This is a genomic window from Cupriavidus sp. FW305-26 (genome assembly GCF_058787975.1).
Genome location: NZ_JBYTAH010000031.1, coordinates 1 through 57,231, shown reverse-complemented (window position 1 = coordinate 57,231; position 57,231 = coordinate 1). Strand labels below are relative to the sequence as shown.

General features: G+C 65.1%; 47 protein-coding genes and 3 pseudogenes (1 of these 50 only partly in view). 30 read left to right on the top strand and 20 right to left on the bottom strand.

From position 1 onward, the window contains the following. Positions 1-871, top strand: the 3' portion of a protein-coding gene (locus AC3WQZ_RS17955; protein ID WP_011616506.1) for an SMP-30/gluconolactonase/LRE family protein. Its footprint begins 53 nt before the window's first position; the window shows 871 of its 924 coding nt (coding positions 54-924); its start codon lies beyond the left edge, outside the window; it ends in the stop codon at positions 869-871. 102 nt (positions 872-973) lie between these two features. Here the strand turns inward: AC3WQZ_RS17955 and AC3WQZ_RS17950 are convergent, their stop codons facing one another. Continuing rightward, positions 974-2,242 (bottom strand): patatin-like phospholipase family protein, encoded by a 1,269-nt coding sequence (locus AC3WQZ_RS17950; protein ID WP_010812584.1) that lies wholly within the window; start codon positions 2,240-2,242, stop codon positions 974-976. A 715-nt stretch (positions 2,243-2,957) separates the two neighbouring features. On the opposite strand from AC3WQZ_RS17950, the gene AC3WQZ_RS17945 reads away from it, so the two are divergent. Both AC3WQZ_RS17945 and AC3WQZ_RS17940 read left to right on the top strand, forming a co-directional pair. Then, positions 2,958-3,656 carry a hydrolase gene (locus AC3WQZ_RS17945; RefSeq protein ID WP_010812585.1) on the top strand — a complete coding sequence of 233 codons (699 nt, stop codon included), beginning with the start codon at positions 2,958-2,960 and terminating at the stop codon, positions 3,654-3,656. A 300-nt stretch (positions 3,657-3,956) separates the two neighbouring features. Continuing rightward, the gene (locus tag AC3WQZ_RS17940) at positions 3,957-5,621 is read left to right on the top strand and encodes an ABC-F family ATP-binding cassette domain-containing protein (protein ID WP_010812586.1); all 1,665 of its coding nucleotides are present in this window, start codon (positions 3,957-3,959) and stop codon (positions 5,619-5,621) included. A gap of 194 nt (positions 5,622-5,815) precedes the next feature. Here the strand turns inward: AC3WQZ_RS17940 and AC3WQZ_RS17935 are convergent, their stop codons facing one another. Next, the gene (locus tag AC3WQZ_RS17935) at positions 5,816-7,084 is read right to left on the bottom strand and encodes an MFS transporter (protein WP_439669653.1); all 1,269 of its coding nucleotides are present in this window, start codon (positions 7,082-7,084) and stop codon (positions 5,816-5,818) included. 108 nt (positions 7,085-7,192) lie between these two features. Between AC3WQZ_RS17935 and AC3WQZ_RS17930 the strand changes: the two are divergent. Further along, a pseudogene (locus AC3WQZ_RS17930) lies at positions 7,193-8,079 on the top strand (LysR substrate-binding domain-containing protein). Between the two features lie 335 nt (positions 8,080-8,414). Further along, positions 8,415-9,653: a polyhydroxyalkanoate depolymerase gene (gene phaZ, locus AC3WQZ_RS17925; protein WP_058698309.1), complete on the top strand. Its 1,239-nt coding sequence runs from the start codon at positions 8,415-8,417 to the stop codon at positions 9,651-9,653. Between the two features lie 648 nt (positions 9,654-10,301). On the opposite strand, the gene AC3WQZ_RS17920 is transcribed toward phaZ, so the two are convergent. After that, positions 10,302-10,466 carry a hypothetical protein gene (locus tag AC3WQZ_RS17920; RefSeq protein ID WP_155737078.1) on the bottom strand — a complete coding sequence of 55 codons (165 nt, stop codon included), beginning with the start codon at positions 10,464-10,466 and terminating at the stop codon, positions 10,302-10,304. A 347-nt stretch (positions 10,467-10,813) separates the two neighbouring features. Next, positions 10,814-11,698, bottom strand: coding sequence for a LysR family transcriptional regulator (locus AC3WQZ_RS17915; RefSeq protein ID WP_011616503.1), 885 nt, complete (start codon positions 11,696-11,698; stop codon positions 10,814-10,816). 201 nt (positions 11,699-11,899) lie between these two features. Here AC3WQZ_RS17915 and argC point away from each other — a divergent pair, with 201 nt between their 5' ends. Both argC and AC3WQZ_RS17905 read left to right on the top strand, forming a co-directional pair. Then, positions 11,900-12,853 (top strand): N-acetyl-gamma-glutamyl-phosphate reductase, encoded by a 954-nt coding sequence (gene argC / locus AC3WQZ_RS17910; RefSeq protein ID WP_011616502.1) that lies wholly within the window; start codon positions 11,900-11,902, stop codon positions 12,851-12,853. 275 nt (positions 12,854-13,128) lie between these two features. Then, a pseudogene (locus tag AC3WQZ_RS17905) lies at positions 13,129-13,236 on the top strand (MBL fold metallo-hydrolase); the annotation flags it as partial. A gap of 104 nt (positions 13,237-13,340) precedes the next feature. Here AC3WQZ_RS17905 and AC3WQZ_RS17900 read toward each other — a convergent pair. Continuing rightward, positions 13,341-14,237, bottom strand: coding sequence for a LysR family transcriptional regulator (locus AC3WQZ_RS17900; RefSeq protein ID WP_010812593.1), 897 nt, complete (start codon positions 14,235-14,237; stop codon positions 13,341-13,343). Positions 14,238-14,350: 113 nt separating this feature from the next. On the opposite strand from AC3WQZ_RS17900, the gene AC3WQZ_RS17895 reads away from it, so the two are divergent. The 4 genes from AC3WQZ_RS17895 to AC3WQZ_RS17880 are packed head-to-tail and all read left to right on the top strand — an operon-like array spanning position 14,351 to position 17,467. Then, positions 14,351-15,358 carry a Bug family tripartite tricarboxylate transporter substrate binding protein gene (locus AC3WQZ_RS17895; RefSeq protein ID WP_011616501.1) on the top strand — a complete coding sequence of 336 codons (1,008 nt, stop codon included), beginning with the start codon at positions 14,351-14,353 and terminating at the stop codon, positions 15,356-15,358. A 20-nt stretch (positions 15,359-15,378) separates the two neighbouring features. After that, positions 15,379-16,422: an Ldh family oxidoreductase gene (locus AC3WQZ_RS17890; RefSeq protein WP_439669651.1), complete on the top strand. Its 1,044-nt coding sequence runs from the start codon at positions 15,379-15,381 to the stop codon at positions 16,420-16,422. Positions 16,423-16,444: 22 nt separating this feature from the next. Further along, entirely contained in the window at positions 16,445-17,182 is a 738-nt protein-coding gene (locus AC3WQZ_RS17885) for an ABC transporter substrate-binding protein (protein WP_011616500.1), read from the top strand. Between the two features lie 18 nt (positions 17,183-17,200). Beyond that, on the top strand, positions 17,201-17,467 hold the full coding sequence (locus AC3WQZ_RS17880; RefSeq protein WP_492300988.1) for a DUF302 domain-containing protein: 267 nt from the start codon (positions 17,201-17,203) through the stop codon (positions 17,465-17,467). A 1-nt stretch (position 17,468) separates the two neighbouring features. On the opposite strand, the gene AC3WQZ_RS17875 is transcribed toward AC3WQZ_RS17880, so the two are convergent. From AC3WQZ_RS17875 to AC3WQZ_RS17865, 3 genes are all read right to left on the bottom strand, one after another. Continuing rightward, positions 17,469-18,605, bottom strand: coding sequence for a zinc-binding dehydrogenase (locus AC3WQZ_RS17875; RefSeq protein WP_010812598.1), 1,137 nt, complete (start codon positions 18,603-18,605; stop codon positions 17,469-17,471). A 314-nt stretch (positions 18,606-18,919) separates the two neighbouring features. Next, complete coding sequence (locus AC3WQZ_RS17870; RefSeq protein ID WP_492300981.1) at positions 18,920-19,888, bottom strand: Bug family tripartite tricarboxylate transporter substrate binding protein; 969 nt, start codon at positions 19,886-19,888, stop codon at positions 18,920-18,922. Positions 19,889-19,919: 31 nt separating this feature from the next. Beyond that, a complete protein-coding gene (locus AC3WQZ_RS17865; RefSeq protein WP_010812600.1) occupies positions 19,920-20,900 on the bottom strand; it encodes an amidohydrolase family protein in 981 nt (326 codons plus the stop codon). A gap of 106 nt (positions 20,901-21,006) precedes the next feature. On the opposite strand from AC3WQZ_RS17865, the gene AC3WQZ_RS17860 reads away from it, so the two are divergent. From AC3WQZ_RS17860 to AC3WQZ_RS17845, 4 genes are all read left to right on the top strand, one after another. Further along, positions 21,007-21,972 (top strand): LysR family transcriptional regulator, encoded by a 966-nt coding sequence (locus tag AC3WQZ_RS17860; RefSeq protein WP_010812601.1) that lies wholly within the window; start codon positions 21,007-21,009, stop codon positions 21,970-21,972. Continuing rightward, the gene (locus AC3WQZ_RS17855; protein WP_492300979.1) at positions 21,972-23,285 is read left to right on the top strand and encodes a hypothetical protein; all 1,314 of its coding nucleotides are present in this window, start codon (positions 21,972-21,974) and stop codon (positions 23,283-23,285) included. The genes AC3WQZ_RS17860 and AC3WQZ_RS17855 overlap by 1 nt, the downstream gene beginning before the upstream one ends. 457 nt (positions 23,286-23,742) lie before the next feature. After that, positions 23,743-24,516: a helix-turn-helix transcriptional regulator gene (locus tag AC3WQZ_RS17850; protein ID WP_492300977.1), complete on the top strand. Its 774-nt coding sequence runs from the start codon at positions 23,743-23,745 to the stop codon at positions 24,514-24,516. 192 nt (positions 24,517-24,708) lie between these two features. Then, positions 24,709-25,845: a helix-turn-helix transcriptional regulator gene (locus tag AC3WQZ_RS17845; RefSeq protein WP_010812604.1), complete on the top strand. Its 1,137-nt coding sequence runs from the start codon at positions 24,709-24,711 to the stop codon at positions 25,843-25,845. A gap of 118 nt (positions 25,846-25,963) precedes the next feature. Here the strand turns inward: AC3WQZ_RS17845 and AC3WQZ_RS17840 are convergent, their stop codons facing one another. Beyond that, the gene (locus tag AC3WQZ_RS17840) at positions 25,964-26,902 is read right to left on the bottom strand and encodes a LysR substrate-binding domain-containing protein (RefSeq protein WP_010812605.1); all 939 of its coding nucleotides are present in this window, start codon (positions 26,900-26,902) and stop codon (positions 25,964-25,966) included. 149 nt (positions 26,903-27,051) lie between these two features. On the opposite strand from AC3WQZ_RS17840, the gene AC3WQZ_RS17835 reads away from it, so the two are divergent. From AC3WQZ_RS17835 to AC3WQZ_RS17820, 4 genes are all read left to right on the top strand, one after another. Then, positions 27,052-28,251, top strand: a complete 1,200-nt coding sequence (locus AC3WQZ_RS17835; RefSeq protein WP_010812606.1) for a fumarylacetoacetate hydrolase family protein — start codon at positions 27,052-27,054, stop codon at positions 28,249-28,251. 132 nt (positions 28,252-28,383) lie between these two features. Further along, positions 28,384-29,715: an MFS transporter gene (locus tag AC3WQZ_RS17830; protein WP_010812607.1), complete on the top strand. Its 1,332-nt coding sequence runs from the start codon at positions 28,384-28,386 to the stop codon at positions 29,713-29,715. A gap of 36 nt (positions 29,716-29,751) precedes the next feature. After that, positions 29,752-31,356: an aldehyde dehydrogenase (NADP(+)) gene (locus AC3WQZ_RS17825; protein ID WP_439672358.1), complete on the top strand. Its 1,605-nt coding sequence runs from the start codon at positions 29,752-29,754 to the stop codon at positions 31,354-31,356. Then, the gene (locus AC3WQZ_RS17820) at positions 31,353-32,909 is read left to right on the top strand and encodes a UxaA family hydrolase (RefSeq protein ID WP_010812609.1); all 1,557 of its coding nucleotides are present in this window, start codon (positions 31,353-31,355) and stop codon (positions 32,907-32,909) included. Before AC3WQZ_RS17825 ends, AC3WQZ_RS17820 begins: the two co-directional genes overlap by 4 nt. 53 nt (positions 32,910-32,962) lie before the next feature. On the opposite strand, the gene AC3WQZ_RS17815 is transcribed toward AC3WQZ_RS17820, so the two are convergent. The 5 genes and pseudogenes from AC3WQZ_RS17815 to AC3WQZ_RS17795 form a co-directional block, all read right to left on the bottom strand. Beyond that, the gene (locus AC3WQZ_RS17815) at positions 32,963-33,742 is read right to left on the bottom strand and encodes a DeoR/GlpR family DNA-binding transcription regulator (protein ID WP_010812610.1); all 780 of its coding nucleotides are present in this window, start codon (positions 33,740-33,742) and stop codon (positions 32,963-32,965) included. A 79-nt stretch (positions 33,743-33,821) separates the two neighbouring features. Then, positions 33,822-34,823, bottom strand: coding sequence for a 4-hydroxythreonine-4-phosphate dehydrogenase PdxA (gene pdxA, locus AC3WQZ_RS17810; protein ID WP_492300976.1), 1,002 nt, complete (start codon positions 34,821-34,823; stop codon positions 33,822-33,824). A 36-nt stretch (positions 34,824-34,859) separates the two neighbouring features. Beyond that, complete coding sequence (gene dtnK, locus AC3WQZ_RS17805; RefSeq protein ID WP_492293680.1) at positions 34,860-36,107, bottom strand: D-threonate kinase; 1,248 nt, start codon at positions 36,105-36,107, stop codon at positions 34,860-34,862. Beyond that, positions 36,104-37,087 carry a 2-keto-3-deoxygluconate permease gene (locus AC3WQZ_RS17800; RefSeq protein ID WP_010812613.1) on the bottom strand — a complete coding sequence of 328 codons (984 nt, stop codon included), beginning with the start codon at positions 37,085-37,087 and terminating at the stop codon, positions 36,104-36,106. Before AC3WQZ_RS17800 ends, dtnK begins: the two co-directional genes overlap by 4 nt. Before the next feature lie 235 nt (positions 37,088-37,322). After that, positions 37,323-37,504: pseudogene (locus AC3WQZ_RS17795) on the bottom strand (2,4-dienoyl-CoA reductase); the annotation flags it as partial. Positions 37,505-37,871: 367 nt separating this feature from the next. Between AC3WQZ_RS17795 and AC3WQZ_RS17790 the strand changes: the two are divergent. Continuing rightward, a complete protein-coding gene (locus tag AC3WQZ_RS17790) occupies positions 37,872-39,266 on the top strand; it encodes a hypothetical protein (RefSeq protein ID WP_037025637.1) in 1,395 nt (464 codons plus the stop codon). Between the two features lie 242 nt (positions 39,267-39,508). After that, positions 39,509-41,311, top strand: a complete 1,803-nt coding sequence (locus AC3WQZ_RS17785; RefSeq protein ID WP_439669642.1) for a sulfatase family protein — start codon at positions 39,509-39,511, stop codon at positions 41,309-41,311. A 53-nt stretch (positions 41,312-41,364) separates the two neighbouring features. Here the strand turns inward: AC3WQZ_RS17785 and AC3WQZ_RS17780 are convergent, their stop codons facing one another. After that, the gene (locus tag AC3WQZ_RS17780) at positions 41,365-42,069 is read right to left on the bottom strand and encodes a GntR family transcriptional regulator (RefSeq protein WP_010812617.1); all 705 of its coding nucleotides are present in this window, start codon (positions 42,067-42,069) and stop codon (positions 41,365-41,367) included. Positions 42,070-42,214: 145 nt separating this feature from the next. Between AC3WQZ_RS17780 and AC3WQZ_RS17775 the strand changes: the two genes are divergently transcribed. The 4 genes from AC3WQZ_RS17775 to AC3WQZ_RS17760 all read left to right on the top strand — a co-directional run bounded on the left by AC3WQZ_RS17775 (position 42,215) and on the right by AC3WQZ_RS17760 (position 47,056). Next, positions 42,215-43,909: a thiamine pyrophosphate-binding protein gene (locus tag AC3WQZ_RS17775; RefSeq protein ID WP_492300974.1), complete on the top strand. Its 1,695-nt coding sequence runs from the start codon at positions 42,215-42,217 to the stop codon at positions 43,907-43,909. Positions 43,910-43,974: 65 nt separating this feature from the next. Continuing rightward, positions 43,975-44,976, top strand: a complete 1,002-nt coding sequence (locus AC3WQZ_RS17770) for a tripartite tricarboxylate transporter substrate binding protein (protein ID WP_492300973.1) — start codon at positions 43,975-43,977, stop codon at positions 44,974-44,976. Between the two features lie 94 nt (positions 44,977-45,070). Next, positions 45,071-45,763 (top strand): TVP38/TMEM64 family protein, encoded by a 693-nt coding sequence (locus AC3WQZ_RS17765; RefSeq protein ID WP_011616484.1) that lies wholly within the window; start codon positions 45,071-45,073, stop codon positions 45,761-45,763. Positions 45,764-45,940: 177 nt separating this feature from the next. Next, positions 45,941-47,056: a sensor histidine kinase gene (locus AC3WQZ_RS17760; protein ID WP_010812621.1), complete on the top strand. Its 1,116-nt coding sequence runs from the start codon at positions 45,941-45,943 to the stop codon at positions 47,054-47,056. Between the two features lie 48 nt (positions 47,057-47,104). Here AC3WQZ_RS17760 and AC3WQZ_RS17755 read toward each other — a convergent pair whose 3' ends face one another. Beyond that, positions 47,105-48,133 carry an AraC family transcriptional regulator gene (locus AC3WQZ_RS17755; RefSeq protein WP_234788243.1) on the bottom strand — a complete coding sequence of 343 codons (1,029 nt, stop codon included), beginning with the start codon at positions 48,131-48,133 and terminating at the stop codon, positions 47,105-47,107. 252 nt (positions 48,134-48,385) lie between these two features. Here AC3WQZ_RS17755 and AC3WQZ_RS17750 point away from each other — a divergent pair, with 252 nt between their 5' ends. From AC3WQZ_RS17750 to AC3WQZ_RS17735, 4 genes are read left to right on the top strand one after another with little or no spacing between them, the layout of a single operon-like run. Next, positions 48,386-48,730, top strand: coding sequence for a hypothetical protein (locus tag AC3WQZ_RS17750; RefSeq protein ID WP_010812623.1), 345 nt, complete (start codon positions 48,386-48,388; stop codon positions 48,728-48,730). Further along, positions 48,720-49,379, top strand: coding sequence for a Dabb family protein (locus AC3WQZ_RS17745; RefSeq protein ID WP_439670003.1), 660 nt, complete (start codon positions 48,720-48,722; stop codon positions 49,377-49,379). The genes AC3WQZ_RS17750 and AC3WQZ_RS17745 overlap by 11 nt, the downstream gene beginning before the upstream one ends. Then, on the top strand, positions 49,376-50,251 hold the full coding sequence (locus tag AC3WQZ_RS17740; RefSeq protein ID WP_492300972.1) for an SDR family NAD(P)-dependent oxidoreductase: 876 nt from the start codon (positions 49,376-49,378) through the stop codon (positions 50,249-50,251). The genes AC3WQZ_RS17745 and AC3WQZ_RS17740 overlap by 4 nt, the downstream gene beginning before the upstream one ends. A gap of 16 nt (positions 50,252-50,267) precedes the next feature. Further along, on the top strand, positions 50,268-51,299 hold the full coding sequence (locus AC3WQZ_RS17735; protein ID WP_010812626.1) for an NADP-dependent oxidoreductase: 1,032 nt from the start codon (positions 50,268-50,270) through the stop codon (positions 51,297-51,299). Positions 51,300-51,342: 43 nt separating this feature from the next. Here AC3WQZ_RS17735 and yddG read toward each other — a convergent pair whose 3' ends face one another. The 3 genes from yddG to AC3WQZ_RS17720 form a co-directional block, all read right to left on the bottom strand. Beyond that, on the bottom strand, positions 51,343-52,287 hold the full coding sequence (gene yddG, locus AC3WQZ_RS17730; protein ID WP_011616478.1) for an aromatic amino acid DMT transporter YddG: 945 nt from the start codon (positions 52,285-52,287) through the stop codon (positions 51,343-51,345). Positions 52,288-52,569: 282 nt separating this feature from the next. Next, entirely contained in the window at positions 52,570-53,538 is a 969-nt protein-coding gene (locus AC3WQZ_RS17725) for a tripartite tricarboxylate transporter substrate binding protein (RefSeq protein WP_492300971.1), read from the bottom strand. Between the two features lie 26 nt (positions 53,539-53,564). Further along, positions 53,565-54,452 carry a pyridoxal-phosphate dependent enzyme gene (locus tag AC3WQZ_RS17720; protein ID WP_492300986.1) on the bottom strand — a complete coding sequence of 296 codons (888 nt, stop codon included), beginning with the start codon at positions 54,450-54,452 and terminating at the stop codon, positions 53,565-53,567. Positions 54,453-54,838: 386 nt separating this feature from the next. Between AC3WQZ_RS17720 and AC3WQZ_RS17715 the strand changes: the two genes are divergently transcribed. Continuing rightward, positions 54,839-55,750 carry a LysR family transcriptional regulator gene (locus tag AC3WQZ_RS17715; protein ID WP_010812630.1) on the top strand — a complete coding sequence of 304 codons (912 nt, stop codon included), beginning with the start codon at positions 54,839-54,841 and terminating at the stop codon, positions 55,748-55,750. A gap of 110 nt (positions 55,751-55,860) precedes the next feature. On the opposite strand, the gene AC3WQZ_RS17710 is transcribed toward AC3WQZ_RS17715, so the two are convergent. Further along, on the bottom strand, positions 55,861-57,231 hold a 1,371-nt coding region (locus AC3WQZ_RS17710; protein WP_492300970.1), incomplete at its 5' end, for a PQQ-dependent sugar dehydrogenase.

Sequence of the window (57,231 nt, the reverse complement as noted above, 5' to 3'; positions counted from 1 at the left end):
TCCGGAGTCGTTCCGTCGGCACGACCCTGACAACGCGTGGGCACACGCCAATCGCGGCGGGGCGACGATCGACTCATTCCTGGAGGGGCCGGTCTGGGCCGATGGCCAACTCTGGGTAACGGACATCCCCTACGGCCGCATTTTCCGTGTTTCGATGCAGGGCGACTGGGAGCTTGTTGCCGAGTATGACGGTGAACCGAATGGTATGAAGCGCCTGGCCAGCGGTGACTTCCTGATCACTGATTATCGCAACGGCCTGGTGCGTCTGGATGCAAAGTCGGGAACCGTCACCCCGTTTCTCGAGCGCAGGAATTCCGAACGCTTCCGGGGCGTCAACGACCTGACCTTCGATTCGCAGGGCAACCTCTACTTCACCGACCAGGGCCAGACCGGCTTGCACGATCCGACGGGCCGCGTCTATCGGCTGACGCCCGACGGCAAGCTGGACGTCCTGCTGGACAACGCACCGAGCCCGAACGGTGTCGTCCTGTCGCCTGACGAGAAGGTGCTGTTCGTCGCGATGACCCGCGGCAACAGCGTATGGCGCGTGCCGTTGCAGGCCGACGGTTCGGTCAGCAAGGTCGGGCAGTTCTTTACCTCTTACGGCCCGAGCGGCCCCGACGGTCTGGCAATGAGATCGGATGGCCATCTGCTGGTGGCCAATCCCGGACTTGGCTATGTCTGGGTGCTCAATCATCGCGCCGAGCCTGTGGAGGTGATTCGTAGCCCGGATGGCACATCGCTGACCAATCTGTGCTTTGGCGGCACCGAGGGCGCCACGCTACTCATGACCGAGTCGACCACCGGGACGATCCTGTGCGCCGACATGTCGGTGGGCGGTGCACCGGTGCATGGAGGGCGGCTGGCGTGAACGGAGTACCGGGCGTTCTCGCCATGCCGGACGCATGCCACCGTCAGAGCGCCGCGGCCGAGCAGCAAGAACGCGGCCTCACCCACGCCGCGTGCCGCGGGACTATCGCGCCTCGGTCGATTCGCGCTCGAACTCGCGGATCACCGGGTTGCCAAGGATGACATCCCTTCCCGCTTCGATCAGGCGATCGACGTCCTTCTCGGGCAGTCGAAGCCTGGTCGGCAGATCGTTCAGGCTTGCAGCTCGCTCCTTGTCGAGGGCCTCAAACGAGATCCGCGTGACGAAGAATTCGACTTCATTGCACCGCCAGCCTGGGCGGCGTGCAGCGATCTCCTGCTGCCGGGAATGCGGCAGCGCACACCGATACGCCACGAGATCATCGCGCCACCGTTGCATCATGGGAACGAAGGCGTCATAGGTCATTCGAACGCTGGTCGCCATTCCCGCGTCGATGGCTGCGCTTGCGACTTCGATTCCGGATGGGCCACCCGGGCTTTGGTTCCAATCGCCGCGCGGGCCCTGACCGGCGTCAACAACGATGAAGAGTAGCCGCCGCACATTGATCGCGTCGTTCTCGCTCATGGGACCGTAAGCCGTGCCCAGCAGCAGGCGCGATTGCAAAATTGTGGCCAGGCCGTAGTTGTCGGTCACCCCGCCGTCTACCAGCTTGATGTACTTTCCCTTCGAAGTGTCCCGGTGACCGCGAACGGCGGTTGCCAACGCGCCAAGCAGCAGCGATTGCCCGGGCCTCTGGGCGTGGTCAAGGTTCGGCAGCGGTGTACTGCAAGCCTCGGGATATTTTTGAAGGACGATCGGTGCGAAGAAGAGCGGGACCGCCATGGATGCGGCGACGGCCTCGGAAACGGGAAAGCTCGCGAGATCACTGCATAGCGCATCGAATGCCAGCTGGCTGAACGGGAACGCGACCCGGTAGTAGACGTTCGTGGCGTTGATCCAGACGAGCGGCTTGCCGCGGCGGAACATGTCGGCGAACGTCGCGCCCTTGAACACGTCTTCGTCGAGCCATGTCTGGAGATCTTCCCGATTGTTGAGGCCTCCCGCGAAGAGGCGCGCAAGGTTGACCGGATTCAGGAGACTGAAGCGAAGTCCCGCCTCTCCGTCCTTCAAGAGCACTGATCGAAAGGTCGCCAGGCTGGCCTTGCCGTGCAGACCGTAGTACGCCGCGGTGATGGAGCCTCCGGACACGCTGCTGATAAATGAGACGTCGTCGAGCAGGGACGCGCCCCCGGGACCTCTCATGGCGTCGAGCCCCTGCAGCGCGCCGAAGGCGAAAGCTGCGGCTCGCGTGCCACCGCCAGAGAACGACATGGCGACGGTTGTCGGGCCAACGACGTCGGTGGGTTCGCGCATGGTCGCGGATGCGCTGCCAGCCGCTGCCTGAGGCAGATTGCGCGGAGCATTGTGAGAAAGCGACCCACAGGCACTGAGTCCCGCAAGCAGAAGCAGCATCAGAGCGTGGCAGGCCCTGCCGCGGGCGTGCCGCTCTCTCCCTGCCTCCCCAACTCGCCAAGGCAGGCTGCTCTTGCGGCAAAGAGTCTGGTCATGTCGAAACTTCCACATTGGACTAGGTCAGAAAGGTGCTCGGCGTGGTGGCGGCCCGCGGGAAGGGAAGGTCGAGTTTCGTTGGCGCCAGGATCCGGTGTGTCCGGCTCCCTCGGAATCTTACGGCATCGCCATGGGGCCGCGCGACCCGCAGATGGCGCCTGAGTAGCGTCGGGAGAAAGTCGGAGGGCGGACGAAGATCAATCAGGTACTGAATGCTAACTCGACCGGGCTTGCCTGGTTCGCCTGGTGCCGCGCCGCTGGCGGTCATTTTCGATCTCCTCCATGTCGGAGCCCGCCACGCTCGCGGGCTTCAGGAACCAAACGCCCACCGGAGCCAGGGTCGTACATGTCCCGATTTAATCAAATTTTTTGAATAATACTTACAACTCTGGCTGACTGCCTCCGCACTTTCCTCCGCTATAGTTCGTCACATGGACGGCACGACAACGCAACACAGCGAACAAAGCGCCGCCCAACGAGAACTCAAAATCATTGAATAAATTTCATCGGAGAGAGCAGCATGTCGAACGCCAAGCTGGAAGTCCTGACCCCGCGCAACAGCCAACTGATCATCATCGACCACCAGCCCCAGATGGCTTTTGGTGTGCAGTCGATGGACCGCCAGACCATGAAGAACAACGTCGTGGGCCTGGCCAAGGCAGCGAAGATCTTCGATGTGCCGACCACCATCACCACGGTCGAGAGCGATTCATTCTCCGGCTATACCTACCCCGAACTGCTCGACGTCTTCCCCGGCAAGCAAACGCTCGAACGCACCTCGATGAACTCCTGGGACGACCAGAAGGTGCGCGACGCGCTGGCCGCCAATGGCCGCAAGAAAATCGTCGTGGCCGGCCTGTGGACCGAGGTCTGCAACACTACCTTCGCGTTGTGCGCAATGCTTGAGGGCGACTACGAGATCTATATGGTGGCCGACGCTTCGGGCGGCACGACCAAGGAAGCTCATGACTACGCCATGCAGCGCATGGTCCAGGCAGGCGTGGTGCCCGTGACCTGGCAACAGGTCATGCTGGAATGGCAACGCGACTGGAAGAACCGCGAGACGTACGACGACGTGATGGCCGTGGTCAAGGAGCACTCGGGCGCCTATGGCATGGGGGTCGACTATGCCTATACGATGGTCCACAAAGCCGCGCAACGCACGGCAACCACGCACGAATCGCTGGCTCCCGTGCACGCACCGGTCATCGAGCGCTGATGCATGTCCGCCACCAGCCATCCCTCGGAGCACACAAGATGATTCCAGGTCGAAGCGTGGCCAACGGCGCCTTCCTGCTGGGATGCTGGCTGGCCATCAGCACGTCCAGCGTAGCGGCGGCAGCGATCGTCGCCAACGCGCTGATCGCATGATCGCACCCTCCGCGGGAGAAACCTTCCCCCGCGGGCATGCCCCCGCTACAGGATGGATCTCAGCCATGAGCGCAAACGTCAACGCATCAGACTACAGCCCTGCTCATCCGGTCGGCTATCATGCGAATCCTCTCTGAAGTAGCTCCCTATGATTTCCGTCCGTAATGTCACGCTGCGCCGCGGCGTCAATGTCGTACTCGACCGCGCGTCCGTCACCTTCAACCCCGGCGAAAAGATTGGTCTTGTCGGCCGCAATGGCGCCGGCAAGTCATCCTTCTTCGGCCTTCTCAACGGGACGCTACACGAAGACAGCGGTGAGTTCTCGATTCCCGCTGCATGGAAGATGGGCCAGGTCGCGCAGGAGATGCCGGAGACCGGGCAGAGCGCGACCGACTTCGTAGTCGAGGGTGATACCGTGCTGTTGGCCGCGCAGGCCGAAGTAGCCGCCGCCGAGGTCAGCGACGACGGCATGCGCATGGCGCACGCCTACATGGCCCTGCACGACGCCGGTGCACACGATGCCCCCGCACGTGCCCAAGCGCTGATCCTCGGCCTTGGCTTCAGTGCTGCGCAACTTAGTCAGCCGGTCAACAGTTTCTCCGGCGGCTGGCGCATGCGACTGCAACTGGCGCGCGCGCTCATGTGCCCGTCCGACCTGCTGCTGCTCGACGAGCCGACCAATCACCTCGACCTCGACGCGCTGGTCTGGCTGGAAGCCTGGCTCAAGCGCTATCAGGGAACCCTGGTAGTGATCAGCCACGACCGCGAATTCCTCGATGCGGTGACGCAGGTGACGGTGCACGTCGACAACGCCAAGCTCGTGCGTTATGGCGGCAACTACAGCAAATTCGAAGACATGCGCGCTGAGCAACTCGTATTGCAGCAGGCCGCGCTGGCCAGGCAGGCGGACAAGATCGCCCACCTGCAGAAATTCATCGACCGTTTCAAGGCCAAGGCCTCGAAGGCGAAGCAGGCGCAGAGCCGGGTCAAGGCGCTCGAACGCATGGAGAAGATCGCACCGGTACTTGCCGACGCAGAGTTCAACTTCGAGTTCAAGGAGCCGCTCAACGTCCCGAACCCGCTGTTGTCGATGCTGGACGCGAGCTTTGGCTACCCGGCGCCGACCGGCGCACTGCCGGGCACGCCGCCCACGATCATCGTGCGGGGCATCAACCGTTCCGTGCTGGCCGGGCAGCGCATCGGCATTCTCGGTGCCAACGGCCAAGGAAAGTCCACGCTGGTGAAGACGGTGGCGCACGCGCTGGCACCGATTGCCGGCGAAATCAGCGAAGGCAAAGGCCTGAATATCGGCTACTTCGCACAGCAGGAACTCGACGTGCTGCGCCCGCTCGACACGCCGATGGAACACATGATCCGCCTTGCCAAGGACACGCCGGCGCACATGCGCGCTCCCGGCCAGAGTGGCACCGAACAATCCCTTCGCACCTTCCTCGGCACCTTCAACTTCAGTGGCGACATGGTCCATCAGGCGGTTAGCACGATGAGCGGCGGCGAGAAGGCGCGGCTCGTGTTGTGCATGATCGTGTGGCAGCGTCCCAATCTGCTGCTGCTCGACGAGCCTACCAACCACCTCGACCTGGCCACCCGCGAAGCGCTAGGCATGGCGCTCAACGAATTCGAAGGCACAGTGATGCTGGTCAGTCACGACCGGGCCCTGCTGCGCGCCGTATGCGATGAGTTCTGGTTGGTCACCAAGGGCGGCGTCGAGCCCTTCGACGGCGATCTGGATGATTACCAGCAGTTCCTGCGCGACGAAGCCCGTCGCCTGCGCGAGCAGCCTGCCGCAGTGTAGAAGGTCATCGCCTGAAATGGGTGGGACCCAGGCGTGAGCTTTACAGGATTCAGCGCGAAGGTCGCCATTGAGCGCCTCGTGATTGATATGGCGAGTTCCGAAATCCCGTCGCAGTGGTTCTCCTTTTCAGAACCCTGCGCATGCCTATTAATGTGAAGCTGCTCGCCGGTCGAAGCAGTGACTGGAAACGTCAGTCAGTTGCCGGGACCATCGCCAGCCCGGGGAAAAAGCGGCCACGCCGTCGCCGCGCAGGCCCCGGCCAGGAGCCAGACGCCGGCCCAGCCGCCGCTATCGAGCAGTAGCGGAATCGCCGCAGGGGCAGCGAAGTACGCGGCGAAGACCAGCGTATTGGCCAGTCCGAGGGCCGTACCCGCCCGCTCCGCGCCCGCCTGCGTCGCCAGTTCGGTGTAGGCAACCCCATGCCAGGCCGAAACCGCGATGCCAGCCAGCACGACCGCGACCATGGTCAGCGTCGCAGGAACACCCTGCCCGACCGCCGCGCAGAGGGCCAGCGGCACGAACATCAGCGCGGCGATCAGCGTGCAATGGCGCAGCCATGCACGGCGGTTGCCACGCCGATCGGTATGGCGGCCGCTCCAGATCCGCATCGCCATCGCGCCGAGCTGCACAGCGCAAAGGGTGGCGGCGATGCCCGACACAGCCACATGGGCCGCATCGTGCAGGAACACCGAGGCGAAGCTCAAGACCGCGAACTGGGGCGCGCACAGGATGCCGATGGCCAACGCAATGCGCCAGACCCGCAGGCTGCGCAACGGGCTGGCATTGTCATGCGCATGGCGTCGTGCCGACGCGGGGGCAGCGAGATGCGTGGGTTCGTGCAGCCATCGCCAGGTCAGCCAGGCAGAGGCAAGGCAGAACGCGGCCAGGACTGCGTACACCCAGCGAAAGCCCATGGCAAAGGCCAGCCACGGCAACACGAGCGCCCCTAGCCCGCCGCCGAGGGGCACCGCCGTCTGGCGGATACTCATCGCCAGGCCGCGCTCGCCGTCGGCGAACCATCGCATCACCGCCCGCCCGCTGGCCCCGTTGACGCTGCCGCCCGCCAGTCCCAGCAGCGCCATGCAGGCCATCGCCACCGGCAAGGACGGCACGCGATCCGGCCTTGGGGCCAGGAACAGTGCCATCACCGCCAGTATGATAGCGGTGGCGCCGAGCCCGTACAGCAGGACGCGACGGTCGCCCCACCGGTCGGCCGCTGCGCCCCACGGCAGTTCGGACAACGCGGCGCCGATGCCCAACGCACCAAGCAGCAGGCCAAGCCCCCCGTTGTCGATCTGATAGGCGCTGCGCAGCCACACCGCGGTGGCGGGCAACCCGTTGGCGGCAGCGATGAAGCTGGCGTTCGCGGCAACGCCGACGCCCAACACTTTCCAGCGATGCGAAGCGGCGGAAGCCGCGAGGGAATTGCCACCAGGGCGGGCAAAACAGACGGACTCGGCCACGACGGCCCTCCGATAAGGCTGTTGACAGGGCGTCAGTATTGCAACCAATATTCGTCTTGAAAATCAGAAAGTTTGGGACCAATTGTTTCGTTTTTCCGCACGATTGCCATGACGTCGAATCTTGATATTGCCGCGCTGCGCAGCTTGATCGCCGGCATCGACCTGGGCAGCTTCGCGCGCGCTGCGGAGCAGGTCGGGCGCTCCACTTCGGCCGTCAGTGCGCAGATTCACAAGCTCGAGGACATGGCAGGCACGCCGCTGTTTCGCAAGGCCGGCCGGACCCTGGAACTTACCGAGGCGGGGAGTCTGCTGCTTGGCTACGCGCGCAGAATCGTTGCCCTGAACGACGAAGCTGCCGCGGCCGTGAAAGGGGTGGACCTGTCCGGCGGCGTGCGATTGGGACTGCAGGAAGAGTTCGGCGAGGCAATGCTGCCGGAGGTGTTGGGGCGGTTTGCGCGAGCGCATCCGAAGGTCCGGGTCGAAGCCATGGTGGCGCGCAATCACGATTTGTTCGCCCGCACCCAGGCGCGGACGCTGGATCTCGCGCTGGTCTGGGGCGGCGCGGATGGCGCTCGGACGGCAAGAGAGCCCGGCGCCGATATCGCCGTGGTCGGCGAACCGCCGATGTGCTGGGTCGGACCGGCTGCGCTGCCGTGGCACATCGAGCCCGGCCAGCCGATACCGCTGGCGGCGTTCGACCGGCCCTGCCATTTCCACGATGCCGCCACGGCGGCATTGGACCGCGCCGGAATCCCCTGGCGCGTCTCGTTCACCAGCCCCAACCTTGGTGGCCTGTGGGCCGCCGCGGCAGCCGGACTTGGGTTGGTGGTCCGCACGCCCTACGGCTTGCCGGCATCGCTGCGGCAACTTGGGGCTGCCGAAGGTTGCCGCCGCTCGGCAAGATGCCCCTGATGCTGCTGCGCGCGCCGGGACCCGCGTCCGAGGCATCGCAGCGCCTGGCTGACATCATGCTTGAGGCGCTGCGTCCAGTGTGATGGCGGCGGTGGGATGGCTGGTCACGCCCTATCGGATCGGCGGTGAACCATCGAATTCCGGCCGTTCACGTAACAGGATGCGGAACACCGGTATGGGGTCGCAAGCAAGCGGGCCCCGCCAGCGGCGCGGCGCTTGATGTTTGGCGTTGCAGCAAGGCCTGTCCGACATATAGTGAAATCCTGGCCCGTGTTTATGACTGCACGTTCCCCCCCGCGGTGACACCTGTTGCCATGGAGAGGCACATCGACCCCGGCAGCATGCCCATCGCCGTGAGCAACACAGCGCGGATGTCATTGCCAGCCGGAATCGTGTGCGCGTTCCTACGGGAGTCTTCATGCTGTACCAGCTCGTCGAGTATCAGCGCGCGCTGCTCGCGCCATTCACCGCATGGGCGGCGAGCGCAGCAAATGCGTTCATCGATCCGGCCAGCCCCTTCGCGTATGTCCCGGGCGCATCGGGCTTTGCTGCTGGCTATGAGATGCTCTACCGGCTCGGCAGGACCTGCGAGAAGCCGTCGTTTGGCATCATCACCGCCATCCGGCGCGACGGCCACGTCATCGCGGTGGCTGAGCAGGTCATCGTGGAAGGGCCGTTTTGCCGGCTGCTGCGCTTCGCACCCGACATGGGCGCGCTTGACCCTTGCACCGCACCGACGCCGCCGGTGCTGGTCTGTGCGCCGCTGGCGGGCCATCATGCCGTCATGCTGCGTGAAGTCGTGCAGGCCTTGCTGCCCGAGCATGTCGTGTATGTGACGGATTGGAACGATGCCCGTCGCGTGCCGGTGGCCGAAGGACCGTTCCATCTCGATGACCAGGTGGCCCACCTGCAGGCCTTTATCCGTCGGATCGGGGCGGAACCGCTACATGTGCTGGCCATCTGTCAGGCCACCGTGCCAGCGCTGGCTGCGGTTTCCCTGTTGGCGAGCGCGGGTGAGCCGACGCCCAGGAGCCTCATCCTGGTGGGCGGCCCGGTCGATGCACGCCGCAGCCCGACTGCACTCGGACGTCTGGCCGCGCGCCACTCTCTCGCGTGGTTTCAGCGTAACCTGATCTATGCGGTACCGCAGCCCTACCCGGGTGCCGGACGCAAGGTGTGCCCAAGCTTTCTGCAACTTGCCGGCTTGGCGGCGGCACAACCAGAACGTCTGGGGGAGGCTTATTGGGACTATTGCCTGGATCTCGTTCGCTGCGACCCCGTGCGTGCCAAGGAGCACCGGCGTGCCTGCGATGCCTACCACGCGGTGCTCGACATGGCGGCCGAGTTTTACCTGGACACCATCCAGCTCGTGTTCCAGGAATTTCAGTTGGCGCGCGGCAGCTGGCAGGTGCGGGGCGAGGCAGTGCGGCCACAGGACATCCGTACCACCGCACTGCTGACCATCGAGGGCGAACAGGATGAGATTTCCGGCCGGGGCCAGACGCAGGCCGCGCACGATCTGTGCCAAGGCATCGCCGCATGCGACAAGCGGCACCTCACGGCCCGCCAGTGCGGCCACTATGATCTGTTCTGCGGGCCTCGCTGGTGCACCGACGTCTACCCCCGCATCCGCGATCTGACCGGGCACGATACTTAGCATCGCCTGCCCGCGGGCAGGCGCAAGCGATCATCCAGTCAAGGGTTGTGCAATCCCTATTGGGGAACAAGAACTCGCGGTGGCCAGCTCAGGGCTGGCTCTCGGGCGCCGATGCAGGACGGCCACGCGTTGCCGCGGCGGAAGCGCCTTGGCCGCCGGCACGCCCCTTGCTGCGGTCAACCTTGCCGTGCGCTTCGCTCTTGTCTTTCTTGGCACTCTCGCCGGAAGCTCCGCTGGCGGCCTGCACAGTTGGCTCCGCGCGCCTGCCAGTGTCAGTCCCCGGTGTTGGAGGCGAACCGTAGCGACCGCCCTGCGCCCACGCCGCAACGGCCGTTAGCGAAAGGGCGGCGAGGAAAGCTAGCTTTTTCATTGCTGTCTCCTTTCCTGTGGGATCGCCTATCACGGTAGACGCTCGCGCTGTAAACACAAGCCTGCGAACCCAATAGCGCTCAAGTAGCTGCAAACTCTGCTCCGCGCCGGCGTGCGATGAGGGTGCACGCGAGTTCAAGAATGACGCTAACCCTCCGGCGCCGACGACACATCGTGCGTGATCTGCCCCACGCCCAGCTTGTTCACGCGTCATCGCGCAGTCGGTAGTGGTACCGGTGATCGCTGATGCCGACACAGACTATGGCAACGAACTGAACGTCACGCGCCGGCGCGTACTTCGATCGTGAAGAAGTGATCGAGTGCCTGTACGGGACCGGCCGGCCCATCGACCGAGCCGCCGGGCGCGAAGCCGACCAGCCGCTGCAGGTCCCTACTTGCCGCCGACGCCGACCTTGCCGCGCCCGACCTTTCGATGCGGCACACTGGGGCGTAGCCTCTTCCTGGAGCCAGCCGTCAGCGTGACGTGCTCCGCAGGGTAGCGGGGGGTCCTGTGCGGCGCGGCCTGATGGGCGGAATGGCCCGGATCGATGCGCTTGATAGCTGACATGACTGACACCTCCTCAGAGGATTCTAGTCCGAAACTGCACGGCGCTTATGCCGCCCGTCGCTAGCAGCCCCATGGGCGCTGAGCTTGGGGCGCTCACCAGTGAGGGGCCCATGACCGCAACATGCAGACAGGCGCGGCAAATGTCTCCATCAATGCAATCGAGGACACGATCAACGCGTGGCGGCGCCGCGCACAGCCGCCGGCCGACGTGTGGCCAACGGCACTATCCCGCCCGCAGCGCCCACAGGGCCTCCCGTACGTATTCCGTGGCGCGTTCTACCCGCTCCCCGCTGTGCGCCAACCCCAGTCGCCGCCACAACGCCGGCCGCAGCGGCCGCATCACTATGCGCGCATCCGGCGCCGGCGTGGTGACCTCGTGTGGCAGCAGGGCCGCGCCATAGCCGGCCGCCACCAGGCTCTTGATGGCGTCGTTGTAGTTGAGCTGAATCCGCGGCGCCGGCCTGTGGCCACCGCTGGCGAACCACTCGGCGGTCAGGCGCGACAGGCGCGTGGTGCCGTCATTGAGGATCAGCGGGCGCGTTGCCAGCCAGGCCGGCGTGATGCGCGCCGGGCAGGGCCAGCTCGCTGGCAGGAAAGCCCGTACCGGATCGCGCCGCCAAGGGCGGATGGTCAGCCCCGCCACGCGCGCCTGTGGCAGTGCCACCAGACCGATCTCCAGCGTGCCGGCGGCCAGCCGCGCCAGCGTCTCCTCCGAGGTAAGCACGGCCACCTGCACGTCGATGTCGGGATGCCGCTCCGCCAGCATGGCCAGCGCCTGCGGCAGCAGGTGGGCGATGGCCCCGGTCGAGGCGCCGAGGCGCACGCGGCCGGTCAACCCCTGCACCTGACGCTGCACGTCGTCCAGCGCAAGGTCGGCATCGGCCAGCAGGCGGCGGGCGCGATCGACCAGGGTCTCGCCAATGGACGACGGACGCACCTCACCGCGCCTGCGCGTCAGCAGTTGCGCACCGACACGGGCTTCCAGCTCGGCAATGTGAAGGCTGACGGTGGGCGGAGCCAGGTGCAACGCGCGCGCGGCTTCGGCGAAGGAACCCAGATCGGCGATGGCGACGAGGGTACGCAGGCGGTCCAGGCTGATCTCGCGCATGGGGCGGCACTCCGGTTAAGGGCGTATCTGCTGACGAGGAATATCGTTCAGGAAACGTGAATTTCATCGTCATGAAATTCAACTTCTTCGATTCTAGCCGGTGGCGCAAGATGGCGCTTCCTGTACCGGCCGCACCAACGCAGAGCTGATGCTGAACCGGCCGGGGCCGCCACTTTCACGCCACTGCCAAGGATCCATCCCATGCGCTACCCTCTTGTTTTCATCGACGGCGACCAGGGCACCACCGGCCTTCAGATCCACGAGCGCCTGCGCGGACGCGACGATCTGCGCCTGCTGACACTGCCCGCCGGCCAGCGCAAGGATGCGCGCGCCCGCGCCGACGCCATCAACGGCTGCGACATCGCCATCCTGTGCCTGCCGGACTCCGCCGCACGCGAGGCGGTGGCGTCCATCGTCAACCCTGCGGTGCGTGTGATCGACGCCAGTTCGGCACACCGCACGCAGCCCGGCTGGACCTACGGCTTTCCCGAGATGACCGCCGGCCAGGCGCAGCGCATCGCGGGCGCGCTGCGCGTCAGCAATCCGGGCTGCTATCCCACCGGGGCGATCGGCCTGTTGCGCCCCCTGGCGGAGGCCGGCCTGCTGCCGCACGACTACCCCATCGCCATCCATGCGGTGTCGGGTTATTCGGGTGGCGGCCGCATCGCCGTCGATACCTACGAGGGACCGGAGGCCACCCGGGCCCTGCCCTTCCAGGTCTATGGCCTGGACCTGGCGCACAAGCACACGCCTGAAATCCGGCAGCACGCGGGCCTGGCACGGCGCCCCGCCTTCGTGCCGGCCTACGGCGCCTTCCGGCAAGGTATCGTACTGACGGTGGCGCTGGAGTTGGACCTGCTGGCACCCGGCACGGACGTCGGCAGGCTGCACGCCTGCCTGCTCGACCACTACGCCAACGCCCGCCATGTCGAGGTGATGCCGCTAGCCGAATCGGCCGCCGCTACTCACCTCGACCCGCAGGCACTGAACGGCACCAACGACCTGCGCCTGGGCGTGTTCGCCAACTGCGAGCACGGGCAAGTGCTGTTGGCAGCGGTGTTCGACAACCTCGGCAAGGGTGCTTCGGGGGCGGCAGTGCAGAACCTCGACCTCATGCTGGCCGGGGTGGCGGCGGAGGTTCACCGGGCCGCCTGAAGCCTACCCAGCGTCGAAATAAGAAGCGGGCCGGCAGCTTCCCGGCTTCCGGCCCGCCTGGTGCGATCGGGTCAATCACGCGTGATTCGGCGCGTCTGTGAATCCGCATGCCACGCATGGCGTGGATGCGTTCGTGATATTTCCGCATGCGCTCGTACTGACGCAGGAGCAATTGTTGCCGTTCGGTCAACATACTGAGGGCCTTCGCGATGCTACTGGCGTTCGCCCCCGCTGCCTACAATCGGTTGCAACGATGGTTGCACAAGACGTGCGACGGTCGAGGCCTGGCTGCGGTCACCGACATCGTGATTACGCATATGCACATGGATCACGTCGGGGGCCTGAACGTGGATGGCGTCAAGGCCAAACTGCGCCCGGACGTGCCTGGGGTCGGCCATTCTCGGTCGATCATCGCTTCCTTCCCGAGTGACCATGGGTGCTCTGACACCGGTGGTCACTGACACGGCAGTAACTTCGTGCCACGCGCCTAGGGTTTCGCTGTTCCTCTTCGGATAAGCATGTCAAAGAGAAACTGAGCGGCCGGCGCCAACGGGCGTCCTCGTCGCGAGATCAATCCCAACGTTCGAGTTATCACTGGGTCAGTCAGCGGGATCGCAAGCAGACCACTGCTGGACTTCGGCGGCAAAGCCATTCGAGGCACAACACCGATTCCCAGGTCGGCCTGGACCAGGCTTACCAAGGCGGGAACATGATTTACCTCGCAGTACCATCGCGGTCTTACCGGCAGCCGCGCAAGGGCCTGGTCGATCAGGAAGCGGTTGCCGCTGCCTTGCGCGAGCGTAATGTAGTCAAAGCCTTCAAGGTCTTTCCATTTGACGCTTCTTCGCGTCGCCAGCGGATGCCCCTTGCGACAGGCGACAACGAACGCCTCTTCAATCAAGGGGCAGAAATCGATGTCAGGCTCCTGCGTCCCGATATAGGTCAGGCCGAAATCCGCATCGCCGCGCGTGACCGCGAGAAGGACATCCCCGGAAGACTCGTCAATGATGCGGATCCGTATCCCCGGATAGCGCTCGTGATACGGCCCCACGACAGAGGGCAGGAAATGCCCGACCGCAGACGGTACGCATGCAAGCGTCACCTCGCCCGACAGCCGATCGGCAACGGTCTGGATGCCGAGCATGGCCTCTTCCAGCTCGTTGATGACGTTTCGCGCCTTGTGCACAAACATGCGGCCCAGGGTAGTCAATTCGACTTTCCGGGTGGTCCGCGTGAACAGCGCGACGCCAAGCGCTTCTTCCAGTTTATCGACGCGACGCGACAGTGCCGACTGCGACAGGAACATCGCATCGGATGCCGCCTTGAAGCTGCCCAGATCGGCTACGGCCAGGAACGCTCGCAAGTCCGCCAAATCGAAATTCATGTGTCTTACGCAAGAATACTTGTGATCTTTGCACTTTACACTGGAATCCGGTCAGCGTGATCATTCGCCCTATGGATGGAACGAAACACTGTCCTGACCAAGCAGGAGACACAATGCCCAACAAAGTACAAGAGCCGTTACGGCGCATGTCGCGCCGTAACGCCCTAGCCGCCCTCGCGATCCCGCTAGCCACTGCACTGATTCCCGCACAGGCGCAGACCTGGACACCCGCCAGGCCGATCCGGCTGATTGTCCCGTATGGGCCCGGCGGAAGCTCGGACGCCATTGCCCGCGTCATCGCGGCAGAGATGTCGAAGAATCTGGGCCAACAGATCGTGGTGGACAACAAGGGCGGCGGCCAGGGTGTCATCGCCATGCAGGAGACCGCACGCGCAGCGCCTGACGGATACACACTGGTTCTCGGCCACGTTGGCACGCTTGCCGTCAATCCCGCCATGATGCGCAAGCTTCCCTACGATCCTCTGAAGGACTTCACGCCGGTGACTTTGCTGGCGAAAGTGCCGATGGTGTTCGCGGTGGGGCCTACCGTCCATAGCGATTCCATCAAGGCATTCATCGCCCAGGCCAAGACGAAGCCTGGTGCCATGACCTATGGATCGGCGGGCAACGGAAGCGCTGGCAACGTTGCCTTCGAGATGCTCAAGCAGACTGCGCATATCGATCTTGTGCACGTGCCATACAAGGGCACCGGCGCCCAGATTTCCGACTTGCTCGCCGGAAACATCGACGCCGCATCGGCGGGCCTGGCGGGGATCCTGCAACACGCCAAGGCGGGCAAGCTGCGCATCCTCGCCGTTGGATCGTCACAGCGCCTCGCGCCGATTCCCAACGTTCCCACCATTGCCGAGGAAGGCTACCCGGGATTTGAAAGCTCGCAATGGTTTGGGCTGATGGCGCCAGCGCGCACGCCAACGCCGGTGGTCAGCCGCCTGCATGCCGAGGCAGTCAAGGCCCTGGCCACCCCGCTGGTGCGACAACGACTTGCCGAGGACGCAAGCACGCCTGTCGGCGCGGGCAGCGCCGAATTTGCGTCATTCATTCGTGCCGAGCAACAACGCTGGGGCACCGTCATCCGCAGCGCGGGAATCCAGGCAAACTAAGTCTTCCGAGAATATCCAGCATGCAACAAGATCGAATCACTGTATCCGAAGCCGAACTCCGCCAGCTCGGAGTGCGCGCGTTCCAGGGCCTGGGCCTGACCGAAGGGGACGCCATCGATGTCATTGACATCCTGGTACTTGCAGACCTCTTCGGGCTCAGCACCCATGGACTGTCTCGCATTGAATCCTATGGCGAACGGCTCCAGTCCGGCGGTATCTCGGCACGCCCCACCATTACAGTCGAGCACGCCGCGCCGGCGCTGGTGAAGGTCGATGGTGGCAACGCAGTCGGCCCGCTCGCTGGCATGAAGGCGCTGCGCGCCGCCATGGAAGTCGCCGAAGAATTCGGCATCGGCATGGCCTTCGTCCGGGGCAGCAATCATTTCGGGCCAGTTTCACCGTACAGCTACATTGCGGCGGAAGCAGGATTCGCCAGCATGATTGGCAGCAACGCCACGACGACCATCGCGCCATGGGGTGGAAGCGACGCACGCCTGGGCAACAGCCCGCTGGGTTTCGGCGTACCGGGGCATGACGGCCGCCACTTCCTGCTGGACATGGCCATGAGCGTGGCCGCACGCGCCAAGATTCGCAATGCGCTCAAGGCAGGACAATCCATCCCGGATTCATGGGCTACCGACGCGCAAGGACGACGGACCACCGATCCCAAGGCTGCCCTCGATGGCTTCCTGCTTCCGATTGGCGGGCACAAGGGCTATGGACTGGCACTGATGGTCGATCTTTTCGCAGGACTGCTGTCGGATGCGGCGTACCTGACTCACGTCAAGTCGTGGGTCGATGCACCCGACCAGCCCCAGAACCTGGGCCATTTCTTTATCCTGGTTGATACCCGGCGACTGGGATCGGCCCAATGGCTGGCTGCCCGCATGCAAGACTTTGCGGCGATCCTCCACGGTAGCGCACCCGCGGAGCCTGGCAAGCCTGTCATTGTTCCCGGAGAGATCGAACTCGACAAGCTGGCGCGTCAGCGCGAAAAGGGCATTGCCATGGATCCAGCGGTGAAGGCGCTACTGGATCGACATGCCAACGCAAAGACGAACTGAAATGGCACACGCCGGAAGCATCATGACAAGTCAATATGCAAGGCTCGCAGCGGAGCTTGCGCCGACGGGAATCCTTCGCGCATCCATCAACGTAGGCAACCCTATCCTGGCAAACCTCGATGCCGGCGGCAATCCATTCGGCGTTTCAGTGGACCTCGCCCGTGAGCTTGCCAGTTGCCTGGGTGTTCCGCTTGAGCTTGTCGTATTTGACTCAGCGGGGAAGTCGGTCGAGGCCGTCACGGCCGAACAGGCGGACTTCGGATTCTTTGCCGTCGACCCGGTCCGGGGGGCCGGCATCGCATTCTCCGAACCCTACGTGCTGATCGAAGGCGCGTATTTGGTGAAGGAGGAATCCACCGTCAAGGCCAACGAAGAGGTCGATCTTGCCGGACGCCGTGTCGTGGTAGGAAAAGGGAGCGCCTACGATCTTTATCTCACTCGTACGCTGCAACATGCACACATCGTGCGCGCGCCGACGTCCCCGGCCGTTGTGCAAACATTCCTGGAGCAAAGCGCGGACGTGGCTGCAGGGGTGCGACAGCAATTGGAAGCAGATGCCAAGCGCACTGCGGGCCTGAGGTTGTTGCCGGGCCGGTTTATGGTCATACAGCAAGCCATGGGCCTCCCCATAGCCCGCAGCGCTGAAGCCGTGGAATGGCTACGGCGGTTCGTCGAGCAGATGAAGGCCTCCTGCTTCGTTTCGGACGCTCTCAGGCGTCACGGAATCGAGGGCGCGTCCGTCGCGCCCGCAAAGTCATAGCCTGCACGCAACGCCGGGCTGGCAATGCCGGCGACGCAGGTGCTGATCTATGACAACGCCAGGCGGGGAACGCCATTGATGCTCGCCGCACGCAGCGTTGCGCTGGACTTGCCCCTGCGCGTGCTGGTGCGCGATGACTGCCAGGGCAGCACCTGGATGAGCTGCCACACCGCCGCGGAACTGGAAAGCGCCCTCCCATTGCCGGCCGGCAGCGCCGCGCCGCCGGCTGTGGCGCAGCGGCTGATTCTTGACACGGGTGTGGGCGCGCAAGGCGCCCCACGGTGACTTATCCGGCCAGGCCCTTGTTCGGGTTGATCAGGTACTTCTCCCCCGTCGCGCGCTTGTTGTAGACGGCGATCACGTCCAGGTCCAGCACCTCGGCCAGCGAGATCTCTTTCGAGTAGTGGCTGGCAAAGGTGGTCTTCAGCTCCGCCATCACGCGTTGCTTCAGCGCGTTGGCCCGCTCGCGCCCGATCTTCTGCAGGAACGGGAACAGCAGCCAGCCGCCCATGCCCCACGCCATGCCGAAGTTGCGGTTGAACTCGGTCGGGCTTGTGTCCAGGCCGCCGTAGAGATAGACCTGCTTGTGGGTGGTCGAGCCATAGCGGCTGTATTCGCGGGCCGTCTTGTTCAAGGCCGCTTCCATGCAGGTGAGGATCTGGCCGCCGAGCTTGCCGCCGCCCGTGGCGTCGAACGCGATCGTTGCGCCAGTGGCGACGAGTGCCTCGGTGAGGTCCTGCATGAACGTGGGCGACGCGGCGTTGCAGACGTGGACCGCACCTTGTGCCTTGAGCAGGTCCGCCTGCTCTTGCTTGCGCACGATGTTCACCAGCTTGATGCCATCCTTGAGACAGATCTGATTGAGCATCTGGCCCAGGTTGGAGGCCGCGGCGGTGTGCACCAGGGCGCTATGTCCTTCGAGGCGCATGGTCTCGACCATGCCCAGTGCGGTGAGCGGGTTGACGAATGACGACGCGCCGTCAGCAGGCGTGGCGCCTTCGGGCAGGACCAGGCACTGGTCCGCGGAAATGCAGCGGTACTGCGCGTACATCGCGCCGCCGATGACAGCCACGGTCTTGCCCATCAAGGCTTGCGCCGCAGGGGACGAGCCTGCATCGACGACCACGCCCGCGCCCTCATTGCCAACCGGCATGGACGCATCCAGGCGGCCCGCCATGCTGCGCATCGCGCCTTCCGGAACGCGCGCGGTGACGATGGGGCGCTCGGCCGTGCCGCTGGCCTTGGCCGTGCTCATGTCGGCCGCACCGAACAGCAGGCCGAGATCGGACGGGTTGAGGGGGGAGGCTTCAATGCGAATGAGCACTTCATCCGGACCAGGGTGCGGCGTGTCGATGCTGTCTAGCGACAGCTCGAGTTCACCGCTGCTCTTGATTTGCGAACGAAGTTGAAGTGCGGTGTGCATTCGATGTCTCCTTGGTTTGTCGGTTTGCGGTGAGCGCGGCAGCAGCAGGGGGCTGTTTTCGCCAGCAGTCAGCAATGTAGCAAGTTCCTGCGAATGCCGTACTGGGCCGGAAATTCAGGTCATGCGTCGGCCGACAGGCCATCATGCATCGCACTGATAACGGTGGATATGCCAATCACCTGGCGGTCAGCCCTGTTGCGCTTTACGTTCCAGTCGCCGGCTCGACTCGGACTGAAGGAAACGATTGACCCGCCTGTGCGGGACCGGCCGGCCCACGAGCGCGGCCAGCCCCTGCATGCTGCACGGCGGCAACATCATTCGGCCTTGTAGCCCGATGCCTTGATGGGCCGCTCCCAGCGCCTGAGGTCGGCGACCTGGGTCTCGCCGAGTTGCTGCGGGCCGGCGTAGTTCGCATTCAGGCCGATCTCGCGGATGCGCGCCTGGAGATCGGGCGCCTTGAGCACTTCGGCGATCGCGTCGGACAGGCGCTTGACCTTGTCGGCCGGCAGGCCTGCCGGGGCGAACAGGCCGACGAAGGCCTCAGCTGTGGCGTCGATTCCGGACTCCTTGAGCGTGGCCACGTCGGGCAGCGCCGGCGATCGCGCGTTACCCGTGACCGCGAGGATGCGCAGGCGGCCCGCGCGGTGATGCTCGATGGTCTCCGATATCGTGTCCACCATGATGGGAATCTGTCCGCCCAGCAGATCGGACACTGCCGGCGCGCCGCCCTTGTAGGCAACGTGCGTGAGCGGCACGCCTGAGGCCTGCGACAGCAGCACGCCCGCAAAGTGCGGCACGGTGCCTGCGCCCGAAGTGCCGTAGTTGGCGCGGGCCGGGTTGGCCTTGAGCCAGTTCAGCACCGCGCGGATGTCGCCGGCCGGCGCCGCCGGACCCGCCGTCACCGCGAAGTCGAAGGTCACCACGCGCGCGATGGGCGTGAAGTCCTTCACCGGGTCGTAGTTGAGGTGGTAGAGCCATGGCGAGATCACCAACGCGCCGCTGGGTGAAATGACCAGCGTGTTGCCGTCGGCCGGCGCGCGCTTTGCTTCCCCAAGCACCAGGCGACCGCCGGCTCCGGGCTTGTTCTCGACGATCACCTGCTGGCCGAGCGGCAGGCGCAGGCGCTCGGCCAGCAGCCGCGCCACGACATCGACCGAGCCGCCGGGCGCGAAGCCGACCAGCAGCTTGAGGGGGGGCTTGTCCTGGGCAAGGGCGCCCAGGGGTAGCGCGGCGGCCAGCGCCATGGTTGCAGCCACCCGATTGAAAACGCGTCGCTTCAACATGCTGAGAGTCTCCTTGGTCAGCCGAAGTCGATCAGAAACCGAATACTCGCATGGCATTGCCCGAACGCACGGCGTCGCGCTGCGCGGCGGACAGCCGCTCGGTATTGGCGAAGGACCCGCGCGTGTCGTGAACCTGGTGCGGCCAGTCGGTGCCGAACATCACCCGGTCGGCGCCGACGACCGAGATCAGGAACTCCAGCGAAGCCGGACTGTACGAGATGCAGTCGTAGTGGATGTGGCGCAGGTAGTCGATGGGCGTGCGCTGCATCTTGCGCCGCTGGGGGATTTCGACCTCGTGGCCCTTCCCGAAACGGCCGGCCAGGTAGGGCAACGCACCGCCCGCATGCGAGGCGATGATCTTGAGGTTGGGGTATTGGTCGAAGAAGCCCTCGAAGATCATGCGCGTGATGGCGAGCGTGGTGTCGAACATGAAGCCCACCGACCAGCTCAGGTCGAACTTGGTCATGTCCATCAGGTCGGCGCCCGGCGGGTCGGTGGGGTGCACCAGCACCGGCAGCGCGCGGCGGTCGATTTCGGCCCAGATGGGTGCGAAGGCCGGGTCGGTCAGGCTGCGGCCGGCGATGTTGGCCAGCACCATGACGCCGCTCGCACCGTTGTCGCAGGTGCGCTTGAGCTCGTCGAGCGCGCGCTGCGGGTATTCCCACGGCAGCGACGTGAACCAACGCAGCCGGCTCGGGTGATCGGCCTGCGCCTGCGCCAGCGAATCGTTGGATTCGCGCGCCGCTTCGCAGCTGGTTTCCTCGTCGCCCCAGAACACATTGGGGCAAGTCAGCGACATGACTGAGATATCGATGCCGGCCGCGTCCATGTGCTGGATGCGCAGATCGTAGTCGAAGTGTCCTTTCTGTGGGATGACCACGGGCGTGTCGCCACGGAATACCTCGTGCTGGCCGTCGGGGCGCTGCTGGATGTTGTAGAGGCCGCCCTTGCGCTTGAGCAGCTCCAGCCAGGGCTTTGTGAAGATGTGGGTGTGGACATCGATGACAGGCATCTAGGGGGCTCCTGTGGTGTGTGAGTGACGGATGTCTAGACACTACTGTAGTGATCTGGCATAAACGTATTGGCAGATATCTTGATACCAGGATAAGTAAATACTTATGCCCGACCGACTCACCGCCCTGGCCCTTGAAACGCTGGGCCGCATGCGCTCACGCCTGAAGGCGCGCCAGCTCAACCTGCTGGTCGCGCTGAGCGAGTACGGCTCGCTTTCCCGCGTGGCGCAGGAATGGGGGGTGACCCAGCCCTACTTGACGCAGATGCTGGCCGAGGTCGAATCCATGATGGGCACTGCTCTGTTCACGCGGCAACGCGGTGGCGTCACGCCCACGCCGGTGGGGCGCATCGCGATCTCGCGCGCATCGCGCCTGCTGGTCGACCTGCAGGACTGGGCCAACGACATGGCCGCAGCCCGCCTGGGCTTCACCGAGCGGCTCAGCATCGGCGTGATCCACTACCTGTCCGGCCAGTTGCTGTGCGACACGCTCTCGCACACGCGCGAGCAGGTCGGGCCGTTCGTGTTCTCGGTGGAGGAAGCCAGTAGCGACCGCCTGCTGGCGCTGCTTCGCGAGCACAGGCTCGAAGGCGTGGTGGCACGCGCGCGCGGCGCGGCACAGGTGCGTGACCTGCGCTGCGACATCCTGTTCCGCCAGCGCCCCGCGCTGGTGTGCCACCTCAAGACTGCCAGGCATCTGGGCAAGCGCGCGCTGGACTGGCACGAGCTCGCCACCATGGACTGGGTCCTGCCGCCCGCGGGAACGGCGCTGGGTGCCTCGGTGCTGGACCTGTTCCTGCACGTGGGCGAAGAGCCACCGGTGCCGGCCATCGAAACCCATTCGCTCAAGATCGTCGGCCGCATGATCGAGCGCAACCCGTCGATGGTGGCCATCGTGCCTGCCGACGTGGCGCACGATCTGTCCACCCGCGCGCACGTGGCCAGCGTGCCCTGCGACCTGGAGTGGCCGCTGCCGCCGGTGGCGCTTTACCGGCGCCAGGGTGCGGGTGACTCACCTACCATGGCGACTTTTGTGCGCACGCTGAAGACTCTGTGCAAGGAACGGTTCTGATGACCGCCAGTCACCTCTTCCCGACCTCCCCAATGTCCGCATCTCCCGAACCAACACCGTCCCAACAACTCTCCGACCAGCAACTGGTGCAGGAAATCTGTTCGGCTCCCAATGCGCTGGAAGCCCACCGCCGGTTCGAGAAGAACGCGGCCGCCTTGGAAGAATGGCAGATCCTCTTTGCGGAGGAGAGCAACGCCGGATCCATCAAGCTGCTGGATCGGACACTAGGCCCCGCCGGCGTTGCGACGTCTGTATTCCGCGGGAAATCGCTATGGCTGATGGACGCGCCATTTGTCTCGCAATCCGGGCCAATGGGCTTTCACGGCGGCTCGGCCATGTTCGTAGACTCCAATGCGGCCACCTATATTCGCAAGATCGCCTACCAGGACAACCCGTCTCCGGAAGCGTTGAACCGGGCTGATCTGATCAACCAGATCGGACCAAGGCTGCAACAGCTCAACCCCTATCTCTATCTGTGGGAGTCGCTCCGGTCCTGGAACGATGAGACGGTCGCCAGATGCAAAGAGTCAGTAGCCGCGATCCATGCGCTGTCGTCCTCCGGCAGCAAGCTGACTGCGGAATGGGGTCGGCGCTTCCGCGCGGAGTTCCGTGAGAGTGCAGAGAATTTTGCCACCGGCCTGATGGCGGAATTCGAACGGAACCTGAAGGCTGGGCTTTTCGCCGGCCTGGAGGACCAGCTCGATCTGATGGAGGCGATCCTGGTTCGGAGCCAGATCATCGAGCTGAGTTCCAACAAGGCCAAGGAGCACAAGCTGGCGCAGTTGGTCGAGTACATGCACGAAGAACTGTCCACAATCATGCTACGGGAGCTGATCGTCTGCGGTGACATCCTGCTGCGCAGCAACCGATCAAGGATCTCCAGGAAGCTCAATTCCATCCAGAACCATGCCGATCCCCTCGCGCTGATCAGAAACTGCGCTTGGGACATGTACATTCCTCGCGCCCTGGATGCCTTGACCTCCGTCACTCCTGACCAGGCTCCTCACGTGGACTTCTATGTGGCGGAGGTGCTCAGCTTCGACGGCGACGTATCAGACATCATCAACACCACGAAGTTGAGGGCGATCGCCGTGCATCGGCCTTCGAAGCAGAACTTCCCGTTCTTCGATAGCGATGTGGCCGAGTGGTTGGGCAACCGCCTCGGGCCGAAACGCATGGACGCGCTGTCGGACTACTTCCTGCCGGAAGCCTTCATGGATCGAGCCAGGCGCCGGCCCTCAACGTCGGTCCGGTCCATTCTGGAAGCAGACCGCGAGGAGCTGATGCAGTTGATCCGGCAAAAGAAGGGTTGAACTCGAAACCGGGCCGCCCAGACTGTTGGCAATTTGCTGCATGGCCCGGCCCCCTCGACTGCCGAAGCCGCCCCCTGCAGTAGTCGAGAGGCTGCTCAGGGTCGGAAGCGGCAGTTTGCTGGAACGCCACCAAACCGCTAAAACGACCACAAGCTGTATATACTCGCTCCACACATAGCGCACGACCTGCCGCCAAGGCAGTAGCGAAAGGTGACGGTACAAAAAGATGAAAAATACCGTATATCTCGCCTTGCCCGCGATGTTGGGAGCGGGTTGACCCGCGCCAACCATGGGCCAGACTCCTCCACGCACCCAGTTGCTGGCAACAACGGCCGGCGGCACCATGCCAGCGATCCCTACCACGCCGCGCTATGGCAGCGCGACTTCTCACTGGGACGGCTTTGTACTGGAGCGCCACCTGCTGCCCGCCGGCGCCCTGGACACCACGGTCATGCCCGTGCACTGCCTGGCCGTCCCGATCGGCCGGCATCCCGTCGCGATCCGCTGGCACGTCAACGGGCGGCGCCTGGACGGGGCGATGGCGCCAAACCAGGTCTATTTTCGCGCCGCAGGCGATGCGCTTTCCAGCGCCTGGTCAGCCCCGCTGGATGCCATCTATTTTTCCGTGCGGCCCGATGCCGTTGTCCTGGCGCATGAACAGACGCACGAACGCAGCGCGCCCGAGCTGCGCTCGGACTTCGCCGGCGGCGCCGACAATGGCCTGGTGCAACTGGTGCTGGCGCTGGACGCCCATGTCCGGGGCGGCAGCGTGGGCGGCAGCCTGCTCGACCAATCCTTGCTGCTGGCCATCAGCCTGCGCGTGGGCCTCCTCTATGGCGGCGGGAGGCAGGACGCAAGCGCTCTGGCAGCCCGGCAACGGGGTCTTTTGCCCAGGCACACGCTGGCGCGGCTGGACGATTTCATCCTCGCCCACCTGTCTCAGCCGCTCACCATCGACGCGATCGCCGCCGCGGTTCATATCAGCCCCTTCCACCTGTGCCGGATGTTCCGCAAGACGCGCCAGGTCAGCCTTTGGCAATACGTGCTGAGTTGCCGCGTCGAGTATGCGCGCAAACTGATACGGCGCCACCCCGATATGTCCCTGTCCGATGTGGCGGCCGCAAGCGGGTTCGATTCCTACACACAATTCTTCGCTGCCTTCCGCAAGTTCAGCGGGGCATCGCCAAGCGATTTCCGCCGCAATGCGCATGTGCAAGCCAGGCAAGCCTGACCTGACAGCCGACGCACAAGCCTGCTCCCCAGAATTATTCGCAAGAAACCGCAAGTACGGGCGTGGCGGATCTCGTATTGTCCTTGTATCCCCCCGAATGGGGGACAAGTCAGACAGAGCAAGGCGGGCAATCAGGCCGCGCGGGGTAAACCCCCCGGCAGATGCGCGGCGCAGGCGCCCAGGGGGAGCGCGATGAAAGAAGAAGTGATGCATCAGACCATACGAGGTCTGTACGAGGGCATCCTTGACGAAACCGCCTGGCAGTCCAGCCTGGCCCTGCTGCGCGATGCCAGTGAAAGCATGCACGCCGCGCTGGTGGAGTTCGACGCGCTCAGCCAGCGGTTGCGGGTCAGCGAGATCCATGCCCTGAACCAGGAACTGGTCGACGCCTACAACGACCACTACCAGGCCGAGGACCCGTCGCGGACATACACGCGCCAGATGGCGGTGGGTGACTGGTATATCGATTCGCGCGACCTGGGCCTGGCAAATATGAGCCGGCTGCCCTTTTATAGCGAGTTCATGCACGGGTTCAATCTGAGTTCCGTCATGGGCTGCCTGGTCGAGCGCAAGCCGCACCGCGAAATCTATTTGTCGCTGCAAAAGCCGCTCGGACAACAACCGTTCCACGCTGACGACGCGCGCCGGCTAGGCTGGGCCATCCCGCACCTGCGTCAGGCACTGAGCCTGCGCGAGCGCACGCTGGACGTCACCATGCTCGGTGAGCTCTCTGCGCAAGTGCTGGAGCGACTCCCCTTTGGCCTGATCGTCGTCGCGCCCGACGGCAAGGTGCTGCTCAGCAATGCCCGTGGCGAACACTGGGTGAGGCGGCTGTTGCCGGGCAAGCAGGGTGAGCCCGGAGCCCGGGCGTGCCATGACGACTGGTGCCTGAGCCGGCCGTTCCGGGAGATGCTGGCTGCGGCCTGCAGCCCTGAAGCGGCCATGCCGGCCCAGGCCGCGCATGCCCGTGACGGCAGCGGGCACAGCGCAAGCGTCATCGTGCTGCCGCTGCCGCCGGCCCATCGCCTGGCCAGCCGATGGCAGCGCCCCGCCGCCCTGGTTGCAGTCCGCGAGGTCGGCGCTGCTCCGCCCCAGCCCCTGCTGGCGGGCGTGCTACGCGAACTGTATGGCCTCACCGCATCCGAGGTTCGACTGGCGACCGTGCTCACCGCGGGCATCGGGCTGCCCGAAGCCTGCGCGCGGCTCGGCATCCGCCACGAGACTGCCCGCAGCCAGCTCAAAGCGATCTTCAACAAGACCGAGACCGGCAGCCAGGCCAGCCTCGCTCACCTGCTGAGCGAACTTGGTGCGTGCATGGGCCCTGGCTGATGACGGTCCGTTGCCGCTTTCGAGGGCCACGGACATGTCGAATACCAGGGAGCAATATTCACGTCTACACCGGGCCAGCGCATCCGACCCGCCTGCTATCTCCGATCCCCGTGCCGTCTCACCGGGCCGCCGCCCGTAGTGCCGCCATGAACTGCAGCATGGCCTCCGACGGCAGCTCATTCTTGCGGGTGACAATGCCGTAGCTCGACATGGCGCGCCGGATCGGCACCGGCACGTGCGCCAGCATGCCTTCCGCGACGAAGCGCTCGACCACGGCGCGCGGCTGCAGCGAAAGCATATCCGTCGCCTGCAGCAGTTCCAGGGTGGAAAAGATTGACGGTGTTTCCACCATGCCGACCAGGCCCTGGATGCCTGCCGCCGCAATGGTTTCATCGAACAGTTGCCGGATGGCGGTGAGCTGCGGGTAAAGGATCCACGGCCATGCGCCGATGTCGGCAATTTCCAGCCTGGGCCTGTCCAGCAGGGGATGTCCCGGCCGGCAGACGACCCATACCGGCTCTGGCGACAGTGCCTCGAAATCGAAGATCGCCTGGTGCCGTGGCTCGGTCAGACGCCCGACCATGATATCCAGCTTCCGGTCTTCCAGCCAGACGGCGAGCTGGTCACTGCTCTGCTCGATCAGCTTGACGACCAGCCGCGGGCGCTGCTGCAGGATCTCGCGGATCGCCGTGGTCACCACCTGCGCGGCCGACGCCGAAATCGCGCCAACGGTGAGGTGGCCGTGCCCGCCGGCCCGTAGCGCTTCAAGCTCGCTCACAAACTTGCCGAGCTCGGCCAGCGCCGTCGACGCGTAGCGCAGCGCGAACTCGCCCAGTTCGGTCGGGCGCATATCCCTTGGCAAGCGATCGAACAGCCTGGCCTGCAGGGTGTCTTCAATATCGCTCAGTATCTTCGTGGCAGCCGGCTGGGTGATATGCAATTGCTCGGCCGCGATGCGCAGGTTGCGGCTGCGTCCCAGCACATCCAACAGCTGCAGGTGCCGGAAGCGCAGCTTGGCAAGCACGGCGGAAGGGGCGGAAGCAGTCTGTCTGGCCATGAAGGGGTAAACCCGGCTGAATCAATAACTAAACGGAATCGATTCTACCCAATAATCGATTGGATGTTTATGGGACTGCCACGTAGAGTTCCACCCGACGCCGCGGTGGTCGCGGCGCTCATGACAACAACATCAGGTGGAGACAATCGATGGCATTGCCGCTCACGCTCAGCGCAACGCAAACGCTTCCTGCCGACGGGCTGGCGGGGACGCTGGTCGGCCGCGCATGGATCCCGGCCAGTGACGGCGCTCCGGCCGGCCCGGCTGTCGTGGTCCTGCGGCCGGATGGGGTATTCGACATATCGGATGTCGCTCCGACCATGAGCACCCTGCTCGAACAGGGCGACCCGGTGACGGTCGTGCACAATACGCCCGGCCGCTGGATCGGCAAGCTCGACGACCTGCTGGCCAACACGGCCGATCCGCGCGGCAGCGACAGCGTGGCCCGCCTGCTGGCGCCATGCGACCTGCAGGTGATCAAGGCGGCAGGCGTGACCTTTGCCGGCAGCCTGGTCGAGCGTGTCATCGAAGAGCAGACCAAGGGCGACCCGCAAGGCGCCGCCGAGGTCCGCAACCGGATCCAGGCGCTGGTGGGCGAGCGCCTGTCCCGGATCCGGCCGGGTTCCCGCGAGGCGGGCGAACTCAAGGCCTTGCTGATCGAGCATGGCATGTGGTCGCAATACCTTGAGGTGGGCATCGGCCCGGACGCCGAGATCTTCACCAAGGCACCGCTGCTTTCGGCGCTTGGCACCGGCACGGAAATCGGCCTGCATCCCGGCTCGGCATGGAACAATCCGGAACCCGAGATCGTGCTGGCCATCAACAGCCGCGGTGATGTGCTCGGCGCCACGCTGGGCAATGACGTCAACCTGCGCGACTTCGAGGGCCGCAGTGCGTTGCTGCTGGGCAAGGCCAAGGACAATAACGGCTCCTGCGCGATCGGTCCGTTCCTGCGCCTGTTCGACCAGAGCTTCTCGCTCGACGACGTGCGGCGGGCGACGGTGGATCTGCGCGTCGATGGCCTGGATGGCTTCGTGTTGTCCGGCACCAGCTCGATGGACCAGATCACGCGCGACCCGCTGGAGCTGGCCGAGCAGGCAATGGGGGCGACCCACCAGTATCCCGATGGCGCCATGCTGTTCCTCGGTACGCTGTTCGCGCCGGTGGAAGACCGCGACACCGCGGGCGGCGGCTTCACCCACAAGGATGGCGATCTTGTCACCATCTCCAGCCGCCAGCTCGGCAGCCTGGTCAACCGCGTGGGCCGCAGCGACCGTATCGCTCCATGGACGTTCGGCGTACGCGCCCTGATGGCCAACCTGGCCGCACGTGGCCACACCACTTTCTGAACGGCGATTTCTGAACGGGCGCCACGGCGCCCCGCCCTGAACACCGCAGCTACCCTCGCGCAAGCAAAAGACGGGGATGCCGCAATCCATGACATGAGGCCGCGCCACGCGGCTTCGTACCGGAGACAACCCATGCAGACTCAAGCTGCCAACCGAGATCCGCTCGCAAGCGCGGTAAGCAAGGCCCGCCTGCGCCTCGCTCCTTTCCTTGCACTGATGTTCGCGCTGTCGATGCTCGACCGCTCCAACGTCGGCTTCGTCAAGCAAGCCCTGATGGTCGATTCCAATATCGGCAACGCGGCCTATGCGCTTGGCGCCGGCATCTTCTTCATCGGCTATGCCGTCTTCGAAATCCCCAGCAACCTGATCCTGCACCGGGTCGGCGCCAGGGTCTGGCTCAGCCGCATCATGGTCACCTGGGGGCTGGCGTCGGCCGCCATGATGTTCGCGCATGACGAGACCTCGTTCTACGTGCTGCGCTTTATCCTTGGCGTCGCCGAGGCGGGCTTCTCGCCGGGCGTGATCCTGTACTCGACCTACTGGTTCCCTGCCAGCCAGCGCGGCAAGGCGCTCGGCGTCTACTACTTCGGCTTGCCGGTGGCACTGGTGCTGGGCGGGCCGGTCTCGGGGCTGCTGCTCGATGTGATGGGTGGCCAGCTGGGCCTGCGCAACTGGCAATGGATGTTCATCATCGAAGGCCTGGCGGCGTCCGTGGTGGGCGTGATCGCCTTCTTCTACCTGGTCAGCAAGCCGCGCGATGCCAAGTGGCTGAACGCCGACGAGAAGACTGCGCTCGAAGCCGCTATCGCCGCGGAAGACAACCAGAAGACCGCGCATGGCCCGGCAACCGCACTGAGCGCGCTGGGCAGCTGGCAAGTGCTGCGTTTCGTCGCCATCTACTTCGCCATCCAGGTCAGCGTCTACGGCGTCATCTTCTACCTGCCGACGCGTATTTCCGAGCTAACCGGCACAGCGATCGGTGCCAAGGTCGGCCTGCTCACCGCGATTCCGTGGCTGTGCGCGCTGGTTTCCCTGCGCCTGATCACCGGCATCGCGGATGCCAGGGGCAAGCAACGGGAATTCGCCATGGCCATGCTCGCCATGGCGGCCACCGGCATCGCACTGTCGACGCTGGGGCACGAACTGGCGCCCGTGCTGATGGCGTTCTGCCTGGCTACCGTCGGCTTTGTCGTGGTCCAGCCGCTGTTCTGGACGCTGCCCACCGCATACCTGAGTGGCACCGCCGCGGCCAGCGGCATCGCCCTGATCGGTGCGCTGGGCAATCTCGGTGGCTTTATCGCGCCGACGCTGAAGACCGCGGTTGAATCCGCATTCCATAGCCAGCAAGCGGGCATGCTGGCCCTGGCCATCGCGGGCGTGGTCGGTGTGCTGCTGCTGATGAGCATCGGCGCACGGGCCCGCCGCACCGCGACATTGCGGCTTGGCTCCTCCGAGGCGGCCTGACTGTGTCCCGTATTCCCTGCACCAAAACACCCTGACATGACCATCCTCGGACTTCACTACATCGGCGGCGAACGCCGTGCTGCCGGCACCCCGCTGTTCAGCATCGACGCCGTGACCGGCGAGCGGCACCCGGTCAGCTTCCAGGAAGCCACCGAAGCCGAAGTTGCAGCAGCCGCGCTGGCCGCGCACCAGGCCTTCCCCGCATTGCGCGCCACCAGCCCGGCCGAACGCGCCGCGCTGCTGGAGACCATTGCCGATGAAATCGATGCGCTGGACCAGGCGTTCATCGCGGCGGCCAGCCGCGAGACCGCCCTGCCGCCGGCGCGGCTGGAAGGCGAGCGCAAGCGCACCAGCAATCAGCTGCGCATGTTCGCGGCCACGGTACGGCGCGGCGACTTCCTCGATGTCCGCATCGACCGCGCGCAGCCTGCGCGCCAGCCGCTGCCGCGACCCGACCTGCGGCAGTACCGCGTCGGCGTGGGTCCGGTGGCGGTCTTCGGCGCAGGCAATTTCCCGCTCGCATTCTCGGTGGCCGGCGGCGACACGGCTTCGGCGCTGGCAGCAGGCTGCCCGGTGGTGGTGAAGGCGCATCCGGGCCACATGGTCACGTCTGAATACGTTGCCAATGCGATCGAACGCGCGATCGCGCGCTGCGGTGCGCAGGCGGGCGTCTTCAACATGGTGTTCGGCACCGCAGCCGCCGGGGCGGCACTGGTACGGACGCCGCACATCAAGGCAGTAGGCTTTACCGGATCACTGGCTGCGGGCCGGGCTTTGTTCGATCTGGCGCACTCGAGGCCGGATCCGATTCCGGTGTTTGCGGAGATGTCGAGCGTGAACCCGGTGATCCTGATGCCCTCGGCACTGTCCGCGCGCGGCGCGCAGATTGCGCGCGAACTGGCGGCCTCGGTCACCTTCGGCTGCGGCCAGCTCTGCACCAACCCGGGGGTGGTGCTTGGCATCCGCTCACCGGCATTCGATGCGTTCGTCGCCGAACTTGGCACGGCACTGGCGCTGGCCGAACCGCAGCCCATGCTGGGCGCCGACATCCGGGAGAATTTCCAGCGCGGGCTGGCCGGCTTGCGCGAAGTCCCCGGCGTGGAAGTCCTGGTGTCAAAGCAAGCTGACGGCCGCATTGGCGGACATCTGCTGAAGGCAGATCGCAGCGTGCTGTTTGCGGAAAATCGTCCGCTGGAGGAGGAGGTATTCGGCCCGTCGACGGTGATCGTCGCGCTGGATTCCGAAAATGACTTCCTGGCCTTTGCCGAACGGATGCGCGGCCAGCTTACGGCCACGCTGATGGCCGACGACGGTGACCTCCATCACCACGCCGCGCTGATCGAGCTATTGGAAAGCAAGGTCGGCCGTTTGCTCTTCAACGGTTATCCGACCGGCGTGGAGGTCAGCGACGCCATCGTCCACGGTGGCCCCTACCCGGCTACCACCGATGCGCGCGGCACCTCCGTCGGCAGCGCTGCCATCGAGCGCTTCCTGCGCCCGGTGTGCTACCAGAACTATCCCGATTCCGTGCTCCCACCGGCCTTGCGCGACCGTAACCCGTGGCAGCTGCCGCGCCTGGTCGACGGCGTGCCGACACGCGCCGCGCTGCAAGGCGCGCACGATCTGGAGGCCGCAGCATGAGCGTCGTCCTGGAACAGGAAGCAGCAACCGCCGCCGAACCCGTCATACGGCTGCATCCGGATGACGACGTCGTCATCGCGCGTGCGCAACTGGTGGCAGGCGCGCGCCTCGGCGCAGGCCTGGTGGTACGCGGCCTGGTGCCCGCAGGGCACAAGCTGGCAGTGCGCGCACTCGAGGCTGGCGCGCCAGTGCGCCGCTACGGACAGGTCATCGGCTTCACCACTCGCCCCGTCGCGCCTGGCGAGCACGTCCACACCCACAACCTGGCCATCGGCGAGTTCGAGCGCGACTACGCGTTTGGCACCGGTAAGCGCCCTGCCCCGGTCGCGGCGCAGCGCGCGCAATTCATGGGCATCGTTCGCGCCGATGGGCGGGTCGGCTCGCGCAACTACATCGGCATCCTTACCTCCGTCAATTGCTCGGCCACCGCGGCACGCGCCATCGCCGAGCATTTCCGGCGCGAGCTCAATCCGCATGCGCTGGCAGACTACCCGAACGTGGATGGCGTAGTGGCCCTGACGCACGGGCAAGGCTGCGCGGTGGATGGCGAAGGCGAAGGCCTGGCGCTGCTGCGGCTCACGTTGTCGGGCTATGCGCGCCACCCCAACTTTGCAGCCGTGCTGATCGTCGGGCTGGGCTGCGAAACCAACCAGATCGACGGCCTGCTCGACAGCGAGGGACTGGCGCGCGGCGCCGCGCTGAAAACCATGACCATCCAGGCCACCGGCGGCACGGCCCGTACGGTGGCGGCAGGCATCGAGCAGATCAAGGCGATGCTGACCGACGCCAACCGGGTGCGACGCGAGCCCGTCGATGCCAGCCACCTGGTGGTCGGACTGCAATGCGGCGGCTCCGACGGCTATTCCGGCATCAGCGCCAATCCCGCGCTTGGCGCAGCCGTCGACCGGCTGGTGGCGCACGGGGGTACCGCCATCCTGTCGGAGACGCCGGAGATCTATGGCGCCGAGCATTTGCTGACGCGCCGTGCCGTCTCGCCGGAAGTCGGGCACAAGCTGCTCGACCGGATCCGCTGGTGGGAAGCCTACTGCACGCGCATGAACGCCAGCCTGGACAACAACCCGTCCGCCGGCAACAAGGCGGGCGGGCTCACCACCATCCTGGAGAAATCGCTCGGTGCCGTGGCCAAGGGCGGCACCACCAACCTGGTCGACGTATACCGCTACGCAGAGCCGGTGGAGGCGGCTGGCCTGGTCTTCATGGACACCCCTGGCTACGATCCGGTCTCGGCGACCGGGCAGGTGGCCGGCGGCGCCAACCTGATCTGCTTTACCACCGGGCGCGGCTCCGCCTATGGCTGTGCACCGTCCCCGTCCCTGAAGCTCGGCACCAATACTGCCTTGTGGCAGCGCCAGCAGGAGGATATCGACATCAACTGCGGCACCGTGATCGATGGCTCGCAGACGATCGACGAGCTTGGGGAAGAGATCTTCCGCCTGATGCTGGCGACGGCTTCGGGACAGCGCTCAAAAAGCGAACTGCACGGTTACGGCCAGAACGAGTTCGTTCCCTGGCAGCTTGGCGCGATCACCTGACGGGGCGTCGCTCGCAGACTTAGCGCTTCTCAGCAGCAGCTGCGCGCGGGGAATCAGTCGGGGGCGACCGCCACACGTACCTGCTTCAATGCCTGGAACGGTTCCAACTGCTCGGCCGTGGCCGCCGCATCGGTAATCAACGTCCATGCGCGGTCGAGCGGCGTCCAGTGCTGCTGCTGTGCCCGGCCCAGCTTGGTAGCGTCGGCCAGCACAAAGATATCGGCCGCCTGGCGGACGATGCACTCCTTCAGGTAGGCCTGCTCCGCGCTGGCTTCGCACAGCCCCACGCCTGCAACCACGCCGTCCGCGCCAAGGAACGCCTTGTCGACGCTGATGCGCGACAGCGTTACCTGGGCCAGCGGACCGAAGGTGCCCATGCTGGAGGGGCGCACGTCGCCGCCGATCAGCGTCACGCGGATGCCGGGCAGGCCGGTGAGCGCGGTGACGGCCAGCAGGTTGGTGGTATAGACATGGAGGTCCTCGCGCGCCCCCAGCTGCCGAGCCAGCGCGGCGGCCGTGGTGCCGCTATCGAGCAGCACGGCGTCCCCGTCCTGCACGAAGCTCGCCGCCAGGCGGGCAATGGCTTCCTTCTGCTCACGCTGCAGCGACTTGCGCTCCTCAAGCGAAGCCTCGGGCTCGTGGCCGCCCACCTGCATCAGCGCGGCGGCGCCGCCATAGGTCCGCACAATGCGACCCTCGCGAGCCAATGCGGTCAGATCGCGGCGCACCGTGGCCACGGATACCCCGAGGCTGCCGGTCAACTGTTCGACATTGGCGACCTCGCCCGAGAGCACGAGTTCGAGAATGGCGCGGCGGCGGTCGGCGGCTTTCATGGCAGGCGAAATGAAAATGGGGGATCCTCAACGATCCCCGATCTTACAGGAGCCGGCAGCCCCGGCGTGCGCCGATGGCTCAGGCGCGGCGCGTGGCCAGCTCAGCGCCCTGGCGCAGCGCCTCCAGCAGGCTGCGTTCGTCGGCGATCCCCTTGCCGGCGATGTCGAAGGCGGTGCCGTGATCAACCGACGTGCGGATGACCGGCAGGCCCACCGTGATGTTGACGCCGGCCTCCAGGCCGAGCACCTTGACCGGCCCATGGCCCTGGTCGTGGTACATCGCCACCACCAGATCGAAGTCCCCGCGGCCGGCGCGATAGAACAGCGTGTCGGCGGGCAGCGGACCTTCCACGTCCCAGCCGCGCGCGCGCAAGGCCTCGACCGCCGGGATGATTTTTTCCGCCTCCTCGCCGTGGCCGAACAGGCCGTTCTCGCCGGCGTGCGGATTGATGCCGCACACGCCGATGCGCGGCGATGCAATGCCAGCGCGCTGCAGCGTCTGATGGCCGCGCTCAATGGTGCGCTGGACCAGCCCCGGCTCGATCTTGCGGATGGCGTCGAGCAGGCCGATGTGCGTGGTGACGTGGATCACGCGCAGCTTCGGCGCCACCAGCATCATCGACACCTCCGGGGTGCCGGTCAGGTACGCCAGCATTTCCGTGTGGCCGGGAAACTTGTGACCCCCCGCGTGCAGGGCTTCCTTGTTCAGCGGCGCTGTGCAGATCGCATCGATCTTCTCGTCGCGGGTCAGCGCCACCGCGCGCTCGATGTAGCGGAAGGCGGCATCACCGGCGACGGCGGACAGCTTCCCGAAGGGCAGGCCTTCCGGGATCAGGCCCAGGTCGATGCAGTCGATGGTGCCGGACTGGAAGCGCGCTTCCTCCGGGGCCTGGATGGCGCGCAGCTTGAGCGGGGAGCCGACGAGCCGGCCGGCCACTTCCAGCCGGCGCGCGTCGCCGATGACGAGCGGGCGGCATTGCGCACGAACGCTGTCATGCGCGAGGCTCTTGACAACGACTTCGGGGCCGATGCCTGTGGCATCGCCCATGGTGATACCGATGACGGGGAGGTAGTCGCTCATTGATGTGTCTCTTGTCGAGTGTGGCGCGGCGCGCCGTCAGGCTGACGGCGCGCGGGATTCAGTCATAGCCTGCCAGGCATGCCACAGGGCGGCCTCGGAGCCGAATGCGCCGGCCTTGGTAGCAACGCGGCGCGCGGGCAGGCCGGGCAGCGCAGGGGTGTCGGACAACGGCACACCGGGCTCGACTTCGCGCCGCAGCATCAGGGCGCCGATGCCGGCCGCCGAGAGCATGGCCCGGGCCGTCTCGCCGCCGGTGGCGATCAGGCCGCGCGTATGCTGGAAGCCGGGCAGGGACAATTGCGCCAGCGCGGCGCTCAGGCGCGGCCCTTCGCCCGGGTCGAACGCGTCGTCGCGACCAATGCTGACCAGCAGGTCGCGGCCAGCCCGCAGGCATCCGGTGATCGATTGCTGCGCGGCGTCCCAGTCAGCGTGGCCCGCGCCTTCACGCAAGATCCGCGGCGGAACCACCAGCGACTGCATCCCGGTGCGTTCGCGCAGGCAAGCGGCCTGTCGCCCGGAGATGCCCGAGAGGCTGCCGACCAGCGTCAAGACCGGGCCGCCCTCAGGGGCAGGCAGCGGCTGCGGCGCACCGCCCTCGAACAGGCATGGTGCAGCCAGCGCACGAGCCAGGCCGCCCGAGCCGACCCAGAATGCGGGGACGTCGAGCTGCGCCGTGGCCGCGGCGAGCGCCGCCAGGTCTTGCTCCGTCTGAGCATCGCAGACTACCGCCCGCACACCTTCGCGCGCCAGTCCGGCGATGGTTAGCCGCAGGGTCGCGTCACCCGCACGCACCGTGTCCAGCGGCAACAGGGTCGCCCGCAGCCCCCGCGCGGCCAGCAGCGCGACAAGGTCGGCACGTCCGGTAAGCGCTTCCAGGCGCCAGATGTCGGAGTCTTCCAGCGGCTGGCCGTTCACGAACATGCAGCCGCCGGCCGTGGTGCGGCCAGTGGCCGGAAAGGCCGGCGCGACGATGGCAAGGCCGGCCAGCGGCGCCAGCGCCGCGGTTTCGGCAGCCCAGTTGCCTCGCAACGTGGAATCGATCTTCTTGTACAGCCGCCGGCTGGCGCCCTGGCCGCGATGCCAGGCTTCGAGATTGCGCGCCGCCGCCTCCTGGGGCGCCATGCGGCGGCTGTCGACGTCGCAAGCCACTACGTCGGCCTGCGACAGGTCCGCGCCCGCAGGCGCCGCCTCCAGCGTTACGACGGTCCGGGCGCCAGACATGGCGTAGCCGATCGCGCAGTCTGCAGCGCCTGACAGGTCGTCGGCGATGATAAGCCAGCTCATGCGGCGGTCCTCACCAACGCCTCGGCCTCCTTGCCCGCCACGCGGCGGGCAATCCAGGCGGTCACCAATGGCGTCAGTACGGCGGTGACCACCACGCAGGCGGCCACCAGGATCGTGGCGCTCTTGGCCGATTCTGCGTAGACCGGATTAGCCGCCGCTACCAGCGTCGGCACGGCGGCGGCATTGCCGGCGGTGCTGGCGGCCGCGACACCTGCCACACCCGTGCCGCCGGTGAGGCGGTCAGCGAAGTACAGCGCGCAGCCGGTGACGGCCACCACGGCAACACCAAGGCCGAGGCCCAGCATGCCCGCCTGCCAGACCTTGTGCAGGTCCAGGCCTGCGCCCAGCGCCAGTGCGAAAAAGGGAATCATGACCGGCACGGCCTTACCCAGGAAATCGCGCATCTCCCGATCCAGGTTGCCCAGCAACATGCCAAGCATGAGCGGAAGGATGCTGCCGACCATCGTCGGCCATGGGAACGCGGACAAACCCGCCACGCCCAGCGTCACCATCGTCAGGAACGGGCCGGACTCGAGCGACATGATGCTGTAGGCGCCCACGTCTTCAGGCTTGCCGTACTGGCCCATCAGCGCCATGTACAGGCCGCCGTTGGTGTCGTTCATCGCGGCCACCACGGCAAGCGTCGACAAGCCGGCAAACATCCCGGCACTGATCGGCGCCTCGCCCAGGAAGTGCCCCATGATCACGCCCAACACCATTGCCGTGCCGACCTTGGTGCCGAACAACACGCCGCCCTTCTTGAGAATGTAAGGCGTGGCTTTGATGTTGATGCTTGCCCCCATGCAGACATAGAACACCGCGAGGATGGGCAGGGCACCGGTAAAAAGCGCGCCGGTAAACGATCCAAAAAACTTCGGCCCATCCGGCGCGAACGTGGCAACGAGCGAACCGATCAGCAGCGGCACGATCATCATGCCGCCGGGCACGCGCTCGATGGCGCGTTTGATAGAAATCTGCATGGTTGTCTCCTGCCGCTGAGGATGCGGCCTTGTATGTTTCGAGCAAACATTTGATCGAATCGATCAAATGTCATCAGAGTGTAGTGCAGCTGACTGAATTTGACTAGTTCAATCATTTATTTGATCGAAAGGATCACATCGAGACAGAATACTGGCAGGTAGCGGGTTCAGAAAAGGCACCGCAGGTCACTCCATTGTGTCCTGCGACATGCCGAGCACCGGCCCTCTGCGTCGTCTATCCGCGATAGCGCCGCGTCTGGCACGAGGTGCTGCAACACTGGCGCCGTGAGGGGCGAGATGCGTGGATCCGTGACACGCCCCTCGCTGAGCCGTTTGAGCTGGAATTTGACGACGGCCATTGGCCAGGGAGCCCGGCATCTTGTTCCTCCAGGTGATCGACCGCAGCGCGGGCGCACTGATCGACGAGATCAACGGCAACAGGGAAGGTGAAGATTGCGAGGACAAGGCCAGGCGGGTCCTAAAGCGATTGAATCAGGATGACAACAGCGCCCGGGCTGGTCTCCCTGGCCGTAGGACGAGGACGTCAAGAAAAGGAATTCCTCTGTAACGAGGCGTCAGGTTCGCCTATGCTGTCCAATGCGGCAGATGCAAAATCCGCACAGGTCCGACGGATCTGAAAACAAGAAGGGGGAAGTCCCCGGAACGGAAAGCGCCATCCGGATTGCGCTTTCCGTGCGCTTGCTTGGCCGAGTCACGGGGTGGTGACCCATCGCACACGAGGCATATTGCCAGCTCGTGGGCGGGATTCTCCGTTGACGACAACATGACAGACGCTTTCCTGTTCAGTAAGCCGTTCACGTTTCTCGCCTGCGCCGGCATGTCGGAAGTCAGGGAAGGGGTTGATGTACTGGAAGCCCTCCCCGGCCACTTGTTCTGGCTCGAGAACGAGGACTATATCCGCCGGGTCTTCGTGCCCGATTTCCTGGAACAGAGCCGCGCCGCCCTTGAGGCGGTGATGCCGGACGGGCCAGCGCTGATCGATGCGATGGCCGACGAGATCCGGCACAGCTCCCGCCTGCTGCCGGATCTGCAGCGCCTCTCTCCGGAGGTGGCCGCTGCCGCCCACTCGTACTGCTATTGGCGCTACAGCGCAGACGTGGTCGGGCGCGCGCAGGGAATTCCGCGCAGCGCCATCGAGCGCCAGTTCGACCGGGCCGCGCGGCCTCGGGACGGCGCGCACAAGCTGCAATGGATCTGCCCGTGCTGCGACGGACTGGCGCACTATCAGGTCGACGGGCTGCTGGCCTCGCAGCGGCCGGCACGGCAAGGCGGTTTTTCACTCGAATGCGCACACTGCGGACACCAGGAACGGCTGTACGCCGGTTTCCTGCATGCGGGCCGGCTGGAATGCCGCTGCGCGCATTGCACGGGGTTTATCAGGACGCTGGCCGGCCAGCTGGCCAGGCCTGCGCGCAGGCTGTGCGCGGCGCTGGAGGACTATGCATGGATGCATGCCGTGGATACCGCGGCAGAAATCCGCGAACTCTGGGAAACGTCATTGCAGATGCTGGCAAGCGGTGCCAGGCCGTCAGACAACGCGATGGCATTCGCCCTGGCCATCCAGTCAGGCGAGGCGCGCCCGATCCCGGAGATCCTCAGCCAGATCGACCCGACCCTCGAAGGCCGGTTCGACAAGAATCCAAGGGCCTGGGTACTGCTGTGCGAGCTGCTGCGCGAAGGCGTGCTGGACGCCGACTGCGCAATCTATGACCACGACGGCCGCCAGCACGTGGCACTTGAGCTAGCCCTGCTCGAAGACGACCAGGCGGCCGACAGCGCCACTGCGCAGGACAGCCTGGCTACCTTGCTGAAGGGCTACCAGCCACCGGAGCGTGATGCCTTCATCAACTGGCTGAAGGCGCTGAAGCGCTTGCGGCTTTGCACCGCCAGGTTCAATGCCGCCGTGGACGTTGCCTGGAAGCCCAACCTGGAGCATTGCCGCATCCTGACCGCGCGATGGTCTGACGGCCAGGCAGCGCCCGCCGTGCAAGCCAGCGCCGCGTGGCTGCCCCCCGCGCCGCGCCCGCGCCGCCCGGAACGGCCGGTGTACCTGGACGCAGAGCTGGAGGCGGTGCAGTTGCTGAAGTCGCTGGGCTATATCGTCCTCAGTCCTGAGGAGATTCGCTCGCAACGAGATCCCATCGAGGATATGTCGTGAACCGGAAAGCGCAGTCCCAGGGTGTCGGGAATTTTGTCCGCACTCCGATCATCTGCGGAACGTAGTTCGACTGCCTGAGCCGCGAATGTGTGTGGTTGCCAACCATCGCCTCCTGCCGGCGCCGCACGCTGCCTTGGCGGCAAAAAGTGCGCTTGCTAGACTGTCTTACGCATGCCTGGGCGGGCCTGCGGCAGCACAGCGTCCACCCGCCATGGGCCGCGCAATCAGGCAGGGAGAAGCCAATGAGCAACGACGACAAGCCTGGCGGCACATTGACGCGGCGCGATTTCCTCCTGACTACCGGGATTGGGGCCATGGCCCTGGGTCTTGGCGCAGGCGCGGATGCCAAGGATGCGCCAGCCGGGGCAAGCGACGCGGCCCAGGCCGCTGGGAGCCTGCCTTCGGGACCGTACAACATCCTGTTCATCCTTGTTGACCAGGAGCGCTACTTCCGACCTGGCGAGTTGCCCAGGGGCTATGGCCTGCCTGCACATGAACGCTTGATGAAGCGCGGTACGACCTTTGTCAATCACCGCATAAATTCATGTGTTTGCACCCCGTCCCGCTCAGTTCTGTACACGGGCCAGCACATCCAGCACACCCGGATGTTCGACAACACGAACTTCCCGTGGATTAGCAGCATGTCAACAGAAATACGGACGCTCGGTGACATGCTGCGTGACGCCGGCTATTACACCGCCTACAAGGGCAAGTGGCACCTCACCAAGGAATTCGAAACCGTCAACAAGCTTGGCACGCCAACCAAGATCTTCACTCAGGAAATGGAAGCCTATGGCTTTTCCGACTACATCGGAATCGGCGACATTATTGCCCACACCAGCGGTGGGTACCTGCACGACGGGGTGATTGCAGCAATGGGTGTGAGCTGGCTGCGCGGGAAAGGGAGCGAGCTCGCGGCACAGGGAAAGCCATGGTTCCTGGCCGTCAACCTCGTCAACCCGCACGACGTGATGTTCTACGACACCGACGCGCCCGGCACCGAGGTTCAGGCAATGCGCGGCCTCGCACATGTCGCGCGCGACCCGGCCGACCCGCTATACGGCAAGCAGTGGCAATTCATGCTGCCGGCAAGCCGGAAACAGGCGCTTGACGCGCCGGGGCGCCCTGCGGCACACCGCGATTTCCTGCGCTCGCACGACGCCCTGGTCGGAGCCATTCCAAATGAAGACGCGCGCTGGCACCGGCGGCACAACTATTACCTGAACTGCATGCGCGATGTCGACCGGAATATCGCTGCCGTATTGGCCGCGCTCGATGCTGCAGGACTTTCCGACAAGACCATCGTAGTCCTGACATCGGATCACGGTGACATGGACGGTGCCCACCAGCTCCATGCAAAAGGCGCTGTCTCCTATCGGGAGCAGAACAACGTGCCGTTGGTCATTGCCCATCCCGCCTATCACGGTGGCAAGCAGTGTCGCGCCGTCACCTCGCATCTGGACATCGCGCCCACCCTGGTTGCATTGACTGGCGTCGCGACTGACAAGCGCGCAGCCATCGTCAAGGGATTACCGGGAAAGGATTTTTCCCGCTTGCTCGCAAAGCCTGGGGCAGCCGAAGCAAACGCCATTCGCGATGGCGCGCTGTTTTGCTACAACATGCTGGCCTACCTGGATGGCGATTTTCTTTTCAAGGCTGTTGCCCATCTGCAGGGCGGTGGCAAGCCCGACCAGCTCAAGCAGGCCGGTATCCGCCCGGACCTGATGAAGCGCGGCGCAGTGCGTTCGATCTACGATGGACGCTACAGCTTTGCACGGTATTTTTCCCCCAGGCAGCATAACAAGCCGACGACCCTGGAGGAGCTCTACCGGTTCAACGACGTTGAGTTGTACGATCTGCAGACCGATCCATTCGAGATGAACAACCTGGCGGCAGGCGAAAAGCAACGGGAACTACTAGTCGCCATGAACGAAAAGCTGAATCAGCTGATTGATGCCGAGGTTGGCGAGGACCGTGGCCAGATGCTGCCCGGTGGCATTGACGCAGGATGGGAAGTCAGTGCGGAAACGATGGCGGGAGCCTGACCGCACCGGCCCAGACAGCTTAGGCTGCCCGATGGGGCGGCATTGGCTGGCCGCTAGCGCTGTTCGGCCAGGTAGATCCTGGTGAGGCCTTTCGCAATGGCCTCGACGATCTGCTCGCGCCGCAAGGCAATATGCGAAGTCAGGCATTTTTCCCCCTTCTCCCAGTCGTGGGCCTGCAAGGCGTGAACGATTTCAGCGTGTTCGCTCTGGGTGGAATCGCGCCCGATATTCTCCATGTCGATCCAGCGGATAAACCGGATGCGTTCGTTCAGGCTGACCAGCATCCGCTTGAGTTCGGCGTTGCCCGCCATGGCGGCGATGCGCAGGTGAAAACCTTCGTCCAGTTCCACCAGTTGCGGGATCGGGGTATTTGCGGGCACCGACTTGCTGTGCTCGAGGTATCGCGCAAGCTCCTCGATGCTCTCGGCCGAGGCCCGCTCGAACGCCAGGCGCAGGCAATCGCGCTCGATCGTTACGCGTGCTTCGTATAGGTCCAGCATTTCCTGGATATCGAGCGGCCGGCGCACATAGCCGCGGCTGGACTCCACCAGGAAGCCCTCGGTGGCAAGGCGGGTCAGCGCTTCGCGCACTGGCGTCCTGCTCACGCCGAGGCGTTCCGCCAGTTCGATCTCATTGAGTCGTTCGCCCGGCTTGAGCTCGTAGGAAATCGCCATCTCGCGCAATCGACTGATGACATCGGATCCCCGTTTGCGCCTGACAGCGGAGATCAGCGGCTTCATGCCGTTGGTTGCTTGCATAGATATTCCTCGTTGGCCGCGATCATACCCGACGCTGCCGAGCCTTCAGGTGACGCATCCATCCCTTCAGGTTTAAGTATACTTAATTGTATCCTGCAGTGTATTCTTATCTCGCCTGCTCGACACTGACTTGGAGACTCCTGGAATGACGAAGATGAACGGCGCTGAAGCCATGGTCCGAATGCTTCAACTGAATGGTGTAAAGCACGTCTTCGGGCTGTGCGGCGATACCAGCCTGCCCTTCTATGACGCCATGGCCCGCCTCGACCATGGGATTGACCACATCCTGACGCGCGATGAGCGCAGCGCCGGCTACATGGCTGACGCCTATGCCCGCGTAACCGGCAAGGTTGGCGTATGCGAGGGGCCCAGTGGGGGCGGAGCCACCTACTTGCTGCCGGGTCTGGTCGAGGCCAATGAGTCTTCAGTGGCTGTGCTTGGGATTACCTCGGACGTATCGGTCGGCTCGCGCGGCAAGTACCCCCTGACCGAACTCGACCAGGAAGCGCTGTACCGCCCCCTCACCAAGTGGAATACCACGATCGACCGCGCCGACCAGATCCCGGGCGCGGTGCGCGGCGCCTTCCGCGCCATGACCACCGGCAAGCCCGGATCCGCGCACCTGTGTTTGCCATACGACGTGCAGAAGCATGAGGTGGATGCTGCCGAGGTATGGGCGCAGCCTGGCCACGACCGCTTCCCTGCCATGCGCTATGCGCCGGACCCGGCCGAGATCGAACGGGCAGCGCAGCGGCTGGTCGCAGCGCGCCTGCCGGTCATCATCTGCGGCGGTGGCGTGGTCATCTCTGGCGCCTGCGCAGAACTGGAAGCGCTGGCCGGCATGCTGAATGCCCCGGTCTGCACCACCGTCAGCGGGCAAGGCAGCCTGGCCGACACCCATCCGCTGAATACCGGCGTGGTCGGTGCCAATGGCGGCATCATGGCCACGCGCGAGATCGTCGCCAAGGCCGATGCCGTGCTGTTCATCGGTTGCCGCGCCGGCTCGACCACCACCGAGCATTGGCGCTTCCCGTCGCGGGACATCGCAATCCTGCATCTCGATGCGGATCCGATGGTGATTGCCGCGAACTACCGCACTGACGTCGCCATGGTTGGCGATGCCCTGCTCGCCCTGAAGGCGCTCAACGCCGCCGTGAGCGACCGCCTGCCCCACCGCCCGCCCGACGCCGCCGACGGCGCCGCGCTGGCCGGTGCCGCGCGTGCCGCCAAGCTTGCCGCCTTCGCACCGCTGGCAGCCTCGCTCGATGTGCCGATCAAGCCGGAACGCGTGGTGGATGCGCTCAACCGGCTGCTGCCGGATGACGCCATCGTGGTGGCCGACCCCGGCACGCCCTGCCCGTATTTCTCCGCGTATTACAACGCCAGCAAGCCTGGGCGCCATTTCATCACCAACCGGGCCCACGGCGCCCTTGGCTTCTCGATGTCGGCCGGGATCGGCGCGGCCGTTGGGCGCCCGCGTGCGACCGTGGTATCGGTCATGGGCGACGGCAGCTTCGGCTTTACCTGCGGCGAGATGGAAACGCTGACGCGACGCAAGACTCCGCTGAAGATGATCGTGTTCTCGAATGCCGTCTACGGCTGGATCAAGGCAAGCCAGAAGGCCGGCTACGAACAACGCTACTTCTCGGTCGATTTCAGCCGCACGGACCACGCGCGCGTTGCCGAGGCGTTCGGCATCAAGGCCTGGCGCGTGGAAGACCCGGGACAGCTCGATGCCGCGATTCGCGCGGCGCTGGAGCATGATGGTCCGGCGCTGGTCGACGTGATTTCACAAGAACTGCAGGACACCGCCGCACCCGTGAGCCAGTGGATGGGCTGACATCCAGGCCATGTCCAGAACGCTTATCTGATCCGAACCAAAGCTCAACGATGGGAGAGGTATCTATGTCTAGCCGACTTGCGGCACCAGGCCGCCAGAAAGCGCTTGGTGCCGGCATGGTGGCCCTTGCCTGCCTGCTGCTGCCGCTGACAACGGCAGCAGCAGGGCCTGACAATGCCACGCCACTGAAGCTGGTGGTCACCTTCCCGCCCGGCGGCAGCACCGACATTGCCGCACGCATCATCCAGCCGAAACTGGCGGAGGCGGCCGGGCGGCCCGTGGTCATCGAAAACCGGCCCGGCGCAGCCAGCCAGGTCGCTACCCAGTACGTGGCTCGATCCGCGCCGGACGGCAATACCCTGCTGGTCGCCTTCGATACGCATGCGATCAACCCCGTGGCGAAGTCCAGGCTCCCCTATGACACGTTCAAGGACTTCACTGGCGTCACGTTTGCCGTGCGCTTCCCGCTCGTGATCGGCGCATCGCCCACCGTTCCTGGCAAGGACCTGCGCAGCTTCCTCGACGCTGCGCGGCGTGAGCCGTCCAAATACAGCTACGCCTCCACCGGGCTTGGCTCGATGAACCATCTTGTGGCCGAGGACCTGAAGCGGCAGGCTCGGGTCGAGTTGATGCACGTGCCGTACGCCGGCGGGGGTCCCGCGGTCCAGGCAGTGCTGGGCAATGTGTCCAGCATCACGCTGCTGAGCTATGCGGCCCTGAAGGGCCAGATCTCTGCCAACAAGATCAAGCCGCTGGCCGTGACGGGCGCGCGCCGCCTGCCCGACCTGCCCGATGTTCCAACCGTCATCGAGTCCGGGTTCCCGGACTTCGAGGCCTACTCGTGGATCGGCATCTTCGCACCGGCAGCCACCCCACCTGCGGTCGTCAGGAAACTGACGGAAGATTTCCAGACCGCATTGTCGGACCCGGAAACCAAACGAAAGCTGACCGCGGCCGGCTTCGAGGTCATGGCCACCGATGGTCCCACCGTAGACCGCTATGCGCGCGAGCAATACGAGCGCTGGCACAGCTTCGTCAAGAAGACCGGGCTGAAGCTGGAAGACTGAGGCGGGGCCGAACGCATCGTATTCGGAGGTGTCGCGGACCGGGCCTCGGGGAATCACCTCGAAACTTTGGCCCGGCCTGCGGTTCTAATTTTGTATGGTGAGCAAATTGTCTGCCAATCGGCGCCCCGTCTGGTTCTGGCTTGCAGTCGGCGCCGCGACGGTGCTGATTGGCCTGGTCGTCCTGTCGCCTCCGTTCAAGGCCTTCGTCGACCAGGCCATCGATTGGGCGCGGGCGACGATGGAACAGCACCCCGCGGCAGGCGCGCTGGTCTTCTTCCTGTTCTCGGCCGTGTCTGCCATGCTCGCCTTCGCCTCGAGCGTGGTCCTGGTGCCGCCGGCCACCGAGGTGTGGGGCAAGCCGCTCACCATTGTTCTGCTCTGGGGCGGCTGGCTGCTGGGCGCTGTGGCCGCCTTCGGCATCGGCCGCCTGGCTTATCCATTGCTCGCCCGTAGCGGTTACGAGGACAAGCTCGCGAAGTACCAGGACTACGTGTCGCAGCGCATGAAATTCTGGGCGGTGCTGCTGTTCTGTATCGCGGTTCCGTCGGAAATTCCCGGTTATCTGTTCGGCTCCATGCATTACCCCTTCCGGAAATTCCTGGCCGCGATGGCCATCGCCGAAGCGGGCTATGCGTTGGGTATCGTCGTCGCCGGGGAAAGCCTGGCAATCGACCGGCCCTTACCTTTCTTTGTCGCCATCGGCATCCTGGCGGTTGTCGCGGTGCTGGCGGGCCTGGTGCTGCGTGCGGTCAGGAAGCACAGGTCTGGCGGCCTGCAACGGCGCTGAACGGGGCCGCCAGGGATCTGCGGGAGACGAATTTCGCCCCCACGGCTCAACCGACGTTTGTGCCGAATCGGTCATTCCAGGCCGTTTCCGACGCTACTTGGAACCGCTGACAACTAGCCTAAGATAAATTCTCAAGAGTGCATTTCCGGGGCTTGCTCAGTTGCTTCAGGGGGAGACATGCGACTAGCTGACTTCATCTTGCGGAATACAGGGCGCATTGTGGCGGTATGGGAGGAGTTTGCGACCACCCTGCTGCCTGCCGCAAGAAGCATGGACTCCCTCGCGCTGCGTGACCACGCACCGCAGATCCTGCAAGCCGTGGCGAAGGATTTGTTGACCCCGCAAACGAGGGAAGCTCAACGCAAAAAATCAATGGGGCAGGCCCCCAGGCTACTCGGTGCGCCGGAGACCGCCGCACAATCACACGCCCTCATGCGCGCGCGCGGTGGCTTCAACATCAATCAACTGGTCGCTGAATACCGGGCGCTGCGCGCCAGCGTGCTGCGTTTGTGGATTGACGAATGTCAGCCGGCCGCCCCGGATCTGGACGAAGTAATGCGGTTCAACGAGGCTATCGATCAGGCAGTCGCGGAATCCGTGGATTTTTTCCATTCGGAGGTAGAGCAGGCTCGCGACCTGTTGCTCGGCATGGTTGGGCACGATATGCGCAGCCCACTGCAGACCATCCAGACGACCGCCACATATCTGGCGGCGCTGAACGCTGGGGAGAAGGTATCGGAAGCTGCAGCCCGGCTGATTCGAAGTGGTTCCCGCATGAATTCTCTTCTGAATGATCTGTGCGATTTCAACCGAACGAAACTCGGCTTGGGTATCAACATCACGCCTGAAGACGTCGATCTGGCTGACTTGGTTGCCGATACCGTGGACCAGTTGCGTGCGGCGTATCCGGCCCGCCGCATCGATCTTGAGGTGAAGGGCAACGTGCAGGGTATTTGGGACGGTCCGCGCCTGCAGCAACTGCTTTCTAATCTGGTGCTCAATGCGATAAGGTACGGCGCGCCGGACGAGCCGGTCCGCGTTGTAGTCACCGGCCATGACGCGGAAGTCCGTCTCGAGGTCAGGAACAGTGGTCCCGCCATTGACCCGCTGTCGCTGCAGCGCCTTTTTGACCCGCTAAGGAGAGGCCCGGATCAGGAGCACAAAAACGCGGACGGCCTCGGACTCGGGCTGTATATAGTGAGCGAGATTACCAAGGCCCATCAGGGATCGATCGAGGCGCGCTCCGACCAGACAGGGACCGCGTTTGACGTGCGTCTGCCGCGTCGCAGGTAACGGGCGCGCGCAGCCTGTTCTCTGTCGCCGACAGCTGGAATTACCGCTTCACGAACTCCCGTTCACCACCTCACCCCTGCTTTCCCGCCTGAAGCGCGTCGGCGCATGCCCGGTCCAGCGCTGGAACGCCCGGCGAAACGCTTCCTCGCTGGCAAAGCCAAGCTGCTCCGCGATTCTTCCTACCGGCCAGTTGGTCGTGCACAGGCATTGTTCCGCGTATTCCTGCAGGCTGTGTTCGCGCAGTACCCGGTAGCTGCTGCCGTCGGCAGCGAGACGGCGGCGCAGGGTCGGCTCGCTCACGTCAAAGCGCATGGCCAGTTCAGCCAGCGTCGGCAGCCGCGCGCCATGCACCAGCGCTGCATGCAGGATGCCATGCACCTGCTGGCTCAGTGATACGACCTCGACCGGCGCACCGATCAGCCGGTAAGGAAAGTCTTCCAGGAACGCATCGAGCTCCGCGGCCTGGCGCACGACCGGCCGGTCGAGCAGGGCCTCATCGAATTCGAATCCGTAGGTCTGGGCCCCGGACGTGACCGCGGCATGGAACAAGCCCAGGAAAGGCATGGCGTCCTCGCGCCGGGGATGCGCCAGGTAGACGTGGGTCGGGCGCAGCGGCTGGCCGACCAGCCAGCCGAACAGCAGCATATAGAAGAAGAGCCCGGTCAGGTCCACCAGGCAAGCCGCGGAGGAGTTCGCACGCCGCAGCGAATCCATGCGGAACACCGCCTGCCCTGCGCTTTGCCCGAGGCTGAGCGCACCGGCTCGCGGATACAGCATCGCGCAGAAGTCGGCAGCGCAGCGGATCGCCTCCCTCAGCGTCTGGCTGCTCAAGACGCAACGGCACAGCAAGTCCACTTCCTGCTTGCGCATGGGGGGATGGCCGTTGCCTTTGGCGACCAGGGCTTCCAGCCGCTCGATCGCGGCGCGATAGAGCGCGGTGAACCTGGCGGGCGGCGCATGCCCGGATGCGCCGGCGGCAGGTGGAACCTCGACGCCCTGCCGCTTCAGTTCGTCCAGCAGGCGCTGCACCATGCCGTGCGGAACAGGTACGGGATTCCCCGGTATGTGGGCATTCATGGTCGCTGGTCGTGATTGCTTCGGTAGCGATGGTTGATCGTTCGGGTGGGGATCCGGTGCGACCTGGCCTCCCATAATCATCCCGGCACTTCCACCCGCGCGACAGCTTGCGCACGGCCTGGGCGATGGAGGTTGCCATGCGATGAACACCATGCCTATACGGGACAACCCAATGACCGCGCTTCCCTCCCGCAAACCCGCGGCTCCGGCATCGCAGCCCTGCTGCCCTGCCTGCGCCGCGTGAGACACACAATGATCCACATCCTCGATGAAATCGTGCTCGCGCCCGGGCACCTGCCCACTGTGCTGAGCCTGCTGGAAAGTCAGTACTTGCCTGGCAGCGCCGCCAGGGGCCTGGCACTGCTGCAGCGCTGGGTGTCGCCGCCCGTGGCGCTGGAAGATGCACCCAATACGCTGTGGCTGCTGTGGCAAGTGGCGGATGCGCCGGCTTACTACGCCATGCGCGCAAGCATCGATGCTCCGGCCCTAGCCTTCTGGTCGACAGTCGGCACGCTGTGTGAAGCCCGCCGCCGCCATGTGATGGCCGAGGCGACAGCTGCGCTGCCCCGGCGCAAGGAGCATGGCGATGCGGCTTGAGACAGCACAGGTGCGATTGCACGCCGGCTTCAGCGCCGGGACGTGCACACAGGAGCAAGCCTTGCTTGCCCGCGTTAAAACACTGCCGGGCCTGCGCCATGTGGCGATTGGCCGGAACCTGGCGGGAAGCTGGGGCGCTGGCGACTACACGCTCGATCTGCGATTCGGCGCGACTGCATCCGGCTCGCCCGGTCACGGCACCGGCCTGGCTGCCGCGCTGGACGGCATGGCAGAGGTGGATAGCGTCGCCTATCACCCGATCTCGGGCGGTCTGCGCGCCCCTCAGCTGCGCCACGGGATCTGGCGCACGCTGATGTTCCGGGTCCGGCCTGAAGCGCCGGACCGGCAGGTCCGCGCACTTGAGCAGGACCTGCTGCGGATGCCCGATTACATGCCCGGCATCCGCAACTGGCGCCTTGCCCGCGTCTTGTCGCCCGGCACCTGGACCCATGTCTGGCAGCAGGAGTTCGCCAGCGCGGACGACCTGCTGGGCGAATACCTGATGCACCCCTTTCATTGGGGCCGCGTCGACCGATGGTTCGACCCCGAGTTTCCCGAATGGACAGTCCAGGCGATCTCCCACGCCTTCTGCCCGCTCGCGACAAGCCTGATTGCCAACCACAACCGCACAGAGGAATACGCGCCATGACCGCACACGGAAAACTGACAGGAAAGATTGCGCTGGTGACCGGCGCCAGCCGCGGCATCGGCCGTGCCATCGCGCAGCGCTTCGCGGTGGAGGGCGCGCTGGTGGTTGCCACGGCACGGCGCGCAGGCGAGTCCGAGGACGAACCTGGCACGCTGGCCGAGACGGTTGGCCAGATCAGGCGGCAAGGGGGCAGTGCCATCGCGCTGGCGGCGGACCTCGAAGACCCGGCGCAGCGCGACAACCTGGTGGCGCGGGCGGCAAGCGCCGCGGGCGGTCTCGACATCCTGGTCAACAATGCCGGCATGGCGGAATACAGCGGCATCGAATCGATGCCGCTGGAAATCTTCGACAGGACGGTCGAGCACTACCTGCGCATCCCCTTCGTGCTCAGCCGCGCAGCGATCCCGCTGCTGCGCACGCGCGGCGCGGGATGGATCCTGAACCTGGGCTCCGTCACCGCCCTGTCGCCTGCTCGCCCGTATCAAGACTTTGACCGGGCTAGCGGGGTCACGGCCTACGCCGCGGTCAAGGCTGCCATCAACCGGTTCACAGAGGGCCTGGCGGCAGAACTGGAGGCCGACAATATCGCGGTCAATTCGGTAGCGCCAAGCACGGCGATCCTCACGCCAGGCAGCGAGCGCTATATCCCGGACGGCTATCCGACCGAGCCGGTGGAGTACCTGGTGGAAACGGCGCTTGCACTCTGCAGCGTGCCGGCCCGGCTGCGCACCGGCCACATCGCCCATAGCCTGCACTTCCCCCTGGCGCACGGGCTGGACGTCCATACGCTGGATGGCAAGGGCATGCTGCCGCCGCCCGTGATCCCGTCCTGGGCACATCCCGGCCTGAGCCACGACCTGTCCGCAAGCTAAGCCCATGGAGAAGAGCATGCGCGCTGTCGTCATTGATCGTACCGGCGGACCCGACGTACTCAGGCTTGGAAACCTCCCGACGCCGGAACCCGCTGCCGGCGAAGTCCTGCTCCGCGTGGCCTGTGCCGGCGTGAATCCCGCTGACTGGAAATGCCGTGAAGGCTATCTGAGCCACTTCATGCAGTACAGCTTCCCGTTCGTGATCGGCTTCGATGCCAGCGGCGTCGTGGCAGCGGTGGGAAGCGGCGTCAAGGATTTCGTCCCGGGACAGCGCGTGTTCGCGCAAACCGCGGTCGGCGCAGGCAAGTGGGGTTCCTATGCCGAATACGTCGCGGTCAGCCAGGATTGCGTGGTGCCGATTCCCGACAATCTGGGATTTGCCGAGGCCGCGGCCGTCCCGACCCCGGCGCTGGCCGCCTGGACGGGACTCTTCGACGAAGGCGGACTCAAGCCAGTGCAGACGGTGCTGGTTCATGGCGGTGCCGGCGCGGTCGGCACGTTTGCCGTGCAACTGGCAAAAGCAGCCGGGGCAACCGTCGCAGCCACCTGCAGCGCGGCACGCCGCGACGAACTGATGGCGCTCGGCTGCGACCTGGCAATCGACTACCGTGGCGGCGACATCGCTGCCGCGATGCAGGCATGGGCGCCGGCTGGCGTCGACCTGGTACTGGACGCCGTTGGCTGCGGCACCCTGCCGAACGGCATGGACCTGCTCAGGCCCGGCGGCATCCTTGTCGCCATCCTGACGCTGGTCAGCGGCGACAACGGCCCGGATCCTGCCGCAGCCGCGCAGCGCGGCGTCCGCACCGCGGTGGCGTTCAGCAAGATGCCCAGCGGCGCGCGGCTGCGCGAGATCGCGGCGCTGCTCGACAGCGGGCGCCTGCGACCGCCCCGCATCGAATGCCTGCCGCTGGAACACGCGGGGCGCGCACTCGATCTGGTCCAGTCGGGCAAGGCGGCAAGCAAGCTGGTGCTGCGTATCGCCGAGCCAGCCAATGCACACGACCTGGTCGCTGGCTTCCAGTCAGGCAGGCCGACCGAAAAATAAGTTGGATACTGCTTGCTTGATCAAACAGCGCGGTCGCACGCACTCACGGTTCCTGGACACGTTCGCGCGACTGCGGTAATTCCGGCAACGGAGGTGCCTTGGAACGTTGCCCACGTGTTGCCAGCCAACAGAGGATCGACCCCGCACATACCATGGATGCGCCCTTCCAGAAGGCGATCGACAGGGGTGTACGCAAGAGCATGGCCGCCAGGGCGGCGGAAAGTACCGGAATGAAGTAGGAAGCGCCGGCAAGGACGGTGACATTGCCATGCAGGATGCCAACATTCCAGGCCGCATAGCCGAATCCCATCGCAGAGGCGGCCAACGCAAGATAAATCACTGCCTGATAGCTGAATTCCATCGACCCGCTCTCTGTGGCGAAATACTTGATCCACAACGCCAGCGCTGTCAGCATGAAGAACAGCGTGATGCCATTCCTGCCTTCGGCAATCCGGTTGGTCACAGTGCAATACGCCGCCCAGATCAGGGCACCAAGGAAGGCCAGCCCATAGCTGAGCGGATTGTCCTGGATGTTCTCCGCCATCCCGGCGAAGTCCAGGCCCTGATCCCCGCCAAGCACCCAGCAGATCCCGAGAATGGCGATCAGGAAGCCGGGAATGATCAGCAAGTTGGCCTTCTGCTTGTTGAATGCGATGGCACACAGCATGGTGAAGCTCGGCCACAAGTAGTTGACCATCCCCACCTCAATGGCTTGCCTGCTGCTGTTGGCGTAGCCAATGGACAAGGAAAGACACAGCTCGTACGAAACGAACAGAATGCTTCCCCAAACCAGATAGCGCCGGGGAAAATCCTGCATTCTGACGAAACCGACTGTCAGCAAGAGCAGGGCCGAGGCGACGGTATAGATCATTGCCGCCCCACCGGTTGCCCCAAGGTTTTCGCTGACACCGCGAATCAGGCCGACAATCGAGCTCCATAACAGAATCGCGATGAGCCCGATGAGAGTTGCTTTGCTCTTGCTTTGCATGACACCTGTTTGCGCCTACCAGTCGATCTGAACCATCGGCATTGTAAGGGCACCATGCTCAGCCGCAGCCAACGCGGGTATGGCCCGTCATTTCACCTGCTTGGCGTATTACCGGCCGGATACGTCGATCCAGATGGGAACGAAGTCGAGAAGGTGCCGGGGTTTTCACCGCTCCCAGAGCAGGCATTTTCAGCAACTGGGCCAGCCGTCATGTTGTGGCGGTCACGACGCGGGCCGATATAGACTCCCCATGTCAGGATCCAGGCGCTTGTCCAGGTCTAGTCATTCGGGTTGAATGCCAGCCTGCTTAGCCAGATTCGCCCAGCGATCCGTCTCTGCGCGCAGCCGGTCTCCGAGTTGAGCAGGCGAGGACGCCTTGAGGTCGATACCTTGGCTGTCGAGCCGTGCCTTGGTCTGCGGATTCGTCAATGCCGCGCGGACTTCGTCCGCAAGCCTGCTCACGACGGCAGACGGTGCCCGCGCGGGAGCCACCAGGGCCCACCATTGGCTGACCTGCATTCCCGGCAGCCTGGCTTCGGCTGCGGTCGGAACACCGGGAAGCGAAGTCACGCGCACCGGCCCCGTCACCATCAAGGCCGCGATCTTGCCACCGCCAAGCAGGCTGCTGCCGCTTGCCAGCGTAGCGAAATGGCCTTTGACCAGTTGGGCGGACACATCGGTCAGCGCGGGCGCCGAGCCCCGGTACGGTACGGCATCGACCGGGATGCCCACCTGCGCTTCAAGCATCTTGGCGGCCAGATGGCTGATCGTGCCGTTCCCGCTGGTGGCAAGCTGCAGCGGCGTTCCTGCCTTGCGTGAGTCCGCAAGGAAGCGCTGGACGTCGCCAGCGCGATAGTGCGTGCTGTCCGCGAACAGGATGAGCGGCGCCTCGCCGAGCAGTGAAACCGGCGTGAAGTCGCGCAACACATCATATGGCATCTGGCGGAACACTGACGGCGCCACGGTATGAGCCAGCTCGATGACGCCCAGCGTGTAGCCGTCGGGAGCCGACTTTGCCAGGATGTCGGCGCCGATGCGGCCGGAGGCGCCGGCGCGATTGTCGACGACCACGGGCTGGCCCATCGATTCGCTCATTCGCTGCGCGACCGCACGGGCCAGCGCATCGGTGCTGCCGCCGGCAGCCCAGGGCACGATCAATCGGATCGGCTTTTCAGGATAGGCGGCCAGGGCCGACGGTACCTGAGCCGCGAGGCCGAAGGTGATGGCAGTCAACAGAGAACGCAAGTTCATGGGTGGCTCCGAATATTGTCTGGAAATCAAGCTTGTCCCGGATCGCGATCGCCGCGTGCAGTCAGCATCAGCATGACTGCTTCCGTCCTGGCGATGCGCCCGTCGGCGCGCAGCGCTTGCGTGGCGGCAAACCCCGCTCCCGCGCACAGCTCGACCCAGAATCCGGCCGCAGCGAGACGGCGGGTACCGTCGCGTGCTGACGCGTCGTCGATGATCACCGCGCCGCCGCCCGATTGCCTGACGGCGTGGACCTGCTGCGCGGTCACGGTCGAGCCGGCCGTGGAGAATTGCTGGGTCGTGCCCGGGAAGTCGGACTGCTGCGACGCGCCCGCCAGCACGCGCGACAGCCGCGGGAACGGCTCGATCGCCCAGAGGCGGGGCAGCTTCGGGAGATGTCCCAGCGTGACCAGGTCACGCAGCGCGCTATAGATGCCCCACAACAGATCCCCGCGCGCCGTCGGCACCATGACATGGTCGGGGCGGCATCCTTGCGCCACCCACTCCAGTGCGACAGCACGGTAGCCTTCCACACCGAATACCGGGCTACCCACCGCGGGCACGCTGTAGTTGGTCAGTGCAAAGGCTCCCTCTTCCCTGACGCGGCGGCGGACATGCGCCCATCGCGCGTGACCGTTGTCGCAGATGACACGCCGCGCACCGTAGTAACGCAACGCCGCATCGAAAACGGACGGAAGCGCCTGGTAGGTCGCGACTTCGCAGTCCAGTCCCGCGGCGGCGCAATAGGCCGCGGCTGAGACTGCGGCGTTGCCGCTTGACGCCAGCACCACCTCGCTCGCGCCAATATCCAGCGCCCGGCTTACGGCCTGCGCCGACATGCGATCCTTGTGCGAGCCGGTCGGATTTGCGCCTTCATTCTTGATCCATACGGACGCCACGTCCGCCAGCGACGCCAGGGTTGGCACCGGTACGCATGGCGTGGCGCCCTCCCCCAAAGACACGCCTTCCAGGTACGGCTGCCAATGCCCCCATGTATAACTTCCGCTTCTTGGTGCAAAATCCAGTGCGTGGTGCTGGTAGGCAACTTCGAGACTACTGGGCCGGCCGGCGCTTGCGCAGTTCGGGCACCCTTCCGGCATGTCGCTGACTGGATATTGAGCGTGGCAGGTAATGCATTGCAGGGCATGCATCGCCGGATTGACGAGCGCTTCGGTCGGATGCGGATAGCGACTGGCGCGCATGATAAAAGCCCAAGTGGTCATGACCCGAGTCTATGTGATGTCACGCCTGGGCAGCGCAGGCATTCCGATTATCGAATTAAGCAAAACTTATAGGGTTGGGTATGGGGACAGCCACCGACATCGTGATCAGCGCCCGGCAAATCGAGGTGTTTCGCATGGTCATGCGCCTGGGATCGGCGCGCCGGGCCGCCGAAGCCCTGCACATCAGCCAGCCCGCCGTGACACAGATCGTGCTGCAGCTTGAACAGGCAGCGCGGTTAAGACTGTTCGACCGAAGCAAAGGGCGTATGGCGCCCACGCCCGAGGCGGCGTCCTTGATCGACGAAGTCGAGCGCGTCTATGTCGGCCTCGACGCCGTGCAGCGCAAGATAGATCAGTTGCGTTCCTATGAAGATACGATCCTGCGCGTCGGCGCCTTGCACGCCATGGCCTCCAGCGTGATGCCGTCATCGGTGGCGGACTTCATCCACAACCACCCCCGCGTTCGTTGCCAGCTGGAGGTCGACAGCTCCAGGGGCTTGCGCGAGCGCCTGCTTCAGCGCGAACTCGATATCGCGTTCATGGGCGACGAGGCGGACACCAGCGGCCTGACCGCGTCCGAGTTCTACGCAGTGCAGGCGGTTTGCGTCGCTCCCGCGACGCATCCTTTCGCGGCGCGCGCGAAAGTCGGCATCGAGGATCTGATCGAGGTTCCGTTGATCGGCCTGGACGCTTCGGATCCTGCGCAACGCCGGCTGGAAGCGTGCTTTTCCGAGTCCGGCATCGAGCCGCGTTTCGTGGCGACAACACCGTACAGCCACACGCAGTGCTCACTGACCCTGGCCGGTGCTGGGCTTGCGATCACCAATCCATTGGTGGCCCGTGGCTACGTTGCGCTCGGGCTGCGCAGCGTACCGCTCACCGCTCCCGTTCGATTCCGGGCAATCCTGGCATTCCATCCGGCACAAGGCCAGTCGACTGCGGCACAGCAGTTCGTGAGCCTATGCCGGCAGCGGTTGGCCGATTTGCTGTGATGCACGTGCAGCAATGAGGGCGCGTGCAGGAAAGTGCCATAGCAGCACGTCCGCGGCGGTTCAACGGCCAGGAGCCCCTGCCCGAAGCGCAGTGCTCCTGCGCCCCGCCGTCAAGGCGTGCCGTCCGACACATCGATCCGATACACCCGCCCGCTCGTCGCCGACGTGCCCGGATCGGCCAGCACGTACAGCGCCTGCGCGTCATCCACGCCAAACGAGAACACACTGCCCGGGATCGTGACGTTCCAGTCGACCTGTTCTGCGACAACGCCGTCGCGATACATGAAGCTCAGCAGCTTGCCCGTGCAAAGGTCGGAATAGAAGTACCGCCCATGCAGCACCGGGTTGGCACTGCCCCGGTACGCATAGCCACCGACGATGGCACAAGCGCCCGCTTCGTGGCCGTATTCGAAGACCGGCATGGTCAGCCCGGTCTTGTCGCACGTGGCCGCACCCACGCAGGCGGTGCCTTCGGTCCGGTTCCAGCCGTAGTTCAGGCCCGCGCTGGTGGCCGGCGCCACGTCGACTTCCTCGCGCTGGTCCTCGCCGACATCGGCGATATACAGCAAGCCGGCGTCGAACGTAAACCGCCACGGGTTGCGCAGGCCGAGAGCCCAGATTTCGCCGCGGCTGCCGGACTGGCCGACGAAGGGATTGCCGGCAGGCAAGCCGTAGCCGGATGCCCCGCTGACGTCGATGCGCAGCATCTTGCCGAGCAGCGTTGCCGGGTTCTGGGCGTTGCCCGACGGATCGCCACCGCCGCCGCCGTCGCCCGTGCCGATATAGAGCATGCCGTCCGGGCCGAACGCGAGCTGGCCGCCGTTATGGTTGGAGAAGGTGCCGTGCGGAATCGACAGCAGCACGGTGCCGGATGCCGCGGCGATATCCGGATTCGCGGCCGATACGTTGTAGCGGGCGATGGTGATGGCCCCATTGGTGTCGGTGTAATAGACGTAGAAGCGGCCGTTGGTCCCATAGTTGGGATCGAACGCCATCGACAGCAGCCCGCGCTCGCCATCGGTCGTCGTCAGCGCGGCGATATTGAGGAACGGCGTAGCGACCAATGCGCCGTTGCGCACGATCCGGATGCGGCCGGCCCGCTCGACCACGAACAGGCGCGGATCGCCGGGGGGCGCGGTCAGGAAGATGGGCTCGGATAACCCGCCGGCAACCTGCGTCAGCGACAACTGCACTGTTTCCGGTGAGCCGTATTCCACGCTTGCCAAAGCACTGCCGCCCGCGGTCACCGCCACGGTCTGCGAAGGCGGCTGCGGCTTGAGGAGCGTGCTGCCAGTCAGCACGCTGGCGGCACTGACGGTATAGCTGCCAGCAGCCAGGTTGGACAGCGTGGTCGACTGGGTCACGGTCTGGCGGAACTGGCCGGGCCCCAATACCGTGATGGCCGCCGATGTCCCGGACGGCAGGCCGGAGATGGAGAGCGTCAGCGTGCCGGTGGCGCTGTCACCGCCCCCGTCTCCCCC

Coding starts and splice junctions, on each gene's coding strand:
- AC3WQZ_RS17780 (WP_010812617.1), bottom strand. CDS start 42,069: ATGCAAGCAACCAACGGCATGAAGCCGCTGATCTCCGCTGTCAGGCGC.
- AC3WQZ_RS17950 (WP_010812584.1), bottom strand. CDS start 2,242: ATGCGCGAACCCACCGACGTCGTTGGCCCGACAACCGTCGCCATGTCG.
- AC3WQZ_RS17890 (WP_439669651.1), top strand. CDS start 15,379: ATGCAACAAGATCGAATCACTGTATCCGAAGCCGAACTCCGCCAGCTC.
- dtnK (WP_492293680.1), bottom strand. CDS start 36,107: ATGAGCTGGCTTATCATCGCCGACGACCTGTCAGGCGCTGCAGACTGC.
- AC3WQZ_RS17855 (WP_492300979.1), top strand. CDS start 21,972: ATGACCGCCAGTCACCTCTTCCCGACCTCCCCAATGTCCGCATCTCCC.
- AC3WQZ_RS17820 (WP_010812609.1), top strand. CDS start 31,353: ATGAGCGTCGTCCTGGAACAGGAAGCAGCAACCGCCGCCGAACCCGTC.
- AC3WQZ_RS17875 (WP_010812598.1), bottom strand. CDS start 18,605: ATGCACACCGCACTTCAACTTCGTTCGCAAATCAAGAGCAGCGGTGAA.
- AC3WQZ_RS17790 (WP_037025637.1), top strand. CDS start 37,872: ATGACAGACGCTTTCCTGTTCAGTAAGCCGTTCACGTTTCTCGCCTGC.
- AC3WQZ_RS17745 (WP_439670003.1), top strand. CDS start 48,720: ATGCGGCTTGAGACAGCACAGGTGCGATTGCACGCCGGCTTCAGCGCC.
- AC3WQZ_RS17860 (WP_010812601.1), top strand. CDS start 21,007: ATGCCCGACCGACTCACCGCCCTGGCCCTTGAAACGCTGGGCCGCATG.
- AC3WQZ_RS17785 (WP_439669642.1), top strand. CDS start 39,509: ATGAGCAACGACGACAAGCCTGGCGGCACATTGACGCGGCGCGATTTC.
- AC3WQZ_RS17735 (WP_010812626.1), top strand. CDS start 50,268: ATGCGCGCTGTCGTCATTGATCGTACCGGCGGACCCGACGTACTCAGG.
- pdxA (WP_492300976.1), bottom strand. CDS start 34,823: ATGAGCGACTACCTCCCCGTCATCGGTATCACCATGGGCGATGCCACA.
- AC3WQZ_RS17895 (WP_011616501.1), top strand. CDS start 14,351: ATGCCCAACAAAGTACAAGAGCCGTTACGGCGCATGTCGCGCCGTAAC.
- AC3WQZ_RS17830 (WP_010812607.1), top strand. CDS start 28,384: ATGCAGACTCAAGCTGCCAACCGAGATCCGCTCGCAAGCGCGGTAAGC.
- AC3WQZ_RS17815 (WP_010812610.1), bottom strand. CDS start 33,742: ATGAAAGCCGCCGACCGCCGCCGCGCCATTCTCGAACTCGTGCTCTCG.
- AC3WQZ_RS17740 (WP_492300972.1), top strand. CDS start 49,376: ATGACCGCACACGGAAAACTGACAGGAAAGATTGCGCTGGTGACCGGC.
- AC3WQZ_RS17725 (WP_492300971.1), bottom strand. CDS start 53,538: ATGAACTTGCGTTCTCTGTTGACTGCCATCACCTTCGGCCTCGCGGCT.
- AC3WQZ_RS17825 (WP_439672358.1), top strand. CDS start 29,752: ATGACCATCCTCGGACTTCACTACATCGGCGGCGAACGCCGTGCTGCC.
- AC3WQZ_RS17750 (WP_010812623.1), top strand. CDS start 48,386: ATGATCCACATCCTCGATGAAATCGTGCTCGCGCCCGGGCACCTGCCC.
- AC3WQZ_RS17870 (WP_492300981.1), bottom strand. CDS start 19,888: ATGTTGAAGCGACGCGTTTTCAATCGGGTGGCTGCAACCATGGCGCTG.
- AC3WQZ_RS17775 (WP_492300974.1), top strand. CDS start 42,215: ATGACGAAGATGAACGGCGCTGAAGCCATGGTCCGAATGCTTCAACTG.
- AC3WQZ_RS17900 (WP_010812593.1), bottom strand. CDS start 14,237: ATGAATTTCGATTTGGCGGACTTGCGAGCGTTCCTGGCCGTAGCCGAT.
- AC3WQZ_RS17865 (WP_010812600.1), bottom strand. CDS start 20,900: ATGCCTGTCATCGATGTCCACACCCACATCTTCACAAAGCCCTGGCTG.
- AC3WQZ_RS17840 (WP_010812605.1), bottom strand. CDS start 26,902: ATGGCCAGACAGACTGCTTCCGCCCCTTCCGCCGTGCTTGCCAAGCTG.
- AC3WQZ_RS17715 (WP_010812630.1), top strand. CDS start 54,839: ATGGGGACAGCCACCGACATCGTGATCAGCGCCCGGCAAATCGAGGTG.
- AC3WQZ_RS17835 (WP_010812606.1), top strand. CDS start 27,052: ATGGCATTGCCGCTCACGCTCAGCGCAACGCAAACGCTTCCTGCCGAC.
- AC3WQZ_RS17940 (WP_010812586.1), top strand. CDS start 3,957: ATGATTTCCGTCCGTAATGTCACGCTGCGCCGCGGCGTCAATGTCGTA.
- argC (WP_011616502.1), top strand. CDS start 11,900: ATGCGCTACCCTCTTGTTTTCATCGACGGCGACCAGGGCACCACCGGC.
- phaZ (WP_058698309.1), top strand. CDS start 8,415: ATGCTGTACCAGCTCGTCGAGTATCAGCGCGCGCTGCTCGCGCCATTC.
- yddG (WP_011616478.1), bottom strand. CDS start 52,287: ATGCAAAGCAAGAGCAAAGCAACTCTCATCGGGCTCATCGCGATTCTG.
- AC3WQZ_RS17915 (WP_011616503.1), bottom strand. CDS start 11,698: ATGCGCGAGATCAGCCTGGACCGCCTGCGTACCCTCGTCGCCATCGCC.
- AC3WQZ_RS17845 (WP_010812604.1), top strand. CDS start 24,709: ATGAAAGAAGAAGTGATGCATCAGACCATACGAGGTCTGTACGAGGGC.
- AC3WQZ_RS17885 (WP_011616500.1), top strand. CDS start 16,445: ATGACAAGTCAATATGCAAGGCTCGCAGCGGAGCTTGCGCCGACGGGA.
- AC3WQZ_RS17770 (WP_492300973.1), top strand. CDS start 43,975: ATGTCTAGCCGACTTGCGGCACCAGGCCGCCAGAAAGCGCTTGGTGCC.
- AC3WQZ_RS17945 (WP_010812585.1), top strand. CDS start 2,958: ATGTCGAACGCCAAGCTGGAAGTCCTGACCCCGCGCAACAGCCAACTG.
- AC3WQZ_RS17765 (WP_011616484.1), top strand. CDS start 45,071: ATGGTGAGCAAATTGTCTGCCAATCGGCGCCCCGTCTGGTTCTGGCTT.
- AC3WQZ_RS17755 (WP_234788243.1), bottom strand. CDS start 48,133: ATGAATGCCCACATACCGGGGAATCCCGTACCTGTTCCGCACGGCATG.
- AC3WQZ_RS17760 (WP_010812621.1), top strand. CDS start 45,941: ATGCGACTAGCTGACTTCATCTTGCGGAATACAGGGCGCATTGTGGCG.
- AC3WQZ_RS17800 (WP_010812613.1), bottom strand. CDS start 37,087: ATGCAGATTTCTATCAAACGCGCCATCGAGCGCGTGCCCGGCGGCATG.